Origin of the sequence: Flexistipes sp. (assembly GCF_036172515.1) — a bacterium.
In the GTDB taxonomy this organism is placed as follows: Bacteria; Chrysiogenota; Deferribacteres; order Deferribacterales; family Flexistipitaceae; genus Flexistipes.
In genome coordinates this window covers 1-57,671 of sequence record NZ_JAXKVW010000015.1, presented here as the reverse complement: position 1 = coordinate 57,671, position 57,671 = coordinate 1, and the positions used below count along the sequence as shown (strand labels likewise).

Annotated in this window: 53 protein-coding genes (1 of these 53 running past the window's edge); 31 read left to right on the top strand and 22 right to left on the bottom strand. The window is 39.4% G+C overall.

The genetic code is table 11. The annotated features are described in order from the left end of the window. The 7 genes in view from sucC to UMU13_RS09840 are tightly spaced (at most 45 nt apart) and all read left to right on the top strand, a layout consistent with a single transcriptional unit that may run on beyond the window. Nucleotides 1-412: the 3' end of an ADP-forming succinate--CoA ligase subunit beta gene (gene sucC, locus UMU13_RS09870; protein ID WP_328218785.1), read on the top strand. The gene continues 764 nt to the left of window position 1, outside the view; 412 of the gene's 1,176 nt are visible here — the last part of the coding sequence; its start codon lies beyond the left edge, outside the window; the stop codon is at nucleotides 410-412. Nucleotides 413-414: 2 nt separating this feature from the next. Further along, entirely contained in the window at nucleotides 415-1,287 is an 873-nt protein-coding gene (sucD, locus tag UMU13_RS09865) for a succinate--CoA ligase subunit alpha (protein WP_328218783.1), read from the top strand. An 11-nt stretch (nucleotides 1,288-1,298) separates the two neighbouring features. Further along, on the top strand, nucleotides 1,299-1,499 hold the full coding sequence (locus UMU13_RS09860; RefSeq protein WP_273265462.1) for a 4Fe-4S dicluster domain-containing protein: 201 nt from the start codon (nucleotides 1,299-1,301) through the stop codon (nucleotides 1,497-1,499). A 12-nt stretch (nucleotides 1,500-1,511) separates the two neighbouring features. Beyond that, nucleotides 1,512-2,648: a 2-oxoacid:acceptor oxidoreductase subunit alpha gene (locus UMU13_RS09855; protein ID WP_328218780.1), complete on the top strand. Its 1,137-nt coding sequence runs from the start codon at nucleotides 1,512-1,514 to the stop codon at nucleotides 2,646-2,648. Next, nucleotides 2,649-3,464: a 2-oxoacid:ferredoxin oxidoreductase subunit beta gene (locus UMU13_RS09850; protein WP_328218777.1), complete on the top strand. Its 816-nt coding sequence runs from the start codon at nucleotides 2,649-2,651 to the stop codon at nucleotides 3,462-3,464. A gap of 2 nt (nucleotides 3,465-3,466) precedes the next feature. Then, nucleotides 3,467-4,003: a 2-oxoacid:acceptor oxidoreductase family protein gene (locus tag UMU13_RS09845; protein WP_328218775.1), complete on the top strand. Its 537-nt coding sequence runs from the start codon at nucleotides 3,467-3,469 to the stop codon at nucleotides 4,001-4,003. Nucleotides 4,004-4,048: 45 nt separating this feature from the next. Further along, nucleotides 4,049-4,342 (top strand): FAD assembly factor SdhE, encoded by a 294-nt coding sequence (locus UMU13_RS09840; RefSeq protein WP_328218773.1) that lies wholly within the window; start codon nucleotides 4,049-4,051, stop codon nucleotides 4,340-4,342. A 249-nt stretch (nucleotides 4,343-4,591) separates the two neighbouring features. On the opposite strand, the gene UMU13_RS09835 is transcribed toward UMU13_RS09840, so the two are convergent. The 4 genes from UMU13_RS09835 to UMU13_RS09820 are packed head-to-tail and all read right to left on the bottom strand — an operon-like array spanning nucleotide 4,592 to nucleotide 7,797. Continuing rightward, nucleotides 4,592-5,302: a succinate dehydrogenase iron-sulfur subunit gene (locus tag UMU13_RS09835; protein ID WP_328218771.1), complete on the bottom strand. Its 711-nt coding sequence runs from the start codon at nucleotides 5,300-5,302 to the stop codon at nucleotides 4,592-4,594. Nucleotides 5,303-5,319: 17 nt separating this feature from the next. After that, nucleotides 5,320-7,089 (bottom strand): succinate dehydrogenase flavoprotein subunit, encoded by a 1,770-nt coding sequence (sdhA, locus tag UMU13_RS09830; protein ID WP_328218769.1) that lies wholly within the window; start codon nucleotides 7,087-7,089, stop codon nucleotides 5,320-5,322. 25 nt (nucleotides 7,090-7,114) lie between these two features. After that, nucleotides 7,115-7,432 (bottom strand): succinate dehydrogenase, hydrophobic membrane anchor protein, encoded by a 318-nt coding sequence (locus UMU13_RS09825; protein WP_328218767.1) that lies wholly within the window; start codon nucleotides 7,430-7,432, stop codon nucleotides 7,115-7,117. 11 nt (nucleotides 7,433-7,443) lie between these two features. Continuing rightward, a complete protein-coding gene (locus UMU13_RS09820; RefSeq protein ID WP_328218765.1) occupies nucleotides 7,444-7,797 on the bottom strand; it encodes a succinate dehydrogenase, cytochrome b556 subunit in 354 nt (117 codons plus the stop codon). A 718-nt stretch (nucleotides 7,798-8,515) separates the two neighbouring features. Between UMU13_RS09820 and UMU13_RS09815 the strand changes: the two genes are divergently transcribed. From UMU13_RS09815 to UMU13_RS09805, 3 genes are read left to right on the top strand one after another with little or no spacing between them, the layout of a single operon-like run. Then, entirely contained in the window at nucleotides 8,516-10,099 is a 1,584-nt protein-coding gene (locus tag UMU13_RS09815) for a DEAD/DEAH box helicase (protein ID WP_328218763.1), read from the top strand. A 12-nt stretch (nucleotides 10,100-10,111) separates the two neighbouring features. After that, entirely contained in the window at nucleotides 10,112-10,729 is a 618-nt protein-coding gene (locus UMU13_RS09810; protein WP_328218761.1) for a carbonic anhydrase, read from the top strand. A gap of 2 nt (nucleotides 10,730-10,731) precedes the next feature. Continuing rightward, nucleotides 10,732-11,454: an acyl-[acyl-carrier-protein] thioesterase gene (locus tag UMU13_RS09805; RefSeq protein WP_013885881.1), complete on the top strand. Its 723-nt coding sequence runs from the start codon at nucleotides 10,732-10,734 to the stop codon at nucleotides 11,452-11,454. A 797-nt stretch (nucleotides 11,455-12,251) separates the two neighbouring features. On the opposite strand, the gene UMU13_RS09800 is transcribed toward UMU13_RS09805, so the two are convergent. The 5 genes from UMU13_RS09800 to UMU13_RS09780 are packed head-to-tail and all read right to left on the bottom strand — an operon-like array spanning nucleotide 12,252 to nucleotide 16,366. After that, nucleotides 12,252-13,520 carry a glycosyltransferase family 4 protein gene (locus UMU13_RS09800; protein ID WP_328218758.1) on the bottom strand — a complete coding sequence of 423 codons (1,269 nt, stop codon included), beginning with the start codon at nucleotides 13,518-13,520 and terminating at the stop codon, nucleotides 12,252-12,254. Between the two features lies 1 nt (nucleotide 13,521). Beyond that, nucleotides 13,522-14,793, bottom strand: coding sequence for a glycosyltransferase family 4 protein (locus UMU13_RS09795; protein WP_328218756.1), 1,272 nt, complete (start codon nucleotides 14,791-14,793; stop codon nucleotides 13,522-13,524). Continuing rightward, a complete protein-coding gene (locus tag UMU13_RS09790) occupies nucleotides 14,786-15,151 on the bottom strand; it encodes a phosphomannose isomerase type II C-terminal cupin domain (protein WP_442902148.1) in 366 nt (121 codons plus the stop codon). The genes UMU13_RS09795 and UMU13_RS09790 overlap by 8 nt, the downstream gene beginning before the upstream one ends. Before the next feature lie 24 nt (nucleotides 15,152-15,175). Further along, the gene (locus UMU13_RS09785) at nucleotides 15,176-15,991 is read right to left on the bottom strand and encodes an MBL fold metallo-hydrolase (RefSeq protein WP_328218754.1); all 816 of its coding nucleotides are present in this window, start codon (nucleotides 15,989-15,991) and stop codon (nucleotides 15,176-15,178) included. Between the two features lie 3 nt (nucleotides 15,992-15,994). Beyond that, nucleotides 15,995-16,366, bottom strand: coding sequence for a J-domain-containing protein (locus tag UMU13_RS09780; protein WP_328218752.1), 372 nt, complete (start codon nucleotides 16,364-16,366; stop codon nucleotides 15,995-15,997). 70 nt (nucleotides 16,367-16,436) lie between these two features. Here UMU13_RS09780 and UMU13_RS09775 point away from each other — a divergent pair, with 70 nt between their 5' ends. From UMU13_RS09775 to UMU13_RS09765, 3 genes are all read left to right on the top strand, one after another. Then, nucleotides 16,437-17,138 carry a GntR family transcriptional regulator gene (locus tag UMU13_RS09775; protein WP_328218750.1) on the top strand — a complete coding sequence of 234 codons (702 nt, stop codon included), beginning with the start codon at nucleotides 16,437-16,439 and terminating at the stop codon, nucleotides 17,136-17,138. 20 nt (nucleotides 17,139-17,158) lie between these two features. Further along, on the top strand, nucleotides 17,159-18,235 hold the full coding sequence (locus tag UMU13_RS09770; protein WP_328218748.1) for a KamA family radical SAM protein: 1,077 nt from the start codon (nucleotides 17,159-17,161) through the stop codon (nucleotides 18,233-18,235). A gap of 180 nt (nucleotides 18,236-18,415) precedes the next feature. Continuing rightward, complete coding sequence (locus UMU13_RS09765) at nucleotides 18,416-19,732, top strand: glutamine synthetase family protein (protein WP_328218746.1); 1,317 nt, start codon at nucleotides 18,416-18,418, stop codon at nucleotides 19,730-19,732. A gap of 376 nt (nucleotides 19,733-20,108) precedes the next feature. Here UMU13_RS09765 and UMU13_RS09760 read toward each other — a convergent pair whose 3' ends face one another. From UMU13_RS09760 to pyrR, 3 genes are read right to left on the bottom strand one after another with little or no spacing between them, the layout of a single operon-like run. Next, entirely contained in the window at nucleotides 20,109-21,380 is a 1,272-nt protein-coding gene (locus tag UMU13_RS09760) for a dihydroorotase (protein ID WP_328218744.1), read from the bottom strand. Continuing rightward, nucleotides 21,380-22,309, bottom strand: coding sequence for an aspartate carbamoyltransferase catalytic subunit (locus tag UMU13_RS09755; protein ID WP_328218742.1), 930 nt, complete (start codon nucleotides 22,307-22,309; stop codon nucleotides 21,380-21,382). Before UMU13_RS09755 ends, UMU13_RS09760 begins: the two co-directional genes overlap by 1 nt. Nucleotides 22,310-22,311: 2 nt before the next feature. Next, on the bottom strand, nucleotides 22,312-22,890 hold the full coding sequence (gene pyrR / locus UMU13_RS09750; RefSeq protein WP_328218740.1) for a bifunctional pyr operon transcriptional regulator/uracil phosphoribosyltransferase PyrR: 579 nt from the start codon (nucleotides 22,888-22,890) through the stop codon (nucleotides 22,312-22,314). A gap of 407 nt (nucleotides 22,891-23,297) precedes the next feature. Between pyrR and UMU13_RS09745 the strand changes: the two genes are divergently transcribed. After that, nucleotides 23,298-24,935, top strand: a complete 1,638-nt coding sequence (locus tag UMU13_RS09745) for a glutamate synthase-related protein (RefSeq protein ID WP_013885894.1) — start codon at nucleotides 23,298-23,300, stop codon at nucleotides 24,933-24,935. Nucleotides 24,936-24,970: 35 nt separating this feature from the next. On the opposite strand, the gene UMU13_RS09740 is transcribed toward UMU13_RS09745, so the two are convergent. The 7 genes from UMU13_RS09740 to ilvD form a co-directional block, all read right to left on the bottom strand. Next, a complete protein-coding gene (locus UMU13_RS09740) occupies nucleotides 24,971-26,530 on the bottom strand; it encodes a 2-isopropylmalate synthase (protein WP_328218793.1) in 1,560 nt (519 codons plus the stop codon). A gap of 84 nt (nucleotides 26,531-26,614) precedes the next feature. Further along, the gene (pssA, locus tag UMU13_RS09735; protein WP_328218738.1) at nucleotides 26,615-27,343 is read right to left on the bottom strand and encodes a CDP-diacylglycerol--serine O-phosphatidyltransferase; all 729 of its coding nucleotides are present in this window, start codon (nucleotides 27,341-27,343) and stop codon (nucleotides 26,615-26,617) included. After that, nucleotides 27,344-27,961 (bottom strand): phosphatidylserine decarboxylase, encoded by a 618-nt coding sequence (locus UMU13_RS09730; protein WP_328218736.1) that lies wholly within the window; start codon nucleotides 27,959-27,961, stop codon nucleotides 27,344-27,346. 312 nt (nucleotides 27,962-28,273) lie between these two features. Further along, nucleotides 28,274-29,290, bottom strand: coding sequence for a ketol-acid reductoisomerase (gene ilvC / locus UMU13_RS09725; RefSeq protein ID WP_328218735.1), 1,017 nt, complete (start codon nucleotides 29,288-29,290; stop codon nucleotides 28,274-28,276). A gap of 9 nt (nucleotides 29,291-29,299) precedes the next feature. Continuing rightward, nucleotides 29,300-29,812, bottom strand: coding sequence for an acetolactate synthase small subunit (gene ilvN / locus UMU13_RS09720; RefSeq protein ID WP_013885901.1), 513 nt, complete (start codon nucleotides 29,810-29,812; stop codon nucleotides 29,300-29,302). A gap of 3 nt (nucleotides 29,813-29,815) precedes the next feature. Beyond that, entirely contained in the window at nucleotides 29,816-31,516 is a 1,701-nt protein-coding gene (gene ilvB, locus UMU13_RS09715; RefSeq protein ID WP_328218733.1) for a biosynthetic-type acetolactate synthase large subunit, read from the bottom strand. Between the two features lie 22 nt (nucleotides 31,517-31,538). After that, nucleotides 31,539-33,194, bottom strand: a complete 1,656-nt coding sequence (gene ilvD, locus UMU13_RS09710; RefSeq protein ID WP_328218732.1) for a dihydroxy-acid dehydratase — start codon at nucleotides 33,192-33,194, stop codon at nucleotides 31,539-31,541. A gap of 193 nt (nucleotides 33,195-33,387) precedes the next feature. Between ilvD and UMU13_RS09705 the strand changes: the two genes are divergently transcribed. The 6 genes from UMU13_RS09705 (at nucleotide 33,388) to leuB (ending at nucleotide 38,095) form a co-directional block, all read left to right on the top strand. Then, on the top strand, nucleotides 33,388-33,774 hold the full coding sequence (locus UMU13_RS09705; RefSeq protein WP_328218730.1) for a phage holin family protein: 387 nt from the start codon (nucleotides 33,388-33,390) through the stop codon (nucleotides 33,772-33,774). Further along, complete coding sequence (locus UMU13_RS09700; protein WP_328218728.1) at nucleotides 33,756-34,238, top strand: hypothetical protein; 483 nt, start codon at nucleotides 33,756-33,758, stop codon at nucleotides 34,236-34,238. Before UMU13_RS09705 ends, UMU13_RS09700 begins: the two co-directional genes overlap by 19 nt. Continuing rightward, nucleotides 34,235-34,516 carry a DUF1820 family protein gene (locus tag UMU13_RS09695; RefSeq protein WP_328218727.1) on the top strand — a complete coding sequence of 94 codons (282 nt, stop codon included), beginning with the start codon at nucleotides 34,235-34,237 and terminating at the stop codon, nucleotides 34,514-34,516. The genes UMU13_RS09700 and UMU13_RS09695 overlap by 4 nt, the downstream gene beginning before the upstream one ends. Next, entirely contained in the window at nucleotides 34,513-35,550 is a 1,038-nt protein-coding gene (locus tag UMU13_RS09690; RefSeq protein ID WP_328218726.1) for an LptF/LptG family permease, read from the top strand. Before UMU13_RS09695 ends, UMU13_RS09690 begins: the two co-directional genes overlap by 4 nt. Then, nucleotides 35,547-36,632: an LptF/LptG family permease gene (locus UMU13_RS09685; RefSeq protein WP_328218725.1), complete on the top strand. Its 1,086-nt coding sequence runs from the start codon at nucleotides 35,547-35,549 to the stop codon at nucleotides 36,630-36,632. The genes UMU13_RS09690 and UMU13_RS09685 overlap by 4 nt, the downstream gene beginning before the upstream one ends. A gap of 386 nt (nucleotides 36,633-37,018) precedes the next feature. Further along, the gene (gene leuB / locus UMU13_RS09680; protein ID WP_328218723.1) at nucleotides 37,019-38,095 is read left to right on the top strand and encodes a 3-isopropylmalate dehydrogenase; all 1,077 of its coding nucleotides are present in this window, start codon (nucleotides 37,019-37,021) and stop codon (nucleotides 38,093-38,095) included. A 222-nt stretch (nucleotides 38,096-38,317) separates the two neighbouring features. On the opposite strand, the gene ldhH is transcribed toward leuB, so the two are convergent. Further along, entirely contained in the window at nucleotides 38,318-40,450 is a 2,133-nt protein-coding gene (gene ldhH, locus UMU13_RS09675) for an L-lactate dehydrogenase (quinone) large subunit LdhH (RefSeq protein WP_328218721.1), read from the bottom strand. An 8-nt stretch (nucleotides 40,451-40,458) separates the two neighbouring features. Further along, nucleotides 40,459-40,932 carry an LUD domain-containing protein gene (locus UMU13_RS09670; protein ID WP_328218720.1) on the bottom strand — a complete coding sequence of 158 codons (474 nt, stop codon included), beginning with the start codon at nucleotides 40,930-40,932 and terminating at the stop codon, nucleotides 40,459-40,461. Nucleotides 40,933-41,198: 266 nt separating this feature from the next. Between UMU13_RS09670 and UMU13_RS09665 the strand changes: the two genes are divergently transcribed. From UMU13_RS09665 to UMU13_RS09635, 7 genes are all read left to right on the top strand, one after another. Further along, nucleotides 41,199-42,284 carry a TRAP transporter substrate-binding protein gene (locus tag UMU13_RS09665; protein ID WP_328218718.1) on the top strand — a complete coding sequence of 362 codons (1,086 nt, stop codon included), beginning with the start codon at nucleotides 41,199-41,201 and terminating at the stop codon, nucleotides 42,282-42,284. A gap of 76 nt (nucleotides 42,285-42,360) precedes the next feature. Continuing rightward, nucleotides 42,361-42,870, top strand: a complete 510-nt coding sequence (locus UMU13_RS09660) for a TRAP transporter small permease subunit (RefSeq protein WP_328218716.1) — start codon at nucleotides 42,361-42,363, stop codon at nucleotides 42,868-42,870. Further along, entirely contained in the window at nucleotides 42,860-44,182 is a 1,323-nt protein-coding gene (locus UMU13_RS09655) for a TRAP transporter large permease (RefSeq protein WP_328218715.1), read from the top strand. The genes UMU13_RS09660 and UMU13_RS09655 overlap by 11 nt, the downstream gene beginning before the upstream one ends. Nucleotides 44,183-44,193: 11 nt before the next feature. Beyond that, a complete protein-coding gene (locus UMU13_RS09650) occupies nucleotides 44,194-45,567 on the top strand; it encodes an FAD-linked oxidase C-terminal domain-containing protein (RefSeq protein WP_328218714.1) in 1,374 nt (457 codons plus the stop codon). A gap of 1 nt (nucleotide 45,568) precedes the next feature. Next, on the top strand, nucleotides 45,569-46,822 hold the full coding sequence (locus UMU13_RS09645) for a (Fe-S)-binding protein (RefSeq protein ID WP_328218713.1): 1,254 nt from the start codon (nucleotides 45,569-45,571) through the stop codon (nucleotides 46,820-46,822). After that, entirely contained in the window at nucleotides 46,791-47,525 is a 735-nt protein-coding gene (locus UMU13_RS09640) for a FadR/GntR family transcriptional regulator (RefSeq protein WP_328218711.1), read from the top strand. Before UMU13_RS09645 ends, UMU13_RS09640 begins: the two co-directional genes overlap by 32 nt. 168 nt (nucleotides 47,526-47,693) lie before the next feature. Next, entirely contained in the window at nucleotides 47,694-48,272 is a 579-nt protein-coding gene (locus tag UMU13_RS09635; RefSeq protein ID WP_328218710.1) for a CDP-alcohol phosphatidyltransferase family protein, read from the top strand. 404 nt (nucleotides 48,273-48,676) lie between these two features. Here the strand turns inward: UMU13_RS09635 and nifJ are convergent, their stop codons facing one another. Beyond that, nucleotides 48,677-52,258, bottom strand: coding sequence for a pyruvate:ferredoxin (flavodoxin) oxidoreductase (gene nifJ, locus UMU13_RS09630; RefSeq protein ID WP_328218709.1), 3,582 nt, complete (start codon nucleotides 52,256-52,258; stop codon nucleotides 48,677-48,679). 535 nt (nucleotides 52,259-52,793) lie between these two features. Between nifJ and UMU13_RS09625 the strand changes: the two genes are divergently transcribed. From UMU13_RS09625 to UMU13_RS09610, 4 genes are all read left to right on the top strand, one after another. Beyond that, entirely contained in the window at nucleotides 52,794-54,422 is a 1,629-nt protein-coding gene (locus tag UMU13_RS09625) for an AMP-binding protein (protein WP_442902149.1), read from the top strand. 607 nt (nucleotides 54,423-55,029) lie between these two features. Further along, the gene (locus UMU13_RS09620) at nucleotides 55,030-55,368 is read left to right on the top strand and encodes a P-II family nitrogen regulator (protein ID WP_013885931.1); all 339 of its coding nucleotides are present in this window, start codon (nucleotides 55,030-55,032) and stop codon (nucleotides 55,366-55,368) included. Between the two features lie 34 nt (nucleotides 55,369-55,402). Next, nucleotides 55,403-56,815, top strand: coding sequence for a type I glutamate--ammonia ligase (glnA, locus tag UMU13_RS09615; protein WP_328218705.1), 1,413 nt, complete (start codon nucleotides 55,403-55,405; stop codon nucleotides 56,813-56,815). A gap of 560 nt (nucleotides 56,816-57,375) precedes the next feature. Further along, nucleotides 57,376-57,671, top strand: a 296-nt coding sequence (locus UMU13_RS09610) for an IS110 family transposase (RefSeq protein ID WP_328218704.1), incomplete at its 3' end; no start/stop codon positions are given.

Genomic DNA, 57,671 nt, shown 5'->3' with positions numbered 1-57,671 from the left:
TAAACTTGATGGTAATGTAGGGTGCATGGTGAATGGAGCCGGTCTTGCTATGTCCACTATGGATATAATTAAGCATGAAGGCGGCACCCCTGCCAACTTTTTGGATGTCGGCGGCGGAGCCAATGCTGAAACAGTAGCAAAAGGTTTTGAAATCATTCTCAGTGACCCTAATGTGAAATCTATTTTTGTTAATATTTTCGGTGGGATTGTACGATGTGACAGAGTTGCTCAGGGTATTCTTGAAGCAGCTAAGATTACCAATGTTAATGTTCCTGTTGTTGTCAGGCTGGACGGAACAAATGCTGAAGAGGCTCAGGAAATACTTGCAAATTCCGGTATAAAGAATATTATTGCTGCTGATTCGATTGCCGATGGTGCAAGAAAAGCTATCAGCGCTGTCAGGGGGAATTAATCATGAGTATACTGGTAGATAAAAATACAAAAGTTATAGTTCAGGGATTTACAGGCAAAGAAGGAACATTCCACGCTCAGCAGTGTATTGAGTATGGTACAAATATTGTGGGTGGTGTGACACCGGGAAAAGGCGGCAGTGAACATATGGACCTGCCTGTTTTTAATACGGTAACTGAAGCTGTTTCAGCAACCGGTGCTACAGTCTCCATGGTTTTTGTTCCGCCTGCTTTTCTTGCTGATGCAATAATGGAGGCAGCTGATTCCGGTATTGAGTTGGTAGTTGCAATAACTGAAGGAACACCTGTTACTGATATGCTTGACACAAAAGAATATCTGAAGCATAGAAAGGTAAAAATGATAGGACCCAATTGTCCCGGTGTTATAACATCGGAGGAATGCAAAATTGGAATTATGCCCGGCTTTATATTTAAAAAAGGTAAGGTAGGGCTTATTTCTAAATCCGGAACACTGACGTATGAAGCAAGTAATCAGATTGTAAAAGAGGGACTTGGTATTTCAACTGCTGTTGGCATAGGCGGTGATCCTATAATAGGTATGAGCTACAAGGAACTTTTATGGGAATTTGAACAGGACAGTGAAACCGAATGCATAGTGATGATAGGTGAAATCGGCGGTACCTTGGAGATAGATGCTGCTGAATATATAAGAGAAAATATATCAAAGCCTGTTATTGCTTTCATTGCAGGCCAGACTGCTCCCAAAGGTAAAAGAATGGGACATGCCGGTGCGATAATTTCCGGCAGCAAGGGTACTGCAAAAGAGAAAATGGATGCACTGAGTTCCGCAGGTGTACATGTAGTGCACAGTCCGGCGGATATAGGAAATACAGTTGCAAAAATTATTGGTAAATAAAGGAGATGTAAATGGCAAAAGCAGAGAAAATTGTAATTCACACAGACTGGTGTAAAGGCTGTGAAATTTGTGTCGAGTTATGCCCGACCAATGCTTTGGAAATGCAGGATTTTAAAGCTGTTGTTAAAGATCTTGAAAAATGCATTGCCTGTATGCAGTGTGAGCTGAGATGTCCTGATTTTGCAATTGAAGTTTATAAGAAAGAATCATAAAGGAGGATTTACGTGGCTAAAAAAGTAGATTTTATGATGGGTAACCATGCAGTTGCTGAAGGTGCTTTATATGCCGGATGCAAGTTTTTTGGAGGGTACCCCATAACCCCTTCAACTGAAGTTGCCGAACGCATGGCGGAAAGACTGCCTAAGGTGGGAGGCAGATTTATACAGATGGAAGATGAAATTGCAGCAATGGCATCTGTTGTAGGTGCTTCGCTAGCTGGTTCCAAAAGTCTTACCGCTACAAGCGGTCCCGGTTTTTCTCTGAAACAGGAAAATCTTGGATATGCCTGTTTGACTGAGATACCTGTAGTAGTAGTGGATGTTATGAGGGGCGGACCTTCAACAGGTATGCCCACAGGACCCAGCCAGTCTGATATTATGCAGGCAAAATGGGGTACACATGGCGATCACCCAATAATTGCAGTAACTCCTGCTTCCGTTCAGGAGCAGTTTGATGAAACAGTAAGGGCATTTAACCTTTCTGAAAAGTACAGGTGTCCCGTAGTAGTTCTGACTGATGCGATTATCGGTCAGATGATGGAATCTCTGACTATACCTGAAAAAGGTGGTATGGAAATAGTTGACAGAGAAATGCCGACATGTAAACCGGAAGAATTTTTACCTTATGATATGAGCAAAGATGTTAATCCATTACCGCCTTTTGGTAAAGGATACAGATTTCATGTTACCGGTCTTCACTATGATGAAACCGGCTTCCCCACTAATGACCCTGTTCTTCATACTAAAAACACCAAAAGAATTATAGAAAAGCTGGAAAAAAATTATGATGATATAGTCCAAGTAGATGAATTTATGACAGATGATGCTGAAGTTCTTGTTTTTGCAATTGGCGTTAGTGCCAGATCTGCTAAACACGCTGTTCTGGAAGCCAGAAATAATGGAATAAAGGCTGGTCTCATGAGACCGCTGACAATTTGGCCGTTCCCGGAAAAACATCTGGAAAAGATTCTTTCTAAGAATAATATAAAAGGTATTGTGGTTCCGGAAATGAATCTGGGACAGATGACTCTGGAAGTTGATAAAGTAGCCAGGGGTCGCTGTAAAGTGGAAGGTCTCTACAGCCTTATGGTTGATCCAATCCTTCCTGCTGATATTCTTGAGAAAATTAGGAGGTTTGCTTAAATGGCTTATAATTATAGTAAATATTTAAGAAATGAAAAACTCCCTCATATCTGGTGCCCGGGCTGCACATATGGGATAGCTTTAAAGTCAATGATAAGAGCAATTGATGGATTAGGCTGGGAAAAAGATGATATAGTTGTAACCTCCGGTATAGGTTGTGTGAGCCGTATGCCCGGCTATATGGATTTTAACACTCTTCACACAACGCACGGCAGGTCGATAGCTTTTGCAACAGGTGTGAAACTTGCAAACCCTGAGCTTAAAGTTATTGCTTTAGGCGGTGACGGTGACATGACTGCTATTGGCGGTAATCACTTTATACATGTATGCAGAAGAAATATTGATATGACCGTTTTTGTTTTTAATAACAATATCTACGGTATGACAGGAGCTCAATACTCTCCAACCACACCTCGTGGATCATGGGCTGCAACGGCACCTTACGGAATGCCCGAAAGTAATTTTGACATTACAGAGCTGGCTATTGGTTCAGGTGCAAGTTTTGTTGCCAGGACAACTTCGTATCATACGCCGCATTGTGAAAAAATGGTTAAAGAAGCTCTTCAGCACAAAGGACTTAGTGTGGTTGAAATTATTAGTGCTTGTCCTACTGGTTTCGGAAGAAAAAATAAATTTAAAACACCGACTTCAATGCTTGTGGACATGAAAGAAAGAGCAGTAAATATACAGAAAGCTGCGAAAATGTCCGATGAGGAAATGGAAGGAAAATATAAAATCGGTGTACTGCATAAAGAAGAAAGACCGGAACATGTCGAAACATATGATTCTGTAGTCGGATTTCAAAAAGGGGTGTGAATATGGGAAGAATAGATGTTAGGTTAAGTGGTTCAGGCGGCCAGGGGATGATTACATCCGGAGCCATATTGGGCGGTGCTGCAGTGTATGACAATAAAAACGCTGTACAAACAAAATCATACGGCCCCGAAGCGCGGGGTGGTGCTGCAAGAGCCGAGGTTGTAATCAGCGATGAAGAAATTAATTTTGTTAAAGTGTTAAAGGCGAATATCCTGGTTGCACTTACACAGGAAGCGGCCGACAAGTTTTCAAGTGAAGTCGTGGATGACGGTATCGTAATTGTGGATGACATGCTTGTGAAGAAAAAGCCTTCAGGAAATTTTAAACTTTACTCTTTCCCTATTGTAAAAGCAGCTGCTGAAGATGTGGGTAAATCGATGGTTGCCAATATTGTAACCCTCGGTGTGCTTAATGAAATTGCACAAATTGTGGACTTTGACTCGCTGGAAAAAGCGATTCTTGCTAAAGTACCCAAAGGAACCGAAGAATTGAACAAAAAGGCCCTTCAAGTCGGTAAAGAACTTGTTAAAAACAATTGATACAAAGCCCGCTGAAAAAGCGGGCTTTTTTTGGAGTAATAACGGATGAATGATTTTCTTCAAAGCAAGGAATACAAAAGATGCGTTTTTCTCTGTTCCCGCAGGGCTATGCTTGAAAATGAACTACTTTTAAGGAAATTCGCTTTGGAATACGTTCCTGAGCATTACACCATCGATGAAGTAAGTGAGTTAAACTTATTTCTCAACGATATTTTCGATAATGACCTTTTTGATGTGATTATGGGCAGAAAAAAGGCTTCAGAGTTTAAAGACCAATACAACGAAAGGTTTCTCCATGATATTGAGAAATTCGCTTATAATGAATATTATTCTAAGTAAGATGCGAAACGCGTAATAGGATATATTTAACGTTCAATGTTATTAAAAGTAAGCAGTTATTTATTGTTATTCTTTGTTATTCGTGGTTATTAACTGGGAGAAACAGCCCTGCCTGCATGTGAAATAAGGTGCTTAAAACTTAGCACTTAATACATAACACTAATACACTCAACAAATTACCATCTCACTATTTTACAATCTGACTCCCTCACTAATAAAAAAAGCGGGCTAAATGCCCGCCTTCTTTATTTAATATTGTCTCTCCATTAGCATCTTTCTGATTCCCACAATTGATTTGGTAGGGTTTAATTCTTTAGGGCATGCCTCAACACAGTTGTAAATGGTATGACATCTCCATACACCGTGTTTATCATTTAAAATAGGCAGTCTTACATCAGAGCCTTCATCCCTTGAGTCAACAAGATATCTGTAAGCTCTCAGAAAAGCGTTCGGACCCAAATAGTCCTTATCAGCCCAGTAGGAAGGGCATGAAGATGAACAGCATCCGCATGCGATACATTCGTAAAGTCCATCTAATTTCCTTCTGTCTTCCGGTGACTGATACATTTCTTTGTCAGGAATTGCACTTCTTCTGATAAGATAAGGTTTAACGGTAATGAACTTATTGAAAAAGTCCTCAACGTCTGTAACCAAGTCTCTTATCACTTTCATACCCGGAAGCGGCTGAACAGTGATGTGATCGGTTCCCAGCTCTTCAATTTTTGTGATACAGGAAAGCATATTTACGCCGTTGATGTTTAAACCGTCGGAACCACAAACGCCTTCCCGGCATGACCTTCTGAAGGAGAAAGTTGTATCGTGCTCCCACTTAATCTGGTTAAGTGCTTCAAGCATGAGCATACCTTCCTTCCTTATTTCAACATTATATGTTTCGTAATAAGGCTCTTTATCCTTTTCCGGATCGTATCTGAAAACTTCTATATTGACATATTTACTCATTTTCTCACCCTCCCTGCTTAATATACTCTTGGTTTTGGTTTAAACATTTCGACAGTCAGAGGTTTCAACCTGACATCCCGGTATTCCACAGAGAATGTGCCATCCTCGTTGTAAAATACTTCCGTATGCTTCAAGTATTTATCATCATCCCTGTCAGGATAGTCATCTCTATAGTGTCCACCTCTGGATTCTTCCCTCTGGAGGGCTGCACGTGTATGTGCCTCTGCGACCATGAGCATGTTGTTGAGTTCCAAGGCCTCAATGAGCTCAAGGTTAAACACTGTAGATTTATCATCAACTTTATAATCTTTCATTTTTTCTTTAAGTTCTAATATTTTATCCAGTGCATTTGTCATGCCTTCTTCGGTTCTGAAAACGGAGACATTGGTTTGCATTGTTTCAACAAGGTCCTGATAAATCTCGTTGAATGTATGCTTGCCGTTTGCATTGGCATATTTTTCCATTGTATCTATACCGAATTTACCTGCATTTTCCGGAAGAGCCACATACTGGTTTTCCTTAGCCCATTTTGCTGCTTCTTCTCCGGCCGTCCTTCCGAATACGACAAGGTCAAGTAGAGAGTTTGTGCCCAGTCTGTTAGCTCCGTGTACTGAAGCAGAAGCAATCTCACCCGCAGCAAAAAATCCGGGAACAGTGTCTTCAGGGTCTGAGCCTCTTGCTTTTACCACCTGCGTTTTATAGTTCGTTGGAATTCCACCGTTTTGGTAGTGAGCTGTGGGAACAACCGGAATCGGTTCTTTTGTGCAGTCAACACCTGCAAAAACAAGTGCCAATTCGTGAATACCCGGAAGTTTTTCCATAATAACATCTGCGCCAATATGATCTATTTTCAGGAGTATATGATCTTTATTGGGGCCAACACCTCTTCCTTCCAGAATTTCTTTTGCCATCGATCTTGAGACAATATCTCTCGGAGCGAGATCTTTAATGGTAGGTGCGTATTTCTCCATAAATCTTTCGCCGTTTGCATTAAGAAGAATACCACCTTCACCTCTAACACCTTCGGTTATAAGGTTTCCTGCGCCATAAAGACCCGTTGGGTGAAACTGGGTAAATTCTGCATCACTCCAGGAAAACCCTGCTCTCATTGCCAGTGCAAGACCGTCACCTGTATTGATATGTGCGTTTGAGTTTGTTTGATAAATTCTGCACATTCCACCTGAGGCAAAAACTACAGATTTTGCATGAAATACATGATATCCACCGTCTTTCATATCCCAGCAGATAACACCGTTCACAGCCCCATCATTTGTAATAAGTTCTAGTGCGTAGAATTCACTGAAAAACTGAGTTCCCTGTTCAACAGATTTTTCGTAAAGCGTCTGCAGCATTGCATGGCCTGTCCTGTCAGCAGCGTAGCAGGCTCTTTTAACAGCCTTTTTCCCGAAATTCGAAGTGTGACCGCCAAACGGTCTTTGGGCGATTTTTCCTTCTTCTGTTCTGCTGAATGGCAGACCTATATGCTCCAGTTCAATAATTCTCTGTGGAGCAAGTTTTGTCATATATTCGCATGAATCCTGATCAGCCAGGTAATCACTTCCTTTTATAGTATCATACATATGCCAGAGCCAGTGGTCCTCTTCCATATTACCAAGAGAAGCTGAAATGCCGCCCTGTGCAGAAATTGTATGGCTTCTTGTGGGATAGACCTCAGAAATTACAGCAGTGCTGACATACTGGGAAGCTACCTGAGCAGCGTTAAGACCTGCACCGCCAGCTCCCAAAACAATTACATCAAACTTGTGGTACTCTATTTTTGCAGACATATTTATTACCCCTCTCAAAAGATTTTTACATCATTGATGCCACAGATAATGCTAGAAATCCGACCGTTAAACCTACAATCCAGTAAATCCCAAACAGAATTGCACGCCACGTACTGTTTGACACATAATCATCGGTTATCATTTTAAAGCCGTTCATTGTGTGGAAAACTCCGAAAATAAACAGCGGACCCAGTACTATTTTTTGAAGCCCCCAGGCTCCTGTACTAAGCATAGAGAAAAAATGTATGAAAATAACAACTATCATTATAACTCCGGAAATTCTCTGCAACAGCCATTCAAAAACACCGCTGTCACTGGAGCCTACAAATTTATAAGGTTTCATCTAATCCCTCCTTATGAAAATATTGGAATAGCGCCTAAAATAGACACGACTACCGTTAAGAAAATTACAACCATGAACTGTTTGCTGAACATTCCTTCCTCGGCACCGGAAGAAAAATCGATCAGAACTATCCTGAATCCGTTAAAAGCATGATAAGCGAAAAATATTAAAACTAATATTCTCGCTACCGGGTTAGCCGTAAGGCTTGTAAACCAGCCGGCAACGCCTGATTTTGCAAGAATATGGAAAATCAGGTATAGACCAATGATAACACCGGTGATTCTGTGAAGCAGCCATGCCACCATTCCGGTGTGTTTCCGATAGGAAACTTTTTTTGGGTAGGTGACTAAGTCTCGTCTTGGCATTTTACACCCCTTATATTTTATTTTACAAACAACGTTAATTTATCAATATGCTTTTTAACACAAATTATAAAGTGTGTCAATGTTGTTGTATACAATATACAAACTTAAGCGGAGTCCGGTGCAATTTATTGCTTTAATCTATAATGGTCATTGGATGTACAAACATTCTCGTTCAGGTAAACGCTGTTTTATTTAGCAGGTAAATGAGATTTAAGTTATATTTTGCATATTTTGAATAAATCTGAAAGCAGGACTTCAGCCCTGTAGATGTAGGTGACTTTGTTTGAAACAAAATGTATCCCCACTGCATCTTCTCCTAATCCGGCGGGAGAAGAAAGTCCTGAGCACCGAGCACATAAGAATTTATGTGCTCGGTGCTCAGATAGGATAGGGTACTTATTCAAAACTTTTGTTACGAAAATTTCTCAATAAATGTTTATAATAAAAAATTATTACTCACTTAATAAAAGCATTGCAATTAATCTCAGCTTTGATATATTTTCTTTGTTGTTACTTCGCGTAAGGAATTCGGGGTTATCATTGTTCAGTTTTTCAAACAAAATTAATCAAAAATTCCATGCCGATTGCCGGAATCACCAGTTGAGGTTGATTTCTTGAGTTGCAAATATATTTGTGACTATTAAACGGTAGGTAAGATTGCACATTTAAAAAATGTTCAATTTCTTATTAATATTAAATAAAGTAGAGGTAGAAAAGTATGCAGCAAAATCATTCGTTTGATGAGTTAGGACTATCGGAAAATTTGTTAAAATCTGTAAAAAAGAAGGGCTTTGAAGAGCCGACACCTATACAGGCACAGGTTATTCCAACGTTAATGAAAAGTGAGAAAGATGTTGTCGGTCAAGCACAGACCGGGACAGGAAAAACCGCCGCTTTCGGTTTGCCAATCATGGACAGGATTGTATCCGATGAGAAAAGGGTTAAAACATTGATATTGGCACCTACCAGGGAATTGGCCATCCAGGTCTCTGAAGAATTAAATTCCCTGAAAGGTAAAAAGAAACTGAAAATTGTTCCTATATACGGAGGACAGTCAATTGAACTTCAGCTCAAGCGGTTGAGCAGCGGAGCAGATATTGTAGTTGGAACGCCGGGAAGGGTCATTGATCACCTTAACAGAAGAACTCTGGATATTTCAAAATTGGATTATCTGGTTCTGGATGAGGCGGATGAAATGCTCAATATGGGGTTTATCGAAGATATTGAGTCTATTTTAAAAAGAGCTAATCCTGATAAGCGGATGCTTCTTTTTTCAGCCACTATGCCGAGAGAAATTTTAAATATTGCCAAAAGATTCATGGGTGAGTTTGAAATTTTCAGGACAAAAAGCGAAGAGCTCGCCGCCGGACTGACGGAGCAGATATATTTTGAGGTGAGGGAACCGGATAAATTTGAAGCATTGTGCAGAATCAGAGATATGGAAAAGGAATTTTACGGTATTATTTTCTGTCGTACGAAAGTTGATGTAGATAGACTTGCAAATAAGCTGATTGACAGAGGATATAATGCTGAAGCCCTGCATGGGGACATATCTCAGCACCAGCGGGAAAGAATTCTGAAAAAATTCAGGAACAAACAGGTCAATATGCTTGTTGCAACGGATGTGGCAGCAAGAGGTATCGATATTCAGGACTTGACTCATGTAATAAATTATGCACTTCCTCAGGATCCCGAAGCTTATATACATCGAATCGGAAGGACGGGTAGAGCCGGAAAAGAAGGCACCGCTATTACCTTTGTCACACCAGAAGAGTACAGAAAATTACTTTTTATCATGAGAAAAGCCAAGACAGACATAAGAAAAGAAAGCCTTCCTGGTGTTGGAGAAATTATCGAGGCTAAAAAGGAAAACATAAAAGAAGAAATTTTAGAAGCTCTCAGTTCGGATGAATCGGAAAACTATAAAGATATCGCGGAAGACCTGCTTGAAAAAGCCGAACCTGCCAAACTGGTTTCTGCACTGTTAAATATAGCCTACGAAGATGATTTGAGTGAGGATAGTTATCGTGAAATAAGTGATGTTTACGTTAATAAAAAGGGAAGGACACGATTATTTGTCGCGCTTGGCAAGATGGACGGCATGAGTCCTAAATCACTGGTTGACTTTATAATAGATAAGGCCGGTGTGGAAAATAAAAAGATTAAAGATGTAAAAGTTTTTGAAAAATTTTCCTTTATCACTGTACCTTTTGAGGAATCCGAGATTATTCTGGAAATTTTTAAGCGGGAAAAACGCGGCCGGAGACCTATCGTGGAGATTGCAAAAGAAAAGAAAAGGTGATAAAGATTACATATGAGTTTATTGCATAAGAAGATAAAAGATTTTAAGCAGTACTCGTATGAGAGACATAAGAATTTGTTTTCGGAGCTTGCCTCAGGACAGGCTCCGCACACTTTGTTTATAAGTTGTTGTGATTCAAGGGTTCTCCCATCATTTATTACAAACTCACTGCCCGGAGAATTATTTATAGTCAGAAATATAGCCAATATTGTCCCCCCATACTCCACAAAAGGGGAATATTCATCTACAATTGCAGCCATCGAATATGCCGTGCTCGTTTTGAAAGTACAAAATATAGTGGTTTGCGGACATTCCAATTGCGGCGGGTGCTCATCGCTTTTAAAAAATGATGACGAGTTAAGTTTGCTGCCTAATGTAAAAAGATGGCTATCTTTATCGGAAAACACCAGGGTAAAATATTACCAAAATCTGGATGAAGATATAAGAATGCCTTATCATATTGAAATGATTAATGTCGTTATGCAGTTAGAAAATCTTATGACATATCCGTTTATTGAGGAACGGATAAAGCAAAAGTCCCTTAATATCTACGGATGGTACTATTTGATCGATAAGGGTGAAATTTTTGACTACAATCCTGCCGTAAAATATTTTGAACCGGTAATCTGAATATGATTGTAAAGCTGGAAAAGGTTGTAAATTATAAAGATATAGGGTTTGACTTCAAGCTGAGACCGGACAGTCTTGTCTCTTTTTTTCAGGAAATTGCAATACATCATTCTGATATGGTTGGCTATGATGCCGAAACACTTAAAGATATGGGTGTGGCCTGGGTATTAAATAAGCTGTACGTAGATATTTCAGAATATCCTGTATTAGGAGATAGTATCACTGTGATAACCTGGTCATCAGGGATATCCGGTGTAAAGGCTTTCAGGGAGTTTATTATTCGCAGCGGCGGCACTGAGGCTGTGAGAGCTGTTTCGATGTGGACACTTTTGGATATAACCACCAAACGTATAAAACGTATTCCTTCTTATCTGAGTGAAGCTTATGAGACTGAAAGCTCTCAGGCCACATCATTTCCGATTGCCTCATACAAGGTTGACAAAAATCCCGGCGATGAGGAAGGTTTGCTGCAAACTGTCCGTTTTTCAGATTTTGATACGAATATGCATATGAATAATACGGCATATGTAAATATTCTTGACACTGCATTGAAAAGATATATCGGGAAAAATGTTGAGGTTAATGAGTTTTTTATAAATTTTCAGAAAGAAGTGGGTTTTGATGTGGAAAAACTCACCGTTAAATTTTCAAGGCAAGACACCAATGTCCTTTATTCTATAAATGATGCCAAAAACATTTGTTCAAAAGGGTTTGTTAGGGTATGAAAAAAAGGGGGGGGTTGAGCCCCCCTTTTTTCAATTTTACAGAATAAGTACAGCGCCTACTGCAACAACTCCGCAGAGGAGCGCTAACAGGGAAAAATAGCTGACTGTTTCCAGACCATCTCTGAATCTTTTTTCCATTTTCTAAAACCTCCGTGAATAAAATTTAAATTTATACATCAAGTTTCGCACTTCGTTTTGTTATTGCGAAACCCTGTGAAAACAGGGTTGTGGCAATCTCAAAACAAGAAAAACAGAGAGATTGCTTCGTCGTTTTCACTCCTCGCAAAGACGTGAAAACAGTGTAAATGCGAAACTTGAATTATACCTGAATAACTGAGTTTAAATTTTGCTTTAACCTCCCTTTTTATTATCCCCGATGTTAAAGCGTTAAAGAAGTATCTCTTCCTATTTTGAGATACCAGTTATTCAGATACATTGTTAATTATGTATAAAAAACATAGCAAATCAATAGGAAATCTTTAACTGTAAATTAATATATTGCCGTTAAAATTTGACTTTTCATTAAAATGTACGGCTTTATAGTGTTTATTATTAGCTGACAAAACAAATAAAAATAAAATTTTCTTAAATTATTGTGAAAAATAACATTGTTTTGTAAAAATTTCCTCAGTTTTTGCGGATATTTTGTATTAGCTTGATTTGGACTGAATTTGAAGCCGGTTTAATCGGGACATAAAAAAATCCCGGCTAATTGCTTCAAGAGGGGAGGAGGGAAGAAGCGTTTGAATAGCCGGGCAACTTATTATTTTCTTTACAAAAATTAATATAATAAATCGTTAATAATTATCAAGAGTTTTTTTGTTTCTTTTATTATAAAGATGAGAAAGAAAAGGCTGCAGGTTTTTCTCATAAATATTATCCCAGCTGTATTTTTTTATAACTTTTCGAAAAAAGTTCCCGGTGGAAGAAGTTTTTAAAAATTCAATAATTCTATCAGCAATATTTCCCGGCGTTTCATCCAGTTTAAAATAGGTAACACTGTCTTCGCCTATTGTCCTGAAAGGGGGTATATCTGAGCAAACTACCGGCAGTTTTATCATGCCCGCTTCAAGCAGTGGAATACCAAAACCTTCGTGGAAACTGGGTAGAAAAAGTATATCTGAAATCAAATAGAGGTCCCTTATATTGAGTCTGTTTGAATTTATAACTTCTCCGGACTTAAGCCGGTATTCGGCAAGAATTATTACATTATTTTCAATGTTATAATCATTTATCATCTGCTTTAAATTGTTATAATATCTTCTTGTCCCTTCTTCGTGCGGATCAAAAGCTCCTGTAACAATTAAAATTGCATCAAGCCCTTTTTTTGTTAACTCTGATGTGACTTTTATAGAAAGCTCGATGTTTTTTCTCGGATGAAGCCTTGATGGTTGCACCATAATGAAGTCCGCCTTCAGCAGGTTTCGCTCATCAATAATCTTAACAGAAGAATCATCAAGCGCGTAAAAGCTTTTTGGATCAATCCCGTTGGGTATTGTTGTTACACAATCCTCTTTGCCGTAAAGCTTTTCAAAATCCTCTTTTCTGCTTTCTGAAACTGCAACATATGTAAGTTTTTTGTTAAACTGCCGGAGTATCTTGTATATCTCATGGCTGAACTTTCTATCCGAATCTTTATAAAAGAACAAACAGTCGTGATTCCAGCTTACAACTTCTGTGTCATTCTTTTCGGCAATTTCGTGTATTGCGTATGTCAAAGGCAGGTTGTAGCGCATTGTAAGAACGTTGTGAGCTATTAAGATATCAAAGGGCTCCAGACTCTTTAGTAAATAATTCTTAATTTTTTCCTTCAGATTGTAAAATAACTCTTTTTGCCCCTGTAGATACATTCTTACCGACATTTCAACTGTTTTTTCCTGTGAACCCAAAAGTGGATTAATTTCCACAGGAATATTTTTGGCAAACTGGCTTCCGGTTCCTGCAAATATCTTTACGTTATTAAAATTACGGCTGAAAAGCAGAGCCTGCTGTCTTAGTATTTCCTCTACACCCCCAACAACAGGAGGGCATGAATAGTGCAGAAGAGCAATGTTCATTCTGTGCATTCTAACATCCCCTCAATGATAGAGATTTTATGAGGCCAAGCAGATGAAATTCCAGAACCTCGTATGAGAAAAAACGCATTCCAAGTTTGTAGTTTTTTTCAACCATATGTTTAAGTTTTTCTTTATCTTTCAATAAATCCAGAGCATTTTGGACGGTTTCTTCAGTAATAAAACCGTCAAACGTTATTACGTCAAAGCCTTTAGGCTCAATGTCAGCTATAAATATCGAATATCGGTTAACAATTATCGGTTTTTTATGATAAATCGTTTCAAGAAATGCATTACCAAACCCTTCATATCCTGAAGGATAAGTTATTATATCTGCACAATCGTACATATTACCTATTGTATATTTTTTATTGTTATTCTTTTTTACATTTCTTTCTGAACCGACGTATTTATCAAGGGTGACAATTTCCACTCCGAGTATATCGGAATAATTTTTTATTCGTTTGAAGTAATTTTCCCCTTCATCTGATGCGGCGTGTGAAATGAAGAGCTTCGGTTCTTTCAGATTCATAAGATATACTGTTTCAACGGCCCGCTCAATCCATTTTCTTGGTACAACGCGTGTTGGCTGTAAAACCATAATATCATCCTTTTCAAGTCCGGCAACTTTTCTGATTTCACTGCAAGTTTTAGAGGATGTTTTATCAGGTTCTTTTGAAAAGTCGTATACGTTTGGGATTACAATGTTTGAAATCCCTTTTCTCAGGCTGAGCTGCTCACTTGCCAGTGAGTTTATAGTCACATGCTTTATAGAAGGGAGTTTTGGAGGGAACGCTCTGTCCAGATAGTCTTTGGCTGCGTTTATTATAAATCTGTCCCTTTCCCAGTAGAAATCGTGGTGGTGAGCTATTACCGGAAAACATGTTTCAACAGTGAATTCGGTTATAGCCAGCCCCAGAGGAATATTCATCGGAATGGCCAGGGCATTTTCCACAATAAGTAAATGGATATCAAATTTTTTTATAAATTTATAAATATTTGATTTTAGGAAATCACTTATTTTGTGGATTTTATCTGATGTTTCAGTACTTCTGTGAGTTGAGCCTATACATTTATTCTGAATTTCTTTAATTTCCGGCTGATCGAAAAAGGCTTCCGGCACAATCATTGATTTATCAGGTTCTCTGTCACATTTGCCTGCAAAATAAAAGCAGTTGAAGTTATTTTTTCCCAATACCTGTGCCCACTTTTCTATTTCCAGGGACACGCCGTCGGTTCCTTCAATTCTGGTGGAAATAAAACCTATGTTTTTTATATTATCCATTTTTTATTCTTCCGTAATCATCTTCATATCTTATTATATCATTCTCCTCTAATTTATCACCCATCTGCACCTCGAAAAAAATAAGTTTTATATTTGACTTGTTGCTGATTCTGTGTCTTGATTCTCTGGGAATATGATACATTTCACCCGGACCCGTCTCTATGAAAGCATCTTCAATCTGCACCTCACCCTTTCCCTGGATTATTGTCCAGTATTCATCCCTAAACATATGCTTTTGCAGGCTCAGACGTTTGTGAGGCAAGACTTCTATACGTTTTAATTTATATTTTTCTCCGCTGTCGATTACCGTGAAACTGCCCCACGGTCTGTTTTCCGTATAAAATACTTTCTGATTCATTTTTCCTCCACTATTTAGTTTTGGTTAGTTTAAAGTTAATGTCAATCCGGACTTTATGGGAGTGATTTTATTTCTGCAGATATTTTTTAAAACAAACAATCCGTTTAAGCCGGTACAGTGACCGGTTATAATATGTCCTATGTTGTATCCGTTTAACTTTTCAGCAATTTCAATTATTTCATTATCGCTGCTTCTGAAAAGATGAAATCCCCCTATGAGATTTTTTATTGTATTTGCTCCTGTTATATTAATGGCTGTTCTTACAATATTTAATATTCCCCTGTGGGAGCAGCCTGTAATTATTGTTAATCCGTCGGATTCCAGTAAAATCAAAAACATTTCATCTCTGAAAGGATCTTTTAAATATTTTTCACCCTCTTTGATATATAAATTTTTATCCGAATCAAAGTCATCGTAGCGTTTTATATGGGTAAAAATGATTTCCGGTTTCAAATTTATTGAATCATCTATATAGGAAAAGTATAGGTTTTGCTCTTTAAGTATTTGGTTTTCTATACCTATGTATTTATACTCGTCTTCAGCATTTTTCTTTCTGTGATTATCAGCTATTTTACTGCTGCAGTACACTACCGTTTTATTTTTTTTGTTACTGATATATCCAAGTCCGCCTGTATGGTCATAATGACCGTGGCTTAGGAATACAGCATCCAGTGTATCCAAAGATTTTCCGAGAATATCGGCATTATGTGCCATTGAAATTGTCTGCCCTGTATCGAAGAGAAAATTATATTTTTCAAAATTTATCAGACATGAAAAGCCGTGTTCGGCAAGCAGATTTCGCGAATCAGTATAGTTATCTGTCAGGAAAGTCACTTTCATGATTTAACCTTTTTGCAGCCTGCCCAGGATCTTGCTTTCATACTCCAGGTGGGCAGCTGTTTTTCCCTTCTTATCCATTAAAATATTGTAATGAAGTATTTTTTCATTGAGTTTAAATTTTATCTTTCTGTATTCCTTATCATCATAACAATAATCCAGCAGATCTTCCAGCTTCTTTATTTCATTTTTCAGGTTTATCTCTTCCGGTAAAATCCCTGAATTTTTTAATAATATATATCCTGCACGCAGTTCTTCGGGAATTCTGCTCAGATCCTCCAGGTGTAAAGGCTTGCCTTTACCTTTGATATCATCCAGCTCACCATTTTCAACTGCTTCTTTTATTTTATTCTCGGCCATTGCTGTAACTGCATCCATAGCTTTATCCTGCGACTTTTTAAATATTATAAAAATCGGCAGGTAATATTCAAGAAAAAACTATTAAAAAATGTTGACAAACGGAAATGATTTTTATATCGTCGATTGTCGACAACGGGGTGAAACAGTGGAAGTTCTTGAAAAAAATACGTATAAGGATCTTGTGGTAAAACAGATTTATCATATGATACTCAACGGCGAAATGAACAGCGGAGACCGGGTAATTGAAAGCAGTTTGTCTAAAAATTTCGGCATAAGCAGGGCACCGGTCAGAGAGGCTCTCAGAGAGCTGATTACTGAAGGTATACTCAAGTATAAACCACAGGTTGGCTATTATGTCACGGAAATTACAAAAGAACAGATCCTGGATACCTATGAAACAAGAGGTCTCCTGGAAGGATATGCGATAAGAACGGCTCTTGATTTATTCAGCAGGGATGATATTGACAATTTGAAAATGTATATAGATGATATGGAATTTTTTGCTTTTGAAGGGGAGCATTTAAAATTTATAGAAGCGGGTGGTAAATTTCATGAATATATGTTCTGTAAATCACCGAATTTTGAGCTGGTTGAATTTACCAAGAAATTATCACATAAATCTCATATATTTTTTAATAAATACTGGATGAAGATTTACAGTCCTGAAAATATTAGAAAACGCCATGAGTGTATTATTGATACCATAAGCAAAAAAGACGGCGGAATGCTGGAATCTGTGATTAGGGACCATTATATGTCAACTGCAGCAAAAATATCTGAATTGATATAAAAAATAAACAGGAGGACTCAGTGGCCGAAGAATGGAAAGAGCAGCTTAAAAACAGTGTGAACACTGTGGAAGATTTGGAGAAAATTGTCAATTTAACGGATGATGAGAGGAAGGCTTTAACCTCTCTTAAAACGAGATGGGGCGCAACACCTTATTATGCTTCCTTAATGGACAAAGATGATCCTAACTGTCCTGTCAGAAGGCAGATTATTCCCTCTATGGAAGAAACAAAGAATGTTTACGGAATGGATGAATATCTTGTGTGGAAAGAAAACAGAGCAGTCGGTGAGAAAAGGCCGGACAGTATAGCCAGACAATATAAAGACAGAGTGGCTTTTACTGTAATTGAAGTCTGCGGGATTTATTGCAGGCATTGCTTTCGTAAAGAAGTGGTTGTCAGCCAGAATCTGAAGCTGAGATTTGATGTGGATGAGGGGATTGAATGGATAAGGCAGCATGAAGAAGTAAGGGATATTCTTATTACTGGTGGCGATCCTTTCTTACTTAGTGATGAAAAATTGGACTATATTATTAAAAGTCTTCAGGATATTGAGCATGTGGAAATGATAAGATTCGGTACAAGGCTCCCCGTTGTACTTCCTCACAGAATTACAGAAGGTCTGAAAAAGGTTTTAAGCGGTTATCACAGAGTCCCGATATGGATAAATACCCAGGTTAATCATCCTAAGGAGCTTACAGAGGAAGTGAGAAAAGCTGTATTTGAACTGCTGAAATGCGGCGTGAATGTTGGAAATCAGGCAGTGCTCCTAAAAGGAATCAATGATGATGTGGAGACATTCAGAGAGCTTCATCAGAAACTGCTCAGATGGAGAATTCGCCCCTATTATGTTTTTTACTGCGAACCGGCTCCTGGTATCGATCATTTCAGAACCCCGGTTCTCAAAGGTGCTGAGTTGATCAGGGATGCCATAAGAGGCCATACCACAGGTCTTGCACAGCCTATGTATGTGATTGCAACCAATATCGGCAAGATTCCGCTGATGCCTGATTATTATATTCAAGGCAGTGATGAAGAGTATTTTTATCTCAGGAACTATAAAGGGGAGGAAACTAAGATACCCAATATGCCGGAATAATTTAGTGTTAAGTGATAAGCGTTAAGTGCTAAGTAAGTAAGTGAGTGAGGGAGAGGTAAAGGTTGATGTTGAAATGGTTGAGGAAGTTGATGTGGTTGATGGGTGATAGTGCGTCTTACGTCTCACGTTTTACGTCTTGAACATTGAACATTGAACGTTGAACAAAAAAAGGGGGAAAGGATGCTATCTTCGAGCAAATCGGATATAGACAGATATCTCAAAAAAGCTGATATAACAAAGATTTTTTTCAAGGATTTAAATGGTAGGACAAAAAGCCTTTCCGTAAATCCTTCCGACATGGATAAAATTCTTGAAAACGGGGTGGGGATTGACGGCAGTTCAATTGCCGGTATTGCTACAGTGGACAACAGTGACAGAATACTTAAGCCTGTTGCTGAAAGCTTTAAAATAGTGCCGTTTACAGATAAAAAGGTGGCTTTTTTCACCGGTAAACTTTTTGATCAGGACGGTTCTCGCTCCAGTGTTGATCCCAGGGCTGTTCTGGAAAAAATGATTGAAACAGCCGCTAAAAATTACGGAATGAAGTTTACTTTCGGGCCAGAGCATGAGTTTTTTCTTCTAAAAAGAGATGAGTTCAGCAATGACATACACACGGATAAACTTGATTATTTTGGTTCAGGGCCCAGTGATTCGGGTGAAATTGTCAGGCATGAAATTGTCAATGTTCTTGAGAAATGCGGAATCAAGTTTGAAAAAACCCATCATGAAGTTACATCCTCTCAGCACGAAATCAATCTTGAGCCCGGAGAACCTTTGAGTATTGCCGACAGAACTGTCCTGTTTGAATATGTTACCAAGGAAATTGCTGCTGAGTGCGGTATGTACGCAACATTTATGTCCAAACCTTTTACAGGATTTAACAGAAATGCTTTTCATATACATGCATCCTTTTCGGATACGGAAAATAATAATCTATGCTATGATGCTGCTGATGAATACGGTTTAAGTGATAAAATGAAAAACTTTATAGGCGGAATTATCAAATATGCCAGGGAATCTTCTATAATATTTGCATCAACTCTGAATTCTTACAAAGCTTATGTAATGAACCGTGAAGCTCCTATAGTAAGAGGCTGGGGGCTGCGCAACAGAAGTTCCATGGTGAGAATTCCTTATACCGCAGAACCTGAGGCTACCAGGTTTGAGCTTAGATGTGCCGATGCCACAGGTAACGTTTATCTGAAATTTGCAACGCTGATTGCTATGGGATTACGTGGTATCGATGAAAGACTCGATCCCGGCAAGCCGGATATGGGCAACACATACAAAAAAAACTACACACCTAAAGTTCTTGACAGGCGTTTTTTGCCGAGAGACTTTTATGAAGCGTTGATGGAATCGGAAAAGAGCAAGTTTTTAAAGGAAGTACTCGGTGAAGATCTTTTTAATAACTATATAATACTTAAGCTGGCTGACTGGGAAGACCACAGAACAACAATTACCAATATTGAGCATAAAAAATATTTATCTATTTAGTGTTAAGCATTAAGTGCTAAGTGTTAAGGGCTAAGGGCTGAGTATTAAGCAGTTACCCAGATATATGTGTTATATAAAGATAGAGATTCCTCGGTTTCACTTCGTTTTACTCGGAAGAATGCCTGCTGCTAGCACCAGTCTTTTAGACTGGTAAATATGTTTACATTCTATTTAGCTATCGCTGTTAGACAACAATTTATGTCATCCCGAGCGAAGCCGAGGGATCTCTATCTATGTACTAATAGTATCTGCGTATCTACTTACTAAGTACTAAGGAAAGGATCAAAGGCAAGTCAATCTGGCTTTTGACATATGTTATAACATGACGTACTTATGTAATTCAAAAGTCTTAAAACATAATCCTTAGCACTTAAAACTAACTTTCATATACAATTCTGCCGTTTTTAATAGTGTACAAGGCCATCCCCTGCAACCCGGAGCCCAAAAGAGGTGAGTTTTCGGCTTTGGATTTGTTTATATTTTTATCGTATAAATAAGTTTTCTCAGGATCGATTACCGTAATATCAGCGATCTTTCCCTCCTTTATCTCCCCTCTGTCATCTAAACCAGAAATAACCGATGGCATATAGGATGTAAGTTTTACAAACTGTTTTATATCTATTATGCCCTCGTTGACCAGTTTAAGTGTGAGTGGTATTAATGTTTGGAGGCCGATAACACCGTTCGGAGCATTGTCGAATTCCACAAATTTTTCATCCGGATGATGAGGGGCGTGATCTGTCGCAATGATATCAATTGTCCCGTCTTTCAACGCTTCTTTTATGCATATTACATCCTCTTTTGTCCTTAAGGGCGGGTTCATTTTGTAATTTGTATCATAATTGAGCAGCTCCTCTTCGGTAAAAGTAAAATGATGGGGGGCGGCTTCACATGTTACATTTAATCCCTGGTCTTTTGCTCTGCGTATTAAATCCACTGAGCCTTTTGTGCTGACATGGGCAATATGAATATGAGCGCCGGTAAGTTTTGAAAGGAGAATATCTCTGGATATCATTATTTCTTCTGCTTCTGCAGGTATCCCTTTTAAGCCGGTTATTGTTGAAACTTTCCCTTCATTTATTACGCCGCTTCCAGCCAGTGATATATCTTCAGAATGACTTATGATGAAAGCTCCTATGCCCGAAGCATATTCTAAAGCTCTCCGCATAATTTCGCTTGAAAGAACGGGCAATCCGTCATCTGAAAAGGCCAGGGCTCCGGCTTTTTTCATTTCTCCCATTTCAGCCAGCTCTTCACCCTTCATTTTCTTTGTTATTGAACCGACAGGGAAAAGGTCTATTTTGCCGTATTCCCGGGCTTTTTCAACCATGTAAGATGTGACGGAATCGTTGTCGTTTACAGGTTTTGTATTTGCCATGGGAAAACAGGTGGTAATTCCCCCTGCTGCAGCTGCATCACTTCCTGATATGATGTCTTCTTTATATTCAAGTCCCGGATCCCTGAAATGTACGTGCATGTCGATAAGGCCGGGGAGAATATAATTACCTTTGCAGTCAATTACTTCTATATCATTATCGGCTTTTATATTGGAAGAAACACCGGAAATCTTACCATTTTTAATTAAGATATCGGTATCTTTTTCACTATCGTGATTTATCACTTTTCCGTTTTTTAATAATAAATCCATTATTTAACCTCCGTTTTGATTCCAAGAAGATATAAAACAGCCATTCTCACTGCAACACCGTTTTCAACCTGTTCAAGTATTACCGACTGCGCAGAATCCGCAGCATTGCTGGCAAGCTCCACACCTCTGTTTATAGGACCTGGGTGCATTATCAGTGCATCTTTTTTAGCAAGTTTCATTTTTTCAGCGTTAAGGCCGTATAGCCTTGAATATTCCTTTACAGAAGGAAGGAGTGTTTTTGACTGCCGTTCCATCTGTATTCTCAGCATCATTACCACATCAGTGTTTTCAAGAGCTTCTTCAATGCTGCTGCATATTTTGCATCCAAAGGGTTCCGGATGTGCGGGCATCATCGTTTTAGGGCCGAAAAGTTTTATATTCATACCAAGTTTTTGCATTGCCCAAATGTTTGATCTGGCCACTCTGCTGTGCGTTATATCTCCGATTATTGCAACATTAAGATTTGCAAAATCTTTTTTATGCTCTTTTATTGTTAATAAATCAAGGAGAGCCTGGGTGGGGTGTTCGTTTGTTCCATCACCTGCGTTAACCACTCTGGCACACGTGTTTTCCGCAATGAATTTGACTGAGCCTGAAAAAGCATGTCGTACAACAAAAACATCTGTGTTCATTGATTCAATATTTTTTACTGTGTCAATCAGCGTTTCTCCTTTGGAAGTGCTGCTGGAGGAAGAGGAAAAATTAATTGTGTCAGCAGAAAGCCTTTTACCGGCTATTTCGAAAGATGTGCGGGTCCTCGTTGACGGCTCAAAAAAAAGATTCACTACTGTTCTGCCTTTCAAAGTGGGAACTTTTTTGACATCACGCTTGCCTATCTCTTTAAACTTTTCTGCAGTCCCAAGAATAAATAAGATTTCTTCAGCGCTTAAATCTTTTAATCCAACCAGATCTTTCCTCTTAAAACTCATACTTACACTCCGTCTTCATTTTTTTCAATACTGACAGAATCCACTTCGTCCAGTTCTCTGAGTTTCACATTGATCTTTTCATCAAGGCTTGTGGGAACATATTTGCCTGTAAAGTCGGCTTGAATGGGCAGCTCTCTGTGCCCTCTGTCTATGAGACAGGTGAGTATAATTTTCTCCGGCCTGCCAAAGTCGATAATTGCATCCAGAGCTGATCTGACTGTTCTTCCGGTGAAGATTACATCGTCAATAAGAATAATGTTTTTCCCCTTTACCCTGAAATCAATTTCAGTACCTGATAACAAAGGATAATCCGCTATCTCTGTTAAGTCGTCTCTGTAAAGAGTGATATCCAGATATCCCACGGGCACTTTTTTGCCGCTGTGATCCTTTATTTTGTCATTAATTCTATCTGCAAGAATAGCCCCTCTTCTTTTTATCCCGATCAGAGCAATATTCTCAAAATTGCTGCATTTTTCAAGAATCTGAAAAGTAATCCGAGTGATAATGCTGTCCAATTCATGTTTATTCAAAATTTCCTTTTCTATCTTCCCGGTTTCTGACTTTTCATTGTTGTTATTCATGATACCTCCTGATAGATACTCATATATAAAAAAAAGAGCTTCCCAGCTAACTGCTGAAAAGCTCTTTAGATTTTATATTCATAATTTTTATGCGGATAATCATTTTTAACCTCACTTTTCAAGAATATCTTTATAAAATGGATATGTCAATAATATTTTAGAGATGAGACTTTGAGATATCGTCACACTGTAGCATCTGAGCAAATTTATCCGCCACTTGGCAGATGTTATAGCATGACCAAACAGAGTTTCTCAAAAGCCTCCAGATGGATAATGAATTATATTTTAACAAGTTTGCCTATAATTAAAAAAGGCTTTTTAGACCAATTGCCTTATTTTGTATTGAAAATAATATAAATCATATTATAATGTAATGATTTTTCTGGAAAAAATCAGAGGAGGAAATAATGAATTATCTTAAATCAAACGATGCCTTGGGAACTGTGAACAGAGGCAATCCTGCGGAGTCAGGACTTTGTACTTTATGTCTTGCGGACTGCAAAGGTAAATGTGAAACATGGCTGTCCAGTATACGCGGACGTAAAATGCTTTACCCCAGAGATTTTGGAGAAAGTACCTCCGGAAGTTTAAATACCAATCATGTGGGTGTTTCATATTCAAATCTCAGAATACAGGGATACCTTTACGGATCAGAGGGGATACCTGCAGGACTTACGAACGATCCTGATGACTGCATATTTCCTAACGCTTCCACTGAAACGGAATTTGGAGCAGAGGTTAAGACAAAAGTAAAAGTTCCTTTTATTACCGGGGCTCTGGGGTCCACATTTATTGCAGAAAAATACTGGGATTCAATGGCTATAGGAGCTGCTTTGGTTGGGTTTCCGATAGTTATAGGTGAAAATGTCGTTGGTGTTGATCAGGAATCAGAGATTAAAAACGGCAAAATTGTAAAAGCACCGGAATTAGATAGAAGGATAAACTCTTTTCTCAGATATTATGACGGTTATGGAGCCGTAATTGTTCAGATGAATGTAGAAGATACCCGTAACGGCGTTGCCGAATATCTGATAGAAAAATTCGGAGACAAAGTAATACTTGAATTAAAATGGGGACAGGGAGCCAAATGCATAGGGGGCGAAATCCAGGTGAATGATCTGGATTATGCCATTTTTCTTAAAAACAGGGGTTATATAGTTGATCCTGATCCAACTAAGAAAGAAAACCAGGAAGCCTTTTATAAGCATGCTATCACCAGCTTTGCAAGGCACAGCAGACTCGGTTTTACTGACCTGGATTCGCCTGATGCTGTTCATGATTTTTTTGTGGAGGAAGTAGCCAGGTTGAGAAAACTGGGTTTTGAACGTATAACACTGAAGACGGGTGCATACGGGATGAGAGAGTTGGCGATGGCTGTTAAACTTGCTTCTGAAGCAGGTTTGGATTTGCTTACAATTGACGGTTCCGGCGGTGGGACAGGTATGAGCCCTTGGAATATGATGGAAAGCTGGGGTGTTCCTTCCATACATCTACACTCAAAGGCTTATGAGTATGCAAAAATTGTGAAGGAGAAAACAGGCAGGGTTGTGGATTTGTCTTTCGGCGGTGGTTTTGCAAACGAAGATCAGATTTTTAAATCTCTGGCTCTTGGAGCTCCTTTTGCAAAACTTGCATGCATGGGGCGCTCCATGATGATTCCAGCTTTTTTGGGATCAAATATTGAAGGGGCTATTCATAAAACAAGAAAAAACAGGGTCTTTGGTCATTGGGACAAACTTCCCTCTTCAATAACCCAATTCGGCGCATATCCTGAAGAAATATTTGCAAATTACTATGAAGTCGAGGAAAAAGTTGGTAAAGATGAGATGCGTAATATTCCTTTCGGAGCGATAGGAGTGTGGACATTGTGTGATAAGTTGAAGGGAGGCATACAGCAGTTTATGTCAGGAGCCCGAAAGTTTGCTCTTTCCGAGATTTCCAGGGATGATATTATGTCCGGAAACACGGAAACTGCCGAAGTAACGAAAATCCCTTTTATGACAGAAATCAATGATGAAGCTGCAAAAGAGATTTTAAAGAAATAAATTAAGTAAAAATGCCCCGAAAACGGGGCATTTATTTAGATGCCTTCGGAAGTCTTTTTAATCTTACTGTTTTTTCTGAGAAGATATCGGTTGAGAGCATTAAGGTAAGCTTTGGCACTGGCTTCAACAACGTCTGTGGAATATCCTCTTCCGGTTATTTCGTTTCCGGATTTTTCAAAATCCACACTTACTACAACTTCACCCTGAGCATCTTTACCTGCTGTTACAGCATTAATACGGTACTTTTTCAATCTGCCGGGGATACCTGTAATTCTTTCTATTGCCTTAAATGAGGCATCAACAGGACCGTCACCAGTTGAAGCATCGGTGGTGATATTTCCTTTTTCGTCCACAATCTGAACTGTAGAAGTTGGAATAGATGTGTTTCCGCTGACAATATTGAGATATTCCAGGGAGTAAAATTCTTTTGCTTCGGAAATCTGGTTTTCAATAATTGTTTCAAGATCCTCGTCGTATACTTCTTTCTTTTTGTCGGCCAGTTCTTTAAATTTTGCAAAGGCTTTTTCCAGATCATATGACTGAAGTTCAAACCCAAGATCCTGAAGTCTCTGAACAAAAGCGTGTCTTCCGGAATGCTTTCCGAGAACGAGCTTATTTGATGGAAAACCCACACTTTCCGGAGTCATGATTTCATATGTGGTTCTTTCTTTCATTACTCCGTCCTGGTGAATTCCTGCTTCATGAGCAAAGGCATTTTTACCCACAATTGCTTTATTCGGCTGAACTTCCACACCGGTGATGGAGGTAAGGAGTCTGCTTGCTCTGTAAAGTTCCGGAGTATTAACAGTACAATTTATATAGTCATAGAGGTCTTTCCTTACATAAAGAGACATTATAACTTCTTCGAGAGAAGCATTGCCGGCTCGTTCTCCGATACCGTTTATGGTGCATTCGATTTGTCTTGCACCTGCCTTGATTGCAGCAAGTGAGTTTGCTACGGCAAGTCCGAGATCATTATGACAGTGAACACTGATATTGGCCTTATCTACATTGGGCACTTTATTCATAATTGTGCTGATTATCTGTTCAAATTCGATTGGGACCGTATATCCTACGGTATCCGGTATGTTTACGGTTTTTGCTCCTGCGTTTATAACGGTTTCCACAACCCTGCACAAAAAGTCCAGGTCTGTTCTTGTGGCATCTTCTGCGCTGAATTCCACATCATCACACAGATTTCTCGCAAATTTTACTGAATCTTCAGCGATAGTCAGCACTTCGTCTTTTTCTTTCTTGAGCTTATGCTTCATATGGATATCCGAGGTTGCTATAAAAGTGTGAATTCTTGCCTTTGGAGCACTTTGTAAAGCTTCCCAGCCGACTTCTATGTCTTTTTTGTTCGCTCTGCAAAGTCCGGCAACTCCAATCTCTTTTACCGATTCAGCCACCTTTTTTACAGCTTCAAAGTCACCCACAGATGAGATGGGAAATCCAGCCTCAATAACGTCAACTCCGAGTTTTTCCATCTGCAATGCCAATCTCACCTTTTCATCAACATTCATGCTGAATCCCGGTGCCTGTTCACCGTCTCTCAATGTTGTGTCGAAAATCACCAATTTTTCACTCATTTTGATCCTCCTTTTTTGTTTTCATATATAAAAAAAGCCCCAACCCCGGAAGAGGGCTGAGGCTTTATATATTTAGCTGACTTTGTTTAGCTAAATGCGCCTTTCCTCCAGGGTTTTTCCCACCTTACCTAATTTTAGCAGAGATAGTAGCAGACCGGATAGGACATAAAGTATAAAAAAGAGAAAAAGAAACATTTCGGGATAAAGACCTATTATAAATATCACAAGAACAAAAATCACCATTAAGTTAAACGTTTTGATACCGTGATAGTCAAACTTTTTAAAGCTGAAGTAGGGGAAATTACTAACCATAAGAAAAGCCAGAACATATATTAAAAATACAAAGCCAATGGATATGGAAAAATTTGCCGCATTACCGATTAACTGGTTTATAAAAAGCAGTGTTGAAGCTATCAAACCTGCAGCTGCAGGAATAGGGAGTCCCACAAAAAATTTTGATGAAATTTTCTTTGTCTGAACATTAAAACGTGCAAGTCTCAGAGCTCCGCATGCAATGAATAAAAAAGCGGCCATCCATCCCAGTCTTCCGTAAGGCATTAAAAGCCATTTATAAAGTAAAAGGGCGGGGGCTATTCCAAAAGAAACAAGATCACTTAATGAATCCAGCTGAATACCGAAATCACTTGTGGCGTTCATAAGTCTTGCTATTTTACCATCGATACCGTCAAAAAGAAAAGCGACAAGTATTGCATAGGCGGCAAACTCAAAATTGCCCCTTTCGGTGGCAATTATGGAATAAAATCCGCTGAACATAGCCATTATTGTAATAAAATTGGGGATTACATGTTCTTTTTTCATTTATCCGTTATACCTCGCGATAATCGTCTCCCCGGCTTTAACCTTTTCACCTTCTGCAACGGCCGGATGAAACCCCGTCGGAAGGTAGTGATCGAAACGGGATGAGAACTTGATTACACCCAATCTATCCCCCATCGGGACGTCCATTGCTTTTTCAGCATAGCAGACAGTGCGTCTTGCAACAAGACCTGCCACCTGCTTAAAGACAGCTTTTCCGTACTTTGTTTCCACAGTAATTATATTCTGCTCGTTTTCAAAAGAGCTTTCCTTTTTATCCGCCGGAATAAATTTTCCGGCTTTATGTGTAATATCTGTTACCTTGCCTGATAAAGGCATACGGTTTACATGAACATTAAATATATTCATAAATACACTGATTTTGGTGAAATCCTCCCCGTTAAATTCTTCCCGGGTAATGTCAACTATTTTCCCGTCAGCTCCTGATAATGCAATGTCATCAAAAGGGGGGATTCGTCTTTCGGGATCCCTGAAAAAAATTATGAAAAATGCGAGTAAAACTATTAAAAGGAATATTAAAAATCCCTCAGGGATTATTGCCAGTATTAAAACTGCTGCAGCTGCAGACAATATAAAAGGATATCCTTCTTTTGCTATCAATCTTTACCTCATAAATATATAATTACAAAATTATATATTGTTTATACTAAATATCAATGAAAAGTTACTGCCACCTTCCCAATTTTTTATAGATATGGGAATAGCAGGACGTTATGAAAGTAAAATGGTGAAATAAAGAAATTGTTATTTGCATTTTGGTATATTTGTTATTGGGAAAACAATTAACTACCTTTTTACTTCTCACCACGCATTCCGCATCACGGCTAACTTATTGTTAAGTTTTAATTTGCTGGTGTAATACAGGCAGACCTGCAGTCTGCCTGTACTTTATATCAGCAGTTTTTTGAATTATTAATTTTTCTCTTTATCCACTATCTTTGATTTGCCCAGCCAGCTCATCATTTCGCGCAGCTTTTTACCCACCACTTCAACCTGGTGCTCGTTGCCTCTTTTTGTCAATGCGTCAAAGGTGGGCCGTCCTGCTTTATTTTCCAGAATCCACTCTTTGGCAAATTGCCCGCTCTGTATTTCACTCAAAACCGCTTTCATATTTTCTTTAACTTCGGGAGAGATAACCCTCGGACCCCTGGTTAAGTCACCGTACTGAGCTGTGTTGCTGATGGAATAGCGCATATTGGAAATGCCACCTTCATACAAGAGATCAACTATGAGTTTTACCTCGTGCAGACACTCAAAATATGCCATTTCAGGTGCATAACCGGCTTCAACAAGTGTCTCAAACCCGTATTGGATAAGCTGACTCATACCGCCGCAGAGGACACTTTGTTCCCCAAAAAGGTCGGTTTCCGTTTCTTCCCTGAAAGTGGTTTCCATAACCCCGGCACGGGCTCCGCCGATTGCCGCTGCATATGATAGAGCAATTTCTTTTGAGTCACCGCTGTAGTCGTGCTCAATTGCAATGAGGCAGGGTACTCCGCCCCCTTTTTCATATTCCGCTCTCACCAGATGCCCCGGTCCTTTGGGGGCAATCATAATAACGTTAACGTTTTCAGGCGGTTTTATCTGGCTGAAATGAATGTTAAATCCGTGTGCAAAGGCCAGATACGCTCCGTCTTTTAAATTTCCGGCAATGTATTGTTTGTAAATGTCCCCCTGGTCTTCATCAGGGGTAAGCATCATTATAACGTCCGCCCATTTGGCTGCTTCGGATATTTCCATCACCTTTAAACCGGCAGCTTCTGCTTTTTTCCAGGATTTGCTTCCGCTTCTGAGAGCTACAGCGACATCCGCCCCGCTGTCTTTAAGGTTATTGGAATGACCGTATCCCTGGCTGCCGTATCCGACAACGGCCACTTTTTTCTTCTTGATAAGCTCTATACTTGCATCCTTTTCGTAGTAAACCCTCATTTAATCCTCCTATTTTATATCTTGTTTTGTAAATTCTGTGGTTGCTTTGTTTCCTCTGCCTATGGCAACACTGCCTGTCCTGACCTGTTCAATTATCCCGAAAGGTTCCAACACGTGCAGAAAGGCCTTATTTTTGTCTTTTGTACCTGTGATTTCTATTACCATAGAATCACCAGTCAAGTCTATAACTTTTGCTCTGAAAGTATTTACAATGCTAAATATATCTGTTCGATTCTTCGGCAGAGCCTGAACCTTGACCAGTATCATTTCCCTTTCTATATGCTCCACCTGGGTTACGTCTCTGACTTTAATAGTGTTGATAAGCTTTCTCAATTGTTTGATAATCTGCTCAACAACCCTGTCATCACCTTTTGTGACAATAGTCATGATGGATATTTTTGGATCACCTGTGACCCCTACGGACAGGCTTTCAATATTGTAACCCCGGCCGCTGAAAAGCCCTCCGATTCTGGAGAGTGCGCCCGGTTTATTTTCAACTAAGATTGATATAATGTGTCTCATAATTTACCTCTCGTTACCGAAAATCATTTCATTCAGAGCAGCACCTGCCGGGATCATGGGGAAAACGTTTTCTTCTCTGTCTACAACAAAATCCATTACAACAGGTTTGTCTTTGACCTTTAAAGATTCCTTCAAAACTTTTTCAACATCCGCCGGTGTTTCAGCCCGTAATCCAACGCAGCCGTATGATTCAGCCAGTTTTACAAAATCAGGCTGACATTCAAGACATGTGTAGGAGTATCTGTTGTTGAAGAATAAGTGCTGCCACTGTCTTACCATACCCAGAAATTTGTTGTTAAGTATTGCTATTTTAACATTCAGGCGGTGCTGTATGGCTGTGCATAATTCCTGCATATTCATAAGAAAACTGCCGTCGCCGGCAATATCGAAAACCTCTTTATCCGGCATCGCTATCTTTGCACCTATGGCGGCCGGAAAACCGAATCCCATGGTTCCGAGACCTCCTGATGTTATAAACTGTCTGGGGTATTTAAAATTGTAAAACTGTCCTGCCCACATCTGGTTTTGTCCTACTTCGGTAGTTATTATGGCTTCACCTTTGGTGAGTTCACTTATTTTTTCAACAACATACTGGGGCTTTATGACTTTATCAGAATGTTTATAAGAAAAAGGCTTTTCCCGATTCCAGCTGCGTACCTGTTCCATCCATTCATTGCGGGCTGCTTCGTTTTTTTCCCATTTGTATTTCTCGTAGTATTTTGTGAGTTGCTTTAACACAGTTCTGTTATCACCCACTATAGGGATGTCTATGCTCACATTCTTACTAATTGAGGAAGGATCTATGTCAATATGCGCGATTTTTGCTTTTGGAGCAAAGCCATTGATTCTTCCTGTTGATCTGTCAGAAAATCGTGTCCCGATTGCTATTATATAATCGGAATCTGTCACAGCCTTGTTTGAAGCATAATTGCCGTGCATCCCCAGCCAGCCTATGTAATTAGGGTGTTCGGTTGGCATGGCACCAAGTCCCATAAAAGATGAGATTACCGGAATGTTGAATTTTTCGGAAAAAGCTTTCAATTCTTTGGAAGCTTCACTGATGATTACTCCGCCGCCTGCATAAATCACCGGCCTTTTGGAAGACTCCAGCATTCTCAGTAATTTTTTTATTTGCAAAGGATGACCTTCATATGTCGGACTATAACCGGGCAAATCCATTTTTGGAGATTTCTCGGCTTTGGTTTTGTCCGCCATAACGTCTTTCGGCAAATCCACCACAACAGGACCCGGCCGGCCGGTGCGGGCAATGTAAAAGGCTTCCTTTATGGTTCTGGCTAAATCATTTACATCCTGGACAAGGTATGAATGTTTAACTATAGGCCTGGTAATTCCTATGATGTCAGCTTCCTGAAAAGCATCTCCGCCTATAAGAGCTGTGGGGACCTGACCTGTAAAAGCCACCACAGGTACAGAGTCCATATGAGCATTGGTTATACCTGTTACAAGGTTTGTCGCTCCGGGACCGCTGGTTGCAAAACAGACTCCGACTTTGCCGCTTGCTCTTGCATAAGCATCAGCTGCATGAATGCCGCCCTGTTCGTGACGCGGAAGAATATGCCGCAGATCTGCGTCAAAAAGTGTATCATATATTCCCAGCAATACGCCGCCGGGGTAACCGAAAATAACGTCGACTTTTTCAGCTTTAAGGCAGTCAACGAGTATTTCTGCTCCAGTTTTTGTCATAATTTACCTCTTTATATTAATATTAACTTTTTTTGAATATTGCCCCTTCTGCTGCACTGCTAACATACATCGAATATTTTGCCAAATATCCTTTTTCAATTTTCGGGGCGGGTTTTACCCATTCTTTTTTTCTTTCTTCCAGCTGACTTTTATCAACATCCAGATTTATTTTTCCTTCGGGAATATTAATGCTGATCTTATCTCCGTTTTGGACAAGTGATATAATTCCGCCCTCAGCCGCTTCCGGTGAAATATGCCCAATACATGGCCCCCGTGTACCTCCGGAAAAACGTCCGTCGGTTATCAGCGCCACTTTTTTCAGCCCCATGCCTGTAATAGCAGCAGTCGGAGCGAGCATTTCCCTCATGCCGGGTCCGCCTTTTGGGCCTTCATAACGGATGACAACAATGTTACCGTCTTTAACGTCACCTTCCATAATTGCTGAAAGTGCATCTTCCTCGGAATCATAGACTTTGGCAGTGCCGGTAAAATTCAGCATCTCATTATCGACTGCGGACTGTTTTACCACGGAACCGTCCGGGGCAATGTTCCCCCTTAAGACGGCTATACCTCCTTCTTTATGATAAGGGTTGTCAATATTTCTTATAATATTTTCATCAAAACATACAGCACTATCTGCTGATTCATATATTTTCCCGCCCGTTACTGTAATGTTATCTTTTAGCAGTGTTTTCAGACTTTTTAAAACGGCAGGTATGCCGCCTGCATATTCAAGGTCTTCCATGAAATATTCTCCGCCGGGTCTGAGATTGGTTATGTGGGGAGTGCTTTTTGACAATTTGTCAAAAAGATTCAGATCCAGTTTGAAACCGGTTTCATTGGCAATTGCCGGCAGATGAAGAGCTGTGTTTGTTGAGCCGCCGAGGGCAAGATCAACAGTTACGGCATTGTGGAAAGCGTTTTCTGTCAGTATATCCTTTGGTTTGATATCGTCTTTAACTAAATTGCAAACCTGGACTCCTGAGTCAAAAGCGATTCTTTTCTTTTTGGCCTGTCCCGCCAGTGCGCTACCACAGCCGGGAAGACTCATACCCATTGCTTCCGTTAAACATGCCATTGTGTTGGCCGTATAAAGTCCCTGACAAGAGCCCTGAGAGGGACAGGAGCACATTTCAAGATGTTCAAGTTCTTCACCGTCTATTTCCCCGCTTCTGTATTTTGCAATGGCTTCAAATGTATCGCGAACAAAAGATCTTCTCTGCATGCGCCAGTTTCCGCTTAACATAGGTCCGGCAGTTACAAATACGGAAGGGACGTCTACCCGGGCTGCTGCCATAAGCATTCCGGGAGTTATTTTGTCGCAATTGGTGAGAAACACAACACCGTCCAGTCTGTGAGCCTCAATTACACACTCTATTATATCGGCAATGGCATCTCTGCTGGGAAGTGAGTAGTGCATCCCCATGTGACCCATTGCTATTCCGTCGCAAATTCCCGGTACGGAAAAAATGAATCCGTGTCCGCCTCCTGTATGAACCCCTTTTTCTATCCATCGTTCGAGATCTCTCATTCCCGAATGACCGGGGATGAGGTCTGTAAAACTTGAACATATCCCGATAAAAGGCCTGTCCATGCTTGATTTGGGTACACCGGTACCATAAAGCAGCGATCTATGTGGCGCTCTGGAAGGTTCTTTTTTGATTTCATCACTTCGCATAAAAAACTCCTGTTTAACTAAACTTAAAATTGTTTAGAAAAATAACACATGATTATCTTTTTTTCAAGATATTATCGCTTTTCGGTGGATTATTTTTTAAACGTCCGGGTTGAAGTTGGTGTGTTGTTTGCGTAGTTGAGTGGTAAAACGTTTTAACTTTACATTTTTGTATCAATTCATTAGACTATTAATTATGAACAAGGTGCATTTTATTGTTTACAGAATTTTTGTTAATGTAATAGGGGTGGGGCTGGCTGCTGTACTTTTCAAGCATATACAGATAGACACCTTTCTTACGCTGATGATAAGTGCTCTTTTGCTGACGGCTCTTAATGCGTTTGTAAAGCCTGCGCTCCTGCTTATGACTTTGCCGCTACAGCTTGTAACGTTTGGACTGTTTTATTTAGTTGTTAATGCTATTGTTCTGGAGCTTACTTCGTTTTTTATCAGCGGCTTTGTTGTGGACGGCTTCTGGACCGCAATAGGTGGAAGTCTGATAATTTCTATTGTTAACGTCTTATTTGACGTTTTTTCCACAAATTCGGATATGAGGTATATATATTGGACCCGAAGGAAGTAAGGGAAGATCTGGACAGATTTGAAAATCTTATTAAGATGATCAACTTTGAGTATACGCAGTTTTTTGCCGGAAATAAACAACACCCTCCCATTGTGTACGAAAGAGAGATAAACAAACTGATAAAAAAATACAATATTACTCAGCTCACAAATACCACTCTGAGATTCAGGTTTAACAATCTCGTGGCAAGATATATCACTTTCAGAGAAAAGTGGTCGCGAAAAATGATGGAGTATGAGGGTGCAAGAAAACCAATAACCGACAAAAAGACTGTTAAAGGCAGCACCAGGCCGTTTTATCAGAAAGAACTCGATAAAATTCCGGAAAAATACGACAAATCAAAAGTTGTGGATGCCATTGAATCCAAAATTGATAAACTGAAAAGTAAAGGGTACGATAATGTTGATGTCAACATCGATATGAAAAATGGGAAAGTGAAGTTAAAAATAAGGCCTAAATCATGAGAAAAATATACAAATTGCAGTTTTATCAGGACAAGGAAATTCTTACGCTGTATGCCGGCACTGTGAATCCTTCATCTTTTTTAGGACTTATAGAAGTGAGCGGCATTATGTTTATGGGGGAATCGGATATTCTTGTGACGCCCAATGAAGATAAAATAAGAAATGAGTTTAAGAATGTAGAGAGCACTTATCTGCCGGTTAATTCCATTGTCAGAATTGATTATGTGAATCTGGAAAAAGAGACACCTGTAATAAAACTGCACGATAAAAATAAATGAATCTTTTTGATAAATACGTATTAAAGCAGGTGCTGCCGGTTTTTATACTGGGGAATATCTTTTTTATCTTCCTGCTGCTTCTTGATAAACTGGTTCAGCTTGCCGAGCTTTTTTTTGCAAAGAGTGTTCCCGCTTACCTTATTGTTCAGACTGTGATTTATTATCTTCCATCTTTTCTTGCCATAACGATACCCACTGCTACACTTTTGAGCATTCTTATCATTTTCTCCAGAATGTCTGTTGATTCGGAACTGATTGTGATCAGGGCAAGCGGTGCAGGGTTCAGACAAATTTTTAAGCCTGTTTTCATTTTTGGTGTTTTTGCAGCCTTTTTAACACTACTTATGACGGGTTATTTAATGCCACTGGGAAATAAAGCAGCGGTCGGGAATCTGAAACAGATTGCCAAATCAGTGTCCATAAATGATCTCAAAGAGAAACAGCTTTATAAAGATATTCCCGGCGTACTGATTTATGTGAAGAAAATTTTTGATAAGAATTCGTTTGGGCAGTTGATAGTGGTTGATAAAAGGCAGGGCTATGTGATTACTGCCAATAAAGGGAATATTATTACAACTGACCAAAGTGAGATTGTTTTTGACTTCCGTGAAGGAACTTTGATGAAAAAATCGGGTGAGGCCTATTCAAAAATAGGGTTCAATGCTTTTAAGGTAAGGATACCTATACCCGTGATGGAAGATTTTGAAATACAGGGTGAGCGTTTCATGTTTTTATCCCAGTTAGTAAAAAACTTTGGTGAAAAAATATATAAATTTGAGTTTTCAAAACGTTTTGCCATTCCCTTTGCTGCTTTTATTATGGCCGCACTTGGTCTGACATTCGGCTCATTCTTTCAGAGGGCTGGCAAGTCCTTGGGAGTTTTTTTCTCGCTGGTGGTAGTATTTTTGTATAACCTTATTCTGATTTTTTCTGAAAATATGATAGATGTGATTAATCCTTTTCTTGCTGCATGGATTGCAAACATTATTTTTTCGATAATTGCTGTAATAATGATTAAAAAGGTTTTTAAATGATATTCAACAGATATCTTATAAAAATGTTTTTCAGAAAACTTATTTTTGTTCAGGCATTTATTCTTGTAATTTACACATCTTTTTTAGTATTGCAGCATACAGAATATATCAGTGAATATAATAGCAGCGTTCTCGAAATACTCATTTTCGATCTTATGAAAATGCCTTACTCCCTATATCAGACCATGCCGGTTGCCGTTATTGCTGCGACTATATTTACTGTCCTTGCCATGATAAAAAATCATGAGATTTTGGCTTATGTGAGTCTGGGCGGCAGAATTAGGAATATAGCGGCTGTTTTTTTCGGGGCAGGTTTGGTTGTGGGGATTTTTTTATTTTTTATCGGTGAATATGTAAATCCAGAAATCGAATTTGCCAGGGATAAATACGAAAAAGAAGTTATTGAAGGCAAAGAGTACAACCCAAGAGGAGAGCTTTCCGATTTGTGGGTAAAGGAGTCGGATAATCGCTTTATCAACGTTTCTGTTGTGGATCCAGTTGATAAAATACTGGTGAATGTTGTGGAATACTTCTATAACTCTGAGGGGAAAATTGTTAAAATTGTAGATTTTGATCGTGGTGTTTATAGCGGTTCAGAATGGATTTTAAAGGATTATAAGGTTTACGATACAACAAATATTCCAAAAATGATGGATAATGTTTCCTCAAAGGTTGTTAAAAGCGAGGCTTATAATAATATCGTCTCTATTATTAATACGAATCCCAAACTTCTTACATTGGATGAGTTGAACAGGCTCATCGGTCTTTATCGGTCAAAAGGGCTGAATGCTGATAAATATAAACTTCTTTTCTATAATAAATTTGCTCATCCATTAAGTATCATTGTCCTTATTCTTTTAATTGTTCCGCTTACGATAAGTTTTTCCAGACAACATTCTTATATTACACTGGCCGCAAGGGCAATGTTCGCAGGTTTCGGGTTCTGGCTTGCGGTGGCCTCCTGTGAGTCCATGGGCAGAGCAGGTATTATAACACCCTTTTTGGCGAATTTTATCCCTCATATTATCTTTTCCCTGCCTATTGTTTTCATGCTTTATAAAAAAGAGCATGGGAATAATTAAGTAATCAAGTTTCGCACTTCGTTTTGTATAGCATTCGCTTCTATCGAATATATAGAATGTTAAACATATTTACCAGTCTAAAAGACTGGTGCTAGCCATAGTCATCCTTGCGAAACCCTGTGTAAACAGGGTTGTGGCAATCTCAAAACAAGAAAAATAGTGAGATTGCTTCGTCGTTTTCACTCCCTGCCCTGTTAAATGCCACAGGCAATCAGCGAAGCTGATATTTAACAGGGTGAACAAAGACGTGAAAACAGTGTAAGTGCGAAACTTGAATTAAGTATTATTGAAAAAAATCTGATTTGACTTTACTAAAAAAATACCATATTTTATCCGCTAAGAAAACTTTGGTAATATTCTAAAAATTAAATATCCGGAGGTAGTTTATGTATAAAATAGCAGTATTGCCTGGAGACGGTATAGGACCGGAAGTTATGGAGCAGGCAGTTAGAGTTTTGGACAGTATAGCAGAAAAATATTCACAAACATTTGAGTACAGCTTTTCTGATGTCGGCGGTATTGCAATAGACAAATTTTCCACCCCATTACCTGAGCAGACATTAAAGATTTGTGAGGATTCCGATGCTATACTTTTCGGGTCTGTGGGGGGGCCGAAATGGGAAAACCTTCCTCCTGAAAAGCAGCCGGAAAGGGGAGCGCTTCTGCCTTTGAGAAAGCATTTTAAGCTTTTTGCCAATCTCAGGCCGATTAAAGTGTTTAAACCCCTGAGCCAGGCATGCTCCCTTAAAGAGGAATTTTTTGAAGAGGGTATTGATATCGCAATTTTCAGAGAATTGACAGGCGGCATATATTTCGGCGAGCCTAAGTATGTATCGGAAGACGGTACCTATGCTGTGGATACAATGAAATATTCGAAAGATGAAGTAATACGTATAGCAAAGCTTGCTTTCGAAGCTGCAAGAATAAGAGGGAAAAAGGTTATGAGTGTTGATAAAGCTAATGTCCTCATGAGCAGTGTTTTGTGGAGAAAAGTCGTTACCAAACTGAGGGATGAACAGTATCCTGATATAGAGCTCAGCCATATGTATGTTGATAATGCAGCAATGCAGCTTGTCAGAAATCCTTCTCAGTTTGATGTAATCCTTACCGGAAATATGTTTGGTGATATTTTAAGTGATGAGGCAGCGATGCTAACCGGTTCCTTGGGCATGCTTCCTTCTGCATCCCTTAATGAGGAGGGCTTCGGACTTTATGAGCCTATTGGCGGGACTGCTCCGGATATTGCAGGGCAGAATATTGCCAATCCCACAGCGCAAATTCTCTCCGCTGCTTTGATGCTCAGATATTCGTTCGGAATGGATGAGGCAGCTACGGATATTGAATGCGCAATAGAGAAAACGCTTGCCGAAGGTTATAGAACGGGGGATATTTTTTACGGCAAGAATTCTGAAAAAAGGGTACCAACTACAGAATTTGCCGATGCTATACTTGAAAAGCTTTGAAATGACGTGAGGCGTAATACCGTTATGCGTGAAGCGTGACGTGTTATGCGTAATGAGTGGTGAGTGGTGAGTGGTGAGTGGTGAGGAGAACATTGGGAGGAATTTAACCTATCTCACTAATTCCCCACTTCACTAAGTTGCTACCTAACTATTTTGCCAATATTGTTCTGCGCAAGGCAGAGCTCGGAGGTAAAAAATTCAAATTCCTCACTCACTCTGCTCTTATATTTCTATATATTCATCAATAAACTGTGACAGATGCATTACTTTGATGTCGATTCCTGTTTTCATAAGTCCGCCTTCGATTTGCATAATACATCCGGGACAATCTGTAACCACAATTTCTGCTTCGGTTTTTCTGATATTTTCTATTTTTTTATTCAGTATCCCGGATGAAATCCCTGCAAAGTCAATGGAATAGGTGCCGCCGAAACCGCAGCATACATCACTGTCTTCAAGCTCGACAAAATTGTTCCCGAGGATTTCCTTCAGCATCTCGCTGGCAGAAGAACCGAGTCCTCTGGCCTGATGGCAGGGTGTATGATATGTAACTTTCACCCCGTTTTTAACCTTGAGGCTGATATTTTCTTTTTTCAAAAACATTCCAAGCGACAATGTTTTTTGTGCGATTTCTGTAGAAAGCTTATATAAATCGGGGTTGTCTGCTGTATATTCGGGAAATTCTTCTTTTACAGCCATTCCGCAGCTCGGGCAGAGCACAAGATAAGAATCATAATCTGCCGGGTTGCCCATTTGTTTCAGGTTTCTGTGAATAGTTTTTCTTCCGTCTTTTCCATCCCCGGAAGCTATTGCAGGCAGACCGCAGCAGACAGGTTTGCCTGGTATATCAACCTTTACACCGGCTTTGTTTAAGATTTTTACTAGTGATTCGCCCATTTCCGGATAAAAATATTCCACAGCACATCCCGGATAAAACAGTACCTTCTTTTTGAAGTCCTGCTGCCTTTTGTAATTTTTTTTGAATTTTTCAGTAAAGAAAGATGAGGCCACTGCAGGGAGAGTTCTGAAATCTTTACTCTTAGGCATAAATGGGATGGATTTCAGGTGTCTGCCGTCTTTTGCTATAAGCGGCTTTTGAAAATAGGAAGCGGTTTTAAGGGCTGTTGAAAAAACTCCGGAATTTGGAATTACAGAGGAATAGATGGTTTTTTTCACTGGGTTGATGCCGTACTCTTCGCCAATAATCACTTTGAGTTTTGAAATAATGCTTTGAAGATCTATACCGGCCGGACATATTGAAGAACAGGCCTTGCAGCCAATACACAGTTTCAGTATATCTTTTGCCTTTGCTTCCCCGTCGTAAAGGGCTGTAAGAATAAGCCCTATAGCTCCGATATAAATATGTCCGAAAACATGACCCCCGACCATTTCGTAAGGCGGACATATGTTTGCACAACTGCCGCAGCGAATGCATTTCAGGGCTTCTCTGAATTCAGGGTGCTGAAAAAACGCAAGACGACCGTTATCCAGAAAAACATAATGCACTTCCTTGATATCTGTCTGGTTATTGGCAGAAGGGTAACAACCCTTCATCCAGGTGACGTAGGTGCTGATATTCTGACCCGTAGCGCTTTTGGGGAGTAAATTAATTATATCAAAAGCAGTATCGAAATCTTCAACAAGTTTTTCATATCCAAGTAAAACAATATGGACAGGTGGTACAGTTGATGTCAGCCTGGCATTTCCTTCATTGGTTACTGTGGCAATAGCGCCTGTTTGGGCAACGGCAACGTTAGCTCCGGTGATACCAACACGGGCTTTAAAGTAGTAGTCTCTGAGAAATTCTCTTGCCGTTTTTACCATTTCATCGATATTATCCTTGTCTATCTCTTTTCCGGTAAACCTGCTGAATATTTCAGCTACCTGCTTTCTGGATTTATGTATTGCAGGCATTACCATATGGGAGGGGTGTTCTCCTGCAATCTGAAGTATCCATTCTCCCAAATCTGTTTCCACAGGTTTTAAATTTTCTTTTTCCAAATAGTCATTGAGCCTTATTTCCTCAGATGTCATGGATTTTGATTTTACGATATATTCTGTTTCGTGAGTTTTGCATACCTCTGTAATGTATCTGCATGCATCGGTACCGGTTCTTGCTCTGAAAACCCTGGCACCACTTTTTTCAGCATTATCTTTAAAACGCTGAAACAGAGTCTCCAGATATTCAGGGGAGTAAGTCCGTTTGTTGTTTATTTCCATTCTGAGATTTTCAAAATCCAGTCCGTTTAAAGCCGCTGAGCGTGATTTTTTATAAGAAGCGGCAAAATTTTTCAGATTGTTATAAAGGATTTCATCGCTGAGTTTACTGTTAATCTTATTTTTGAATGAGTTCATAACGCCACCTATAATTCTTTGATTATAAAAACGGTCATTTTAACCGGGCCATGGACACCTATTGTCAATATGCGTTCTATATCCGCTGTTCTGCTTGCGCCTGTGATAAAGGCAATATAAGCATTGTCCTTTTCCGTTTGATTTTTCATGTAGTCTTTTATGTCAAAAATTGTATTTACTAATTTGCTTTTTAAAAGAACCACCTGCAAATGCTCAGCCAAAGAAGAGGCGAGTCTGATTTCTTCTTTGCTGCTGTCAATTATTACGGTTCCACTATTTGCCACTCCCCAGTCAGCTTCAATGCAGGCTGTGGAAATGCCGTTTTTATCTATTTCACATCTTTTATACTGCTCAAATGATGGCAAATGAACAAAGGGCACTTCATCCAGGCTTTTTAATAAATCATTCTTTGATAAACAAAAATTTTCGTTTTCCACCGCTTGTGAGTTTTTGATAAATTGTTCGAGTTTTGAGTCGGGCATAAAAAACTCCTTTATTTGGTAATACCAATTTTAATAATAATGGTTGGCTAAGTCAACCTATTTTTTTAAACAGAGACAATATAGTTTTTATTTATTTGTTAAAATGGTTAATATTTGCTTAATAGATTAATGGTGTTAAACTATTTTGATTGGAAAAATTAAAACAAATTTATGAAATTTGAATTAAAAGTATTGACAAAGATATTTTGTCTGTTAAAAATGGTCATACCAAATAATGGTAAAACTTTAAAAACTGGGAGGTTTGTATGTTTAAGAAATTGTTACTTGTTTTAACAATGGTTCTGATGATTTTTGCTTTAACAGTTTCCGCTGCAGAAAAGAAGACTTATAACTGGAAACTGGTTGAGACTTATCCTACAGGGATACCATGGCACGATACGGCTCTGCATTTTGCAGATACCGTGGAAAAGATTACAGACGGCCAGATCAAAATTAAGGTTTACCCTGCGGGGGCTATTGTACCTGCTTTTCAGGTATTCGATGCAGTAAGAAACCGGGTTGCTGAAATGGGTTTTGCATGGCCAGGATACTGGAAAGGCAAAGATCAGGCTTTTGTAGCTTTTGCTTCTGTTCCTTTCGGGATGAATAATCTTGAGTTTTCCACATGGATGATTGCCGGAGAAGGTATGAAGCTGGCAAAAGAATTGTACGGTAAATACGGTTTGGTTCCTCTTTTGGGTGGAAACTCCGGTCAGGAGATGGGCTTTTTCACAGCTAAACCTCTGCAGGAAGTTGGCGACCTTAAAGGAAAGAAAGTAAGGACAGTCGGCTGGGGCGCTGATATTCTGAAAGATATGGGTGTTTCTGTTACTCCACTGCCCGGCGGAGAAATTTACCTTGCTTTTGAAAGGGGCGTTCTTGACTCTGCAGAATTCAGTACTCCTTTTGTAACATATCCAATGGGTTTTCAGGATATAGCTAAGAATGTCATGGTTCCCGGCTGGCACCAGACTTTTGTTCAGAATATGTTCACAGTAAACAAGAAAGTATGGGACGACCTCCCTGAAAACCTGCAGCAGGCTCTGAAAATTGCATCCCTTGAAACACAGATGTGGGATATAGCAAGATCTGAGAAGGGGAATGCCGAGTCTATCCTTAAATACAAAAAGGAAGGCGTGAAATTTAATAAACTCAGTGAAGAATCCCTTAACAAACTTAGAAAGACAACTAAGGAATATCTTGACGGCTTGAGGAAAAAGAGTGATTTCCTTGATAAAGTTCTTGCATCTCAGGAAGATTTTATAGACTTGTATGCGAACTGGAAGGAACTTAAGAGCGGTGTTTCCGCATATCCGTATGAAGACTATATGGCTGGTCAACATTACGAATAATTGAAAAGAAGGTTGAAGGAGGGTTTATGCCCTCCTTTAATTTATTGTATTTTCAAATAATTCTCAGGGGATTATAATGTCAGCTTTAATTAAATTGATAGACTCAATAAGTGAGTTTTTAGGGAAAATAATCAGCTATCTGGTTTATGTGCTGCTGATTGTTGTCGTATTTGAGGTTATAAGCCGGAAAGTTTTCGGAAGCCCAACTATATGGGGGTTTGAGTTCAGTTTCATGTTATATGCCGTAATGTTTTTGCTTGGATTCGGGTTTACGCTGAAGCATAAGATGCATATAGGCATAGATATTTTCTACTCAAATATGTCACCCAGAAAACAGGGTTTTTTGGATTTGTTTACATATATAATTTTCTTTTTCCCTTTTATCTATTTTGCAGTTGTATCTTCCATAACTTTTACCTCTCAATCGTGGCAGATGCTTGAGCACAGCCAATCGCCGTGGGCGCCACCTATTTATCCCTTTAAGACAGTTATGCCTGTAGCTTTTTTGTTATTGGGATTTCAGGGAATAGCAGAGTTTCTTAAGGCGATTTATAAAATAAAAACAGGAGAAAAGTATGGGGCCTGATTTTCTTTCTATAGCGATGTTTGTCGTACTTTTAATTGCAGTGTTCCTTGGTCATCCTCTTGGTATAACATTGGGCGGACTGGGGATTATTTTCGGTTTAATCGGTTACGGCCCCGGAGCTTTTTTTATACTGACCAGTAAAACTTATGGTCTTATGACAAATTATGTTCTGGTGGCTATACCTTTGTTTATCTTAATGGCCCAGTTTCTGGATAAATCCGGGGTTGCTGAGGATCTATACGAATCCATGTATATCGTTTTCGGGCCGGTGAGAGGCGGTCTGGCTATGGCAACTATTGTCGTCAGTACTGTTTTTGCAGCTACCACAGGGATAATAGGTGCTTCGGTGGTTGCCATGGGTCTTCTTGCTGCTCCCACAATGCTTTCCAAAGGTTACAAGAAGGAACTTACCGCAGGGGTTATTACAGCAGGAGGGACTCTGGGTATACTTATCCCGCCTTCCATTATGCTTGTTGTTTACGGCGGTCTTATAGGCATGTCTGTGGGAAAACTTTTCCTTGCGGCCTTTATCCCCGGCATTACTCTGTCTATCCTTTACATTATTTACGTCGGTATACTATGTTATTTTAAACCGGAATACGGCCCTCCTTTGCCAAAGGAAGAAAGAACCCATACATTAAAAAGAAAAATTGGTATGACACTGAAATCAATGCTTCCACCGCTGTTTCTTATTTTTGCAGTGCTGGGCAGTATAGCCGGAGGTATTGCAACACCTACCGAAGCGGCCGGTTTGGGCTCAGTTGGTGCACTTATACTTGCAATATTGAACAGAAGAGCCAACCTGAAGTTTTTTAAAGACTCGGCGTACTCCACACTTAAAATCACATGTATGGTTATGCTGATATTTGTGGGTGCAAACTTTTATACATCAATTTTTATGGGACTTGGCGGCGGTGACATGTTTGAAAAGCTGCTGTTTTCCATTAGTTCTAACAAGTGGGTTGTCCTGGCAATTATGATGTTTATCATGTTTTTACTTGGAATGTTTGTGGACTGGCTCGGGATACTGTTGCTTTGTGTGCCTATTTTTACTCCCATTGCGGTAAATCAGCTCGGTTTCGATCCTTTATGGTTTGCAATGATTGTCTGTGTAAATCTGCAAATGTCATTTTTGACTCCTCCGTTCGGCTATGCCTTATTTTATCTCAAGGGGGTGGCACCGGAAGGGATGCATTTGAGTCATATTTACAGAGGGATTATTCCTTTTGTGATTCTGCAGCTTATTGGTTTGGTTCTGATCGTAATATTTCCCGAAATTGTTACCTGGCTGCCTGACCTGATAATGAATTAACGGGGGTTGAATTGAAAAAAAGTGTGCTGAAAAAGTTTCAGAAGATTGTTGGCAAAGAAAACTGCTTTATCTCCCCTGAGGAAACATCAGGTTATTGCTTTGATGCTTTTGCTAAAAGTAATGTTTTCCCTGAGGTTGTAGTTGCCCCTGAAAATGCGGAGTGTATCCCTGAAATTATCAGGTTGTGTAATGAAGAAAATCTGGCTGTTGTCACACGAGGGGCAGGGACAAATCTAAGCGGAGGAACGCTACCTTTTGAAGGCAGCTGCGTCCTGCTTACAACGAAGCTTAACAAAATAAAAGAGATAAATAAGGCTGATCATTACGCCGTAGTTGATGCCGGTGTTGTAACAACTGATATTGCAAATGCAGCAGTAAAAGCAGGTCTTTTCTATCCGCCGGATCCCGGCAGCATGAATATTTCCACTATTGGAGGAAATGTGGCGGAGAATGCCGGTGGACTCAGAGGCTTAAAGTACGGTGTTACAAAAGACTATCTGATGGGGCTTACACTTTTTGATGCTGAAGCTAATAAGGTTATAGGCGGAGGCAGAACTGTAAAACAGGTTACGGGATTTAATCTGCCGGGACTTTTTGCAGGCTCGGAAGGCCTTTTGGGAATTATGACAGAATTTGTGTTGAAACTTATTCCACCGCCGGAGAGTTCCCGGTCAATGCTCGTCATATATGATAATATTTTAAAAGCATGTGACACTGTTTCAGAAATAATTGCTGAGAATATACTTCCGGCCACAATGGAACTAATGGATAATTTTACCATCAAAACAGTGGAGGAAGCCACTGCAATAGGGCTGCCGGTTGATGCGGGTGCGCTGTTGCTGCTGGAGATTGACGGACATCATGCACAAGTGGCTGATGAATTTGAGAAGGTGAAATATATTTGTGAGAAAAACGGCGGACATCTGAAAACAGCGGAAGATGAGGAATCCAGAAATAAAATATGGGAAGCCAGGCGCAAGGCTTTGAGCAGCCTTGCGAGATTAAAACCGACGCTTATCCTTGAGGATGCAACCGTTCCAAGAAGCAAAATTTCCTCCATGATGTCTTCTATTATGGATATTTCCAGAAAATATGAAATTACTATAGGTACTTTCGGCCACGCCGGTGACGGCAACCTTCACCCGACAATTCTTACCGATAAAAGAGATAAGGAAGAGATGCTGCGTGTTGAGAAAGCTGTGGATGAAATTTTCTCCGTTGCACTGAACCTCGGAGGTACACTCAGCGGAGAACATGGGGTAGGCACTGCAAAAGCCAAATATCTGGAAATGGAATACGGCAGCGGTACAGTGAAATTTATGAAGAATCTTAAAAAAGGTGTAGATGCAGGAAATGTTCTGAATCCCGGAAAAATGGGTTTATAACATGGAAGATCTTGTAAAGGAACTCAAAGAGCTGGAAGAGCTTGTTATAAAGTGTATGAAATGCGGTACATGTCAGGCTCACTGTCCGCTGTACAAAAAGGATTTCTTTGAGCAGTCCGTAGCCCGCGGCAAAATATCGATGATAGAGTCGGTATATGAAGGTAATTTAAAAGACGCTTCCCGTATTTTAAAATACATTGATTACTGTTTGATGTGCGGCAGATGTAAAAATAACTGTCCCAGCGGTGTAAAAACTGATGAAATTTTTCTCAGAGCAAAAAGCGCTTTGCGAAAAGTTGAAAAGCTGCCTTCCTGGGGCAAATTTGTTTTAAAAATAGTCATGGAGAAACCTGAACTGCTGTCCAGAATATCTCCGCTTATGCATATTGGCTTAAAATTCGGCAGTAAGCAGGTGAAAGATGATGTGTTTAAACCGTTATTTGGTTTATATTCACGTAATGTTGCTTCCTTTGCTAAAAAGAGCTTCTGTGACGATTATGCCGGTTTCCATCAAGCGGAAAATGAAAAATTCTGCGTTATCTTTTATCCCGGTTGTGCAGTAAATTATATGTACAAACATTGGGGAGAGACTATTGTAAAGTTGCTGAAAAAACTGAATGTATCGGTATATGTTCCTGATGTGAATAAGTGCTGTGGTATTCCTGCTGCAACTTTAGGTGATATGGAACTTTACGCCAAAATGGTTGATGAAAACAGGCGGCTTTTTAAAAGTCTTGATGCAGGGTATGTTATAACATGCTGTCCCACATGTTCATATGGCCTGTTTGACATGGGGGAAACGGTTGCACATGAAACGTTTGACAAAAAAGAGATGGATATCCTGGTATTTTTAAAAGAAGTGATAGGCTTATCACCGAAGCAATTGACTTTGGAGAAGACTTCACTGCATATACCATGTCACTACAATCACTCCAAAGATGCACTTCTGAAAAACTTTATAACTGATATTTCTGAAAATTATTACGAACTGAAAGATCAGTCCTGCTGTGGTTTCGGCGGTACTTTTAATTTAAAGAATTATGATTCGTCAAAAAATATTGTTAAGAATAAGACTGCAGAAGTTCGTGAAGAGAAGGTCAAAAAGTTGTTTACACCTTGTCCCGGCTGTGCTATGCAATTAACCGATGGTATAATTCGTGAGGGCGGTGAGGCGGATGTTTTACATCCTGTTGAGCTTATTTACAGGGGGCTGATCGATTCAGATGTTTCAGAAGATAAAACCGAAGAGAATTAGCGACGAAATATATTTTCAAATAAGGGATTTGATTTTAAACGGTGAGCTTAAACCCGGTCAGAAACTTCCTCCTGAAAGGGATTTGGCCGAGAGTATGAGTGTGAGCAGGCCTTCACTGAGAGAGGCTCTGAACAAGCTGGTTGCACAGGGATATCTGGAGCAGGTTCAGGGCGGCGGAACGTATGTTAAATCCATAACAGCCACATCAATCGATAATGCTATCGAAGAGTTTGTAAAACGTGATGATGCCATTTTTGATCTTATGGAAGTACGTAAGATACTGGAAACATGGGCGGCTTATGCAGCTGCAGAAAGGGCTTCTGAAAAAGAAATTAATAACATGTTTGAATTTCTGGAAGAGATGAGAATAGCCAAAGAGCACGGTCAAATCGGCTATATTTCCGATACAAATTTTCATTTTGCCATTTCCCATGCAACCCATAACGTGTTGCTTGTTCACGTAATGAATAATATTTATCAGTGGATTGAGCGTGTCAGTTATGAAATTAGATCAAGAATGCATAACAAGCCGGACAGCCACGAATTGCTTTTCAGACATCATACTGATATATTTAATGCTATAAAGTCAAAAGATCCCGACCTTGCCTATGGCAAAATGCTTGTTCATATGAATTATATAGAGCAGGAACTGGAAAGAATATTTAATAAAGGTAAACAAAAAGAAAGTCTCGAAGATTCCTGAAATAAAGCTCATTCTATTGTTCAAATCTCAACGTTTGACTTCAGTGACAGTGGGTGCGAAACTTGAATAAGTAAACTATTGTAAAATTAATGCTCGTTTCGACGTCTCACGTCTAACGTATCACATCTTACCTTTCACAACATTTAACGAATTTTACGTTTACTTTTCATGAAATTATATTTAAAAAACGGTATGTTAAATATTCCTAATACATTAACTATTTTAAGAATCATCCTCTTGCCTTTGTTTATACTGAAATTAAGCAGGGGGGAAATTGAGCAGGCATTTATTGTTTTTTCTATAGCTGCCTTTACTGATCTTCTGGATGGTTTTATTGCCAGAAAACTTTCAATGATAACTCCTCTTGGTCAAATTCTTGATCCGCTTGCTGATAAGATTATGATAATAGGCGGTTTTGTGGCCATCTATCTTTCAGATTTACCTGTTCAGATCAGTTCCTTTTTCCTGTTTTTTGTCTATCTTAAAGAATTTTACACAATTTTGGGAATTTCTGTAATTTATTTATTTAAAGGTAAAGTCAATATTCAGCCCAATATATTCGGTAAAATGGCCACGTTTATGGAATCTTTGACCATTCTGATTTTGCTTGTTTCCAATCTTACCGGAATGTTTGCTCATTTTGTCAACTACCTTGCAATGGCAACAATCGGATTTATTACAGCTGCAATTGTGTCCTACACATTGGACGGCATTGATTATATGACAAAAAATGAAGAGTACTCATGATAACAAGTTGCAGTCAAGAGAGTAAAAAGCCCCCAAAAACATAATAATCTTTTAAAAGAGGCGTATTATTATTGGTGAACTGGTGAAATAGTGAGGTAGAGAAGTGGTGTATTGGTTGAGTCGTTGAGTGGTGTATTTGTATATTGGTTGATTTGGCATTCAACATTAAACCTTCGTCAACACTGAAATAGAACCCCCGAAATCACCAGCTGAAAATTCCTCGGTACAGCTAAATTTTTTTAAATTATACATGGTCATTTTATACTACCTTCTGTCAGGAATCCTTTTTTTGTTCATACATGTGTTAACCTGTTTTCAAAGCTTTTACATTGCGCAAAGCTCCCGAAAGATAATGTCCCATAAAATAAAAAAAAGGAGGGGAAATCCCCTCCTTAGTGTTGTTACTATTCTTCATTATCGTTTTGTTTGGAGCAGTCTATATTCTCTGCCAACTGCTTGGTCAGGTTGAACCTGAATCTCGTCTTTTCCTCGGCAATGTCAGCCAGCTCTTTGGCTCTTTCGGGGAACATTTTTGCCACGGCTCTGAACCTGTTTTCGGACTTCATATATTCAGCTACTGAAACAGAAGGCTCTTTACTGTCTATTTGCAGAGGATTTTTGCCCTGAGCTTTCAACCTTGGGTCGAACCTATACAGCATCCAGTATCCACTCTTAACAGCTGTCCTTTGCTGTTCAACACCTTTGGACATATCGATTCCGTGAGCGATACAATGTGAATCAGCTATTATCATGGAAGGCCCATCATAAGATTCGGCTTCTTTAAATGCTTTGACACATTGTGCCTGATTGGACAGAGAAACTTTGGCCACATAAATATGTCCGTAAGTCATTGCTATCATACCGAGATCCTTTTTCTCCAGATCTTTGCCGGCGAAAGCGAATTTTGCAAACGAACCGATGGATGTGGCTTTTGAAGCCTGACCGCCTGTGTTTGAGTAAACTTCAGTATCAAGTACGAGTACATTTACATCATTTTCCTGAGCGAGCACGTGATCAAGTCCGCCGTAACCTATATCATAAGCCCAGCCGTCGCCACCTAAAATCCATATGGATTTTTTGATAAGAGCATCTGCTACTTCCAGAAGTTTTTTAGATTTTTCATTATTTATCACACTCAGTTTCTCTTTGAGTTTTGCAATTCTCTCTCTCTGTTCTTCAATGCCGGTTTGTTCGCTTTGGTCTGCATTTACTATTTCATCAACAAATTTGCTCCCTAAATCATCTTTGAGTTCATCAAGAAGTTCCAAAGCAAATTCCTTTGATTTTTCAACTGCAAGACTCATACCATAACCCACTTCTGCGTTATCTTCAAAAAGCGAGTTTGTCCATGCCGGTCCTCTTCCGTCCTGTCTCTTTGTATAGGGTGTTGTGGGAAGATTACCGCCGTAAATGGATGAACATCCGGTGGCATTTGCAATAAGTGCTCTGTCACCGAAAAGGTGGGCCATCAGTCTTACATAGGGGGTTTCGCCGCAGCCTGCACATGCCCCGGAAAATTCGAACAGGTGAGGTGTAAGCTGGCTTCCTTTCAGTGTGTTTCTGTTAAATTTGGACGGATCCAGCTCCGGAATGGTTTGGAAAAATTTGAAATTTTCTCTTTCCTGAGCTCTTAATGGAGGCTGAGGCTCCATATTGATCGCTTTATATTTGGGATCTGTCTTGCTTTTTGCAGGGCAGTTATAAACGCATGCTCCGCATCCGGTGCAGTCTTCCACGGCAACTTGAATACTGAATTTCATCCCTTTGAACTCTTTGCCTCTGGCGTCCGTGTATTTGAATGTTTCAGGAGCGTTTTTCAATTCACTTTCATCGTAAACTTTCATTCTGATTGTGGCGTGTGGACAAACAAAGGAGCATATGCCGCACTGAATGCATATTTCGGGATCCCATACCGGTGTCTGTAATGCAATGTTTCTCTTTTCATATTTAGAGGTACCGGTCGGGTATGTTCCGTCATCAGGCAGCCAGGAAACGGGTACGTCATCGCCTTCGTAAGCCACCATTTTGCTTATTGCTTTTTTCACGATTTCAGGTGCATTCGGGTCGTCAATATATTTTTTCATTTTAATATCACTGGTTACAGAAGAAGGTACTTTAACCTGATGAAGCTGATTGGCTCCGGCGTCAACTGCTTTGTTATTCATTTCAACTATTTCGTCGCCGTATTTTCCGTAAGTTTTCTTAATGGTTTCCTTGATTGCTTTGACAGCTTCATCGAATGGTAGAATTTCTGAAATTTTAAAGAATGCCGTTTGCAGGATAACGTTAATTCTGGGACCTAAACCGATTTCTTCTGCGATATCATTGGCATTGATAACGTAAAATTTCGCCTCTTTTTCTATCAAGTCTTTCTGAACTTCTGCAGGAAGCTTGTCCCATACTTCGTCTTTTGAATGAAAGCTGTTCAGAAGGAATGTACCGCCTTTTTTAAGTTTCTTGACTATATCGTAATGCTCCAAAAATGCGAAATTATGACATCCGATAAAGTCAGCCTTTTGAACAAGGTATGAACTCTTTATCTCCCTTTGACCAAATCTAACGTGAGATGTGGTCATTGATCCGGCTTTCTTTGAGTCATACACAAAATAAGCCTGAACTTTGTTGTCGGTCAAATCACCGATGATTTTTGCCGAGTTTTTGTTGGCACCTACTGTACCGTCCGAACCCAGACCGAAAAACATTCCGTTGAAAACATCGTCCTGGGGTGTAAGCCATTCTGGATTATAATCGATACTTCTGTCTGTTACATCGTCTTTGATTCCCACTGAAAAATTGTTCAAAGGTTCTTTTTTATCAAGATTATCAAAAACTCCCTTTATCATGGCCGGGGTAAAATCTTTTGAGCCAAGTCCGTATCTTCCGCCTACTATTGTTGGGTATCCGTCGTAGGAAATCATCTTTTTCTGCATAGCTTCGCCGATAGCCGTTCTTATATCAAGATAAAGCGGCTCACCGAGAGCTCCCGGTTCTTTTGTTCTGTCCAAAACTGCCATTTTGTCAGCTGTTTTGGGAAGAGCATCAACAAAAGCTTCAAGAGGGAACGGTCTGAATAATCTTATTTTGATAACACCGACTTTTTCGCCCTGGGAAACCATATACTCAACGGTTTCCTCCACAACATCGGCTCCGGATCCCATTATGATTATAACTTTTTCTGCCTCAGGATGACCTGCGTAATCAACGAGGTTATACCTGCGTCCTGTAAGTTCGAAAAATTTGTCCATCTGTTTCTGGAGAATTTGTGGGCATTCATCATAATATTTGTTTACTGCTTCCCGGCTTTGAAAAAAAACATCCGGGTTCTGTGAGGTACCTTTGATAGTTGGGTCTTCAGGATTAAGCGCATTTTTTCTGTGATTAGCAATAAGCTCGTCTGAGATCATGCTTTTCATCTGGTCTTTGGTCAATTCTTCTGTTGTTCTGATTTCATGAGAAGTTCTGAAACCATCGAAGAAATGAAGAAATGGTACACGTGATTCAAGAGAAGCTGCCTGGGCTATCAGTGCTGAATCCATAACTTCCTGGGGATTATTTGAAGCCAGCATTGCCCATCCGGTCTGTCTGCATGCCATAACATCGGAATGATCTCCGAAAATGGAAAGAGCATGTGATGCTATAGCTCTGGCACTAACGTGAAACACCGCCGGTGTAAGTTCTCCGGCTATTTTATACATATTCGGTATCATAAGAAGCAGCCCCTGAGAGGCTGTAAAAGTGGTTGTTAGTGCCCCTGTTGTGAGTGAGCCGTGGCATGCGCCGGCGGCACCGGCTTCTGACTGCATTTCCACAACCTTGGGTACAGAACCCCAGATATTTTTTTCACCTTTTGCACTTTTTTCATCAGCCTTTTCTCCCATATCCGAAGAAGGGGTTATAGGATAAATGGCAATTACTTCATTAACAGCATGTGCAACATGGGCTGCTGCAGTGTTACCGTCAATGTTTACAAAATTTCGCTCTGACATAGTTCCTCCTTAATTTGATATCTCAACAAAATCTGTTTTGATTAGTTGTGTACGTTCGGGTAATTGCTAACTACCTTAATGGTACTTTAATAATAGTTAATCTTTTGTTAATTTTTTAACAGACATAACTATAATATTAAACTGTTTTATAACATTGCAAACAGCAGCCGTCAACGTTTTTTGCCCTCTGGAATGCACTTTTAAGTATATTTGAAAAATTTGTTATCGCCTTATTTTTATACAGGTTTGTGAAACTTATTGTTAACTGTTTTGCTCATTTTAAATTTTGTAATATTTTCGGGGCGGACTAATGAGAGGAGGTGCAATAAAGGGGTTTAACTAAAACGGAATTATATTAACTTCCTGATATTATTGCTGTTGTCATTCTTTTTGTTTCGGCAGTTACGAATTTTTGAAAATTATTGAATATTATTCATATAAATGGTAGAAAGTTTCAATTAGATTGTATTTTGTTTGGTGAGACAAAACAAGTTAGGAGGACTTTGTGGAAGGTTTCAGTGAAATTAAACAAACTATGGGCGGACTGCTCGAAGGGGTTGCAAAAAATTATCCGGAAAATGATGCCTTGGTATATCCTTTCAGGAATTTGAGGCTTACATATAAAGAACTAGATAAGGAAACAGACAAGTTAGCAAAAGGTCTTGTTAAGCTGGGTGTGAAGAAAGGTGATCATATTGCGGTATGGGCTCATAACATTCCGGAGTGGGTTCTGCTTTTGTATGCCACGGCCAAAATCGGCGCAGTTCTTGTGACTGTGAACACTTTATACAGATCGAGGGAGTTAAGCTATATTTTAAAGCAGTCCGATGCGAAAATGCTGTTTTTGGTTGAAGGTTTTAAAATGCAGAATTATGTGGAAACCGTCTACGATATTTTACCTGAATTGAAAGAAACCAGCGACCAGGAGCTTAATTTTGAAGAATACCCATTTTTGAAGCGTGTTGTTTTCATCGGGGACAGAAAGCATACCGGTATGTTTGATTATTACAATCTGTACAAAATAGGCGAGGATATATCCGATGCACAACTGAAGGCGAAAAAAGATGAATGTTCATATCAAGATGTTATCAATATGCAATATACTTCAGGTACGACGGGATTTCCAAAAGGTGTGATGCTTACACACCACAATCTCCTTAATAATGCGTATGCAATAGGCCAATGTATGAGATTTTCTGATAAAGACAGATTATGTATTCCGGTTCCTTTTTTTCACTGTTTTGGGCTGGTTCTTAGTATTCTGGTGTGTCAGACGCACGGAGCAGCAATGATCCCCGTTGAATCATTCAACCCTCTGGAAGTTCTCAAATCAGTGGAGAGAGAGAAATGTACTGCTTTACACGGAGTTCCTACAATGTTTATCTCGGAGCTTCAGCTGCTTGAAAAGGAAAATTTTGATCTTTCACATTTAAGAACGGGTATAATGGCAGGCTCAACCTGTCCTATTGAGGTTATGCGCAAGGTGATAGATAAAATGAATATGACGGATATTACCATTGTTTATGGACAGACGGAATCTTCGCCCGGTATTACACAAACCCGGGTGGATGACGACATTGATGTACGTGTTTCTACTGTTGGCAGGGAATTGCCGGGGATTGAGGCTAAAATTGTGGATCCGGAAACTGGCAGAGAATGTGCTCCGGGTGTCCAGGGTGAAATGTGTGCCCGGGGGTATAACGTTATGAAAGGCTACTACAAAATGCCGGTGGCAACTGCAAAAGCCATTGACAGTGAAGGATGGCTCCATACAGGCGATTTAGCGGTTAAAACGGAAGAGGGGAATTATGTTATTACCGGACGTATAAAAGATATGATAATCAGAGGCGGTGAAAACATTTATCCCAGGGAAATCGAAGAATTTCTTTATACACACCCAGCCGTGGAAGATGTACAGATTGTGGGGGTACCTGACAAGAAGTATGGTGAAGAGATTATGGCATTTGTGAAAATTTATGAAGAATATGAAGACAAAATTAAACAAAAGGATATAATGGAATATTGTAAAGAACAGATTGCGGATTATAAAATTCCCCGTTATGTGGAATTTGTTAGTGAATATCCAATGACGGCAAGTGGTAAAATTCAGAAGTATAAGCTTCGGGAAAGGGCTATTGAAAAATACAGTCTGCAGGAGAGGTAGGCAGAGAGATTGTGAGATAGGGAAATAGATAAGTAGGAAATTACGTATCTCTCAAGGAATGTAAAAGTGAGAGAAATTTAATCAGGCCGTTAAAAGGGCAGTAATACAATGAAGACAATCTGAGCAATCTTACAGGGCTTATGCAGGATTCAGGGAGGTGAGAGCGCTGAACTTCTTGCAGAGCAGGATACAAAAGAGGCAAAAGATTCCACTAAAAGCCAGTTGTTTGCGATTTTTAGCTGGGAGTAAATAAGTTCAGATATTGCGACGGCAGAAAAACTTGTCAAGAAGACTCATGAAATTGATTCGTTACCCATATGAGAATTAAATGTTTTCAGGAATTTGAAAGTTTAATATAAGATTTGTAAATAAAAACTGAGCTTTCTGTGACATATTAATGCTCAGAATAAAAAGTCACATAATAGGCTGGATAAAAATTAATCACATCATGCTTAAAAAAACGGCAGTGAATTTTGAGATTCATTTGCTGAGTTTTCAAATTATCGCGGATTTGCTTGTATTGGAGATATATTAAGATTATTGAGCATTTACTGGAGATTTTGGCACAAAAATTGTTTATAATAAAATAATGGTCGTGGAGGTATGGATGAAAAAAATTGAAGCAATTATCAAACCTTTTAAGCTTGATGATGTAAAGGAAAAATTAACGGAGTATGGTATCAAAGGTATTACCGTCTCAGAAGTAAAAGGTTTCGGCAGGCAGAAAGGGCACACCGAGTTGTACAGAGGTGCTGAATATGTGATCGATTTTATCCCCAAAATCAAGGTGGAAGTCATTGTTCCAGAGGAGATGACGAAAGATGTGGTGGAAATTATTATGGAAGCTGCAAAAACCGGAAGGATAGGAGATGGTAAGATCTTTGTTGTACCTGTTGAAGAGGTTGTGCGGATCCGTACGGGAGAGACCGGAGAAGAGGCTCTGTAGATAAATACTAATTAAAAAAGGAAAAGGAGGAGTTATGTCTCCAAAAGAAGTTTTGAAATTTGTGGAAGAAAACAATATTAAAATTGTTGATTTGAGGTTTATGGACTTTATAGGGTTGTGGCAGCATTGTTCCTATCCTGCTCATGAACTTACGGAAGATGTCTTTGAGGACGGAATGGGATTTGACGGTTCCAGTCTCAGAGGGTGGCAGGCTATCAATAACAGTGATATGATACTGATTCCCGACCCTGCCAGCGCTAAGGTTGATCCTTTTAGCGAGATACCCACATTAATATTAATATGTAATGTTTTTGATCCTATCACGAAAGAACCTTACACAAGGGATCCACGGTATATAGCCAAAAAAGCCGAAAACTATCTGAAAGGCACAGGTTTGGCTGACACAGCTTTTTTCGGGCCTGAAGCTGAATTTTTTATCTTTGATGATATAAGATACGGCTATAGTGCAAACAGCGGTTTTTTCTATTTTGACTCCGAGGAAGGAAACTGGAACAGCGGTGCCGACAGAGGTCCTAATTTAGGTTACAAAATCAGGCACAAAGAGGGTTATTTTCCATGTCCGCCGCATGACACTCTAATGGGTATAAGAAGTGAAATGACTCTCTTAATGGAAGAGATGGGGATCATTGTTGAAGCACATCACCACGAGGTTGCCACCGGAGGACAGTGTGAACTAGATATTAAATATGCTCCGCTTTTAGAGCAGTGTGACAATCTACTTCTCTATAAATATATTGTGAAAAATGTTGCCAGAAAACATAATAAAACCGCTACATTTATGCCCAAACCTATGTTCGGGGATAATGGCAGCGGAATGCATGTTCATCAGTCATTGTGGAAAGACGGCAAACCTCTTTTTGCCGGTGATGAATATGGCGGTCTGAGTGAAATGGCTCTGTATTATACCGGAGGGATTATTAAGCATGCTAAGGCATTAGCGGCTTTTACAAATCCAACCACCAATTCGTACAAAAGATTGGTTCCCGGTTTTGAGGCTCCTGTTAACCTGGCTTATTCTTCAAGGAACAGAAGTGCTTCTTTGAGAATACCTATGTACGATTCTTCTCCGAAGGCCAAGCGAATCGAAGTCAGATTCCCCGATCCTTCGTGCAACAGTTATATTGCTTTTACTGCTATGCTTATGGCAGGTCTTGACGGGATTGAAAACAAAATCGATCCGGGTGATCCTATGGATAAAAACCTTTACGATCTTGATCCGATTGAGCTATCGAATGTTCCTCAGATGCCTGCTTCACTTGATGAAGCGCTGGATGAACTGGAAAAAGACCACGAGTTCCTTTTAAAAGGAGATGTATTTACTGAGGATGTTATCAGCACCTGGATTGAATATAAGAGAGAAAGTGAAGCAAATGCTGTAAATATGAGACCTCATCCGTATGAGTTCATGTTGTATTTCGATTTTTAAATAATGTTTGTTTAACAGCTAAGCGGGGCTAATGCCCCGCTTTTTTTTGGTTAATGTTTGAAATTATTCTAACAACCTCCCAAAATTTTTGTACTTGTGCTATTTGACAATACTTTATCTTAATATCGGGGTTTTTACGCATGAATATATCCCAATATTAAGCACAGTTGTATATTTATTCACTATGTCGTTTCATATGGTAGAGATTTCTCACTTTGTTCGAAAGAATGACTGCGGCTAGCACCAGTCTTTTAGACTAGTAAATATGTTTACATTCTATTTATCCGCCCAAGGCGGATGTTAGACAACAATTTATGTCATCGTATATTAAGAAAGCAGGAAAAATTGTTTAACAGGCTATTAAAAAGTTGTATAAGGTTCCAGAGCACTGAAGGTGATAAAGGACATGATTGTCATTGGTTCAACGAAACCGTTCGAGATGTTGTCCCCACCTTCAGCTTTCCGAAACCTGAACGGAACATTAGGCATAAAGCCTGCATGTGTTACGATGATAGCGTATAGGAAAGCAAAGCTCAAGTAAAAAAATGAGGGGCTTTACGATGAAGAGCTATGAAAAAGTAGTGGGAATTGATGTATCCAAGGAAACATTGTCAATCAGCGTATATGACGGTAAGAGCCACACCAGTTATGAGACAAGAAATACGGTAAAATCATTTTTTAATGATTTTATTAAGAAGGAGAAGGAAATAGATTTTTCCAAAGTTCTTTTTATGATGGAAAATACGGGAGTATACCATTTAAGATTAGCAACCCATTTGAGCAAGGAATGTGGTTATCTTGTAAGTGTAGCGAATCCTCTTGTAATAAAGAGGTACTCACAGATGAATTTAAAACG

Coding starts and splice junctions, on each gene's coding strand:
- UMU13_RS09695 (WP_328218727.1), top strand. CDS start 34,235: ATGAGAAAAATATACAAATTGCAGTTTTATCAGGACAAGGAAATTCTT.
- UMU13_RS09625 (WP_442902149.1), top strand. CDS start 52,794: ATGGGCGGACTGCTCGAAGGGGTTGCAAAAAATTATCCGGAAAATGAT.
- UMU13_RS09670 (WP_328218720.1), bottom strand. CDS start 40,932: ATGCCCGACTCAAAACTCGAACAATTTATCAAAAACTCACAAGCGGTG.
- glnA (WP_328218705.1), top strand. CDS start 55,403: ATGTCTCCAAAAGAAGTTTTGAAATTTGTGGAAGAAAACAATATTAAA.
- ldhH (WP_328218721.1), bottom strand. CDS start 40,450: ATGAACTCATTCAAAAATAAGATTAACAGTAAACTCAGCGATGAAATC.
- UMU13_RS09850 (WP_328218777.1), top strand. CDS start 2,649: ATGGCTTATAATTATAGTAAATATTTAAGAAATGAAAAACTCCCTCAT.
- UMU13_RS09755 (WP_328218742.1), bottom strand. CDS start 22,309: ATGAGTTTTAAGAGGAAAGATCTGGTTGGATTAAAAGATTTAAGCGCT.
- UMU13_RS09760 (WP_328218744.1), bottom strand. CDS start 21,380: ATGGATTTATTATTAAAAAACGGAAAAGTGATAAATCACGATAGTGAA.
- UMU13_RS09820 (WP_328218765.1), bottom strand. CDS start 7,797: ATGCCAAGACGAGACTTAGTCACCTACCCAAAAAAAGTTTCCTATCGG.
- UMU13_RS09805 (WP_013885881.1), top strand. CDS start 10,732: ATGATTGTAAAGCTGGAAAAGGTTGTAAATTATAAAGATATAGGGTTT.
- UMU13_RS09840 (WP_328218773.1), top strand. CDS start 4,049: ATGAATGATTTTCTTCAAAGCAAGGAATACAAAAGATGCGTTTTTCTC.
- UMU13_RS09790 (WP_442902148.1), bottom strand. CDS start 15,151: ATGAATCAGAAAGTATTTTATACGGAAAACAGACCGTGGGGCAGTTTC.
- UMU13_RS09835 (WP_328218771.1), bottom strand. CDS start 5,302: ATGAGTAAATATGTCAATATAGAAGTTTTCAGATACGATCCGGAAAAG.
- UMU13_RS09665 (WP_328218718.1), top strand. CDS start 41,199: ATGTTTAAGAAATTGTTACTTGTTTTAACAATGGTTCTGATGATTTTT.
- UMU13_RS09860 (WP_273265462.1), top strand. CDS start 1,299: ATGGCAAAAGCAGAGAAAATTGTAATTCACACAGACTGGTGTAAAGGC.
- UMU13_RS09645 (WP_328218713.1), top strand. CDS start 45,569: ATGGAAGATCTTGTAAAGGAACTCAAAGAGCTGGAAGAGCTTGTTATA.
- UMU13_RS09825 (WP_328218767.1), bottom strand. CDS start 7,432: ATGAAACCTTATAAATTTGTAGGCTCCAGTGACAGCGGTGTTTTTGAA.
- UMU13_RS09745 (WP_013885894.1), top strand. CDS start 23,298: ATGAATTATCTTAAATCAAACGATGCCTTGGGAACTGTGAACAGAGGC.
- nifJ (WP_328218709.1), bottom strand. CDS start 52,258: ATGTCAGAGCGAAATTTTGTAAACATTGACGGTAACACTGCAGCAGCC.
- UMU13_RS09815 (WP_328218763.1), top strand. CDS start 8,516: ATGCAGCAAAATCATTCGTTTGATGAGTTAGGACTATCGGAAAATTTG.
- UMU13_RS09635 (WP_328218710.1), top strand. CDS start 47,694: ATGAAATTATATTTAAAAAACGGTATGTTAAATATTCCTAATACATTA.
- UMU13_RS09785 (WP_328218754.1), bottom strand. CDS start 15,991: ATGAAAGTGACTTTCCTGACAGATAACTATACTGATTCGCGAAATCTG.
- UMU13_RS09660 (WP_328218716.1), top strand. CDS start 42,361: ATGTCAGCTTTAATTAAATTGATAGACTCAATAAGTGAGTTTTTAGGG.
- UMU13_RS09780 (WP_328218752.1), bottom strand. CDS start 16,366: ATGGATGCAGTTACAGCAATGGCCGAGAATAAAATAAAAGAAGCAGTT.
- UMU13_RS09775 (WP_328218750.1), top strand. CDS start 16,437: ATGTTGACAAACGGAAATGATTTTTATATCGTCGATTGTCGACAACGG.
- UMU13_RS09690 (WP_328218726.1), top strand. CDS start 34,513: ATGAATCTTTTTGATAAATACGTATTAAAGCAGGTGCTGCCGGTTTTT.
- pyrR (WP_328218740.1), bottom strand. CDS start 22,890: ATGAATAACAACAATGAAAAGTCAGAAACCGGGAAGATAGAAAAGGAA.
- UMU13_RS09705 (WP_328218730.1), top strand. CDS start 33,388: ATGAACAAGGTGCATTTTATTGTTTACAGAATTTTTGTTAATGTAATA.
- ilvC (WP_328218735.1), bottom strand. CDS start 29,290: ATGAGGGTTTACTACGAAAAGGATGCAAGTATAGAGCTTATCAAGAAG.
- UMU13_RS09640 (WP_328218711.1), top strand. CDS start 46,791: ATGTTTCAGAAGATAAAACCGAAGAGAATTAGCGACGAAATATATTTT.
- ilvN (WP_013885901.1), bottom strand. CDS start 29,812: ATGAGACACATTATATCAATCTTAGTTGAAAATAAACCGGGCGCACTC.
- ilvB (WP_328218733.1), bottom strand. CDS start 31,516: ATGACAAAAACTGGAGCAGAAATACTCGTTGACTGCCTTAAAGCTGAA.
- UMU13_RS09620 (WP_013885931.1), top strand. CDS start 55,030: ATGAAAAAAATTGAAGCAATTATCAAACCTTTTAAGCTTGATGATGTA.
- leuB (WP_328218723.1), top strand. CDS start 37,019: ATGTATAAAATAGCAGTATTGCCTGGAGACGGTATAGGACCGGAAGTT.
- UMU13_RS09685 (WP_328218725.1), top strand. CDS start 35,547: ATGATATTCAACAGATATCTTATAAAAATGTTTTTCAGAAAACTTATT.
- ilvD (WP_328218732.1), bottom strand. CDS start 33,194: ATGCGAAGTGATGAAATCAAAAAAGAACCTTCCAGAGCGCCACATAGA.
- UMU13_RS09795 (WP_328218756.1), bottom strand. CDS start 14,793: ATGGATAATATAAAAAACATAGGTTTTATTTCCACCAGAATTGAAGGA.
- sucD (WP_328218783.1), top strand. CDS start 415: ATGAGTATACTGGTAGATAAAAATACAAAAGTTATAGTTCAGGGATTT.
- UMU13_RS09810 (WP_328218761.1), top strand. CDS start 10,112: ATGAGTTTATTGCATAAGAAGATAAAAGATTTTAAGCAGTACTCGTAT.
- UMU13_RS09655 (WP_328218715.1), top strand. CDS start 42,860: ATGGGGCCTGATTTTCTTTCTATAGCGATGTTTGTCGTACTTTTAATT.
- UMU13_RS09800 (WP_328218758.1), bottom strand. CDS start 13,520: ATGCACAGAATGAACATTGCTCTTCTGCACTATTCATGCCCTCCTGTT.
- pssA (WP_328218738.1), bottom strand. CDS start 27,343: ATGAAAAAAGAACATGTAATCCCCAATTTTATTACAATAATGGCTATG.
- UMU13_RS09845 (WP_328218775.1), top strand. CDS start 3,467: ATGGGAAGAATAGATGTTAGGTTAAGTGGTTCAGGCGGCCAGGGGATG.
- sdhA (WP_328218769.1), bottom strand. CDS start 7,089: ATGTCTGCAAAAATAGAGTACCACAAGTTTGATGTAATTGTTTTGGGA.
- UMU13_RS09765 (WP_328218746.1), top strand. CDS start 18,416: ATGCTATCTTCGAGCAAATCGGATATAGACAGATATCTCAAAAAAGCT.